51 protein-coding genes and 1 tRNA gene are annotated in these 55,550 nt (G+C 60.5%); 10 read left to right on the forward strand and 42 right to left on the reverse strand.

Annotation, left to right across the window (positions count from 1 at the left end):
- The 9 genes from bamA to rpsB form a co-directional block, all read right to left on the reverse strand.
- The coding region (gene bamA, locus AC3VI7_RS02155) for an outer membrane protein assembly factor BamA (protein WP_489671378.1) at positions 1–1,148 on the reverse strand (1,148 nt) is incomplete at its 3' end.
- 10 nt (positions 1,149–1,158) lie between these two features.
- Positions 1,159–2,499 (reverse strand): RIP metalloprotease RseP, encoded by a 1,341-nt coding sequence (rseP, locus tag AC3VI7_RS02160; RefSeq protein WP_489668285.1) that lies wholly within the window; start codon positions 2,497–2,499, stop codon positions 1,159–1,161.
- Between the two features lie 37 nt (positions 2,500–2,536).
- Complete coding sequence (ispC, locus tag AC3VI7_RS02165; protein ID WP_489668284.1) at positions 2,537–3,721, reverse strand: 1-deoxy-D-xylulose-5-phosphate reductoisomerase; 1,185 nt, start codon at positions 3,719–3,721, stop codon at positions 2,537–2,539.
- Positions 3,718–4,566: a phosphatidate cytidylyltransferase gene (locus AC3VI7_RS02170; RefSeq protein ID WP_489668283.1), complete on the reverse strand. Its 849-nt coding sequence runs from the start codon at positions 4,564–4,566 to the stop codon at positions 3,718–3,720. The genes ispC and AC3VI7_RS02170 overlap by 4 nt, the downstream gene beginning before the upstream one ends.
- A 66-nt stretch (positions 4,567–4,632) precedes the next feature.
- Positions 4,633–5,346, reverse strand: a complete 714-nt coding sequence (gene uppS / locus AC3VI7_RS02175) for a polyprenyl diphosphate synthase (protein WP_489668282.1) — start codon at positions 5,344–5,346, stop codon at positions 4,633–4,635.
- Between the two features lie 26 nt (positions 5,347–5,372).
- Entirely contained in the window at positions 5,373–5,933 is a 561-nt protein-coding gene (gene frr / locus AC3VI7_RS02180) for a ribosome recycling factor (protein WP_489668281.1), read from the reverse strand.
- A gap of 29 nt (positions 5,934–5,962) precedes the next feature.
- A complete protein-coding gene (gene pyrH, locus AC3VI7_RS02185) occupies positions 5,963–6,673 on the reverse strand; it encodes a UMP kinase (protein WP_489668280.1) in 711 nt (236 codons plus the stop codon).
- Between the two features lie 54 nt (positions 6,674–6,727).
- On the reverse strand, positions 6,728–7,624 hold the full coding sequence (gene tsf / locus AC3VI7_RS02190; RefSeq protein WP_489668279.1) for a translation elongation factor Ts: 897 nt from the start codon (positions 7,622–7,624) through the stop codon (positions 6,728–6,730).
- Positions 7,625–7,715: 91 nt separating this feature from the next.
- Positions 7,716–8,465, reverse strand: a complete 750-nt coding sequence (gene rpsB, locus AC3VI7_RS02195; protein WP_489668278.1) for a 30S ribosomal protein S2 — start codon at positions 8,463–8,465, stop codon at positions 7,716–7,718.
- A gap of 211 nt (positions 8,466–8,676) precedes the next feature.
- Between rpsB and AC3VI7_RS02200 the strand changes: the two genes are divergently transcribed.
- The 3 genes from AC3VI7_RS02200 to AC3VI7_RS02210 are packed head-to-tail and all read left to right on the forward strand — an operon-like array spanning position 8,677 to position 12,010.
- Positions 8,677–9,972, forward strand: a complete 1,296-nt coding sequence (locus tag AC3VI7_RS02200; protein WP_489668277.1) for an FAD-dependent oxidoreductase — start codon at positions 8,677–8,679, stop codon at positions 9,970–9,972.
- Entirely contained in the window at positions 9,960–10,433 is a 474-nt protein-coding gene (locus AC3VI7_RS02205; RefSeq protein ID WP_489668276.1) for a PIN domain-containing protein, read from the forward strand. The genes AC3VI7_RS02200 and AC3VI7_RS02205 overlap by 13 nt, the downstream gene beginning before the upstream one ends.
- On the forward strand, positions 10,430–12,010 hold the full coding sequence (locus AC3VI7_RS02210; protein WP_489668275.1) for an NAD(P)H-hydrate dehydratase: 1,581 nt from the start codon (positions 10,430–10,432) through the stop codon (positions 12,008–12,010). The genes AC3VI7_RS02205 and AC3VI7_RS02210 overlap by 4 nt, the downstream gene beginning before the upstream one ends.
- On the opposite strand, the gene rnr is transcribed toward AC3VI7_RS02210, so the two are convergent.
- The gene (gene rnr, locus AC3VI7_RS02215) at positions 11,964–14,135 is read right to left on the reverse strand and encodes a ribonuclease R (protein ID WP_489668274.1); all 2,172 of its coding nucleotides are present in this window, start codon (positions 14,133–14,135) and stop codon (positions 11,964–11,966) included. The genes AC3VI7_RS02210 and rnr overlap by 47 nt on opposite strands.
- A 101-nt stretch (positions 14,136–14,236) precedes the next feature.
- On the opposite strand from rnr, the gene AC3VI7_RS02220 reads away from it, so the two are divergent.
- Positions 14,237–14,321, forward strand: a tRNA-Leu gene (locus AC3VI7_RS02220).
- Between the two features lie 111 nt (positions 14,322–14,432).
- Here AC3VI7_RS02220 and AC3VI7_RS02225 read toward each other — a convergent pair.
- From AC3VI7_RS02225 to AC3VI7_RS02320, 20 genes are all read right to left on the reverse strand, one after another.
- The gene (locus tag AC3VI7_RS02225) at positions 14,433–14,954 is read right to left on the reverse strand and encodes a phosphoribosyltransferase (protein WP_489668311.1); all 522 of its coding nucleotides are present in this window, start codon (positions 14,952–14,954) and stop codon (positions 14,433–14,435) included.
- 11 nt (positions 14,955–14,965) lie between these two features.
- The gene (locus tag AC3VI7_RS02230) at positions 14,966–16,324 is read right to left on the reverse strand and encodes an adenylosuccinate synthase (RefSeq protein ID WP_489668273.1); all 1,359 of its coding nucleotides are present in this window, start codon (positions 16,322–16,324) and stop codon (positions 14,966–14,968) included.
- A gap of 45 nt (positions 16,325–16,369) precedes the next feature.
- Entirely contained in the window at positions 16,370–17,548 is a 1,179-nt protein-coding gene (locus tag AC3VI7_RS02235; RefSeq protein ID WP_489668272.1) for an ATP phosphoribosyltransferase regulatory subunit, read from the reverse strand.
- A gap of 60 nt (positions 17,549–17,608) precedes the next feature.
- Complete coding sequence (locus tag AC3VI7_RS02240) at positions 17,609–17,794, reverse strand: DUF2065 domain-containing protein (protein WP_489668271.1); 186 nt, start codon at positions 17,792–17,794, stop codon at positions 17,609–17,611.
- A 9-nt stretch (positions 17,795–17,803) separates the two neighbouring features.
- On the reverse strand, positions 17,804–18,700 hold the full coding sequence (gene hflC, locus AC3VI7_RS02245; RefSeq protein ID WP_489668270.1) for a protease modulator HflC: 897 nt from the start codon (positions 18,698–18,700) through the stop codon (positions 17,804–17,806).
- 12 nt (positions 18,701–18,712) lie between these two features.
- On the reverse strand, positions 18,713–19,999 hold the full coding sequence (gene hflK, locus AC3VI7_RS02250) for an FtsH protease activity modulator HflK (RefSeq protein ID WP_489668269.1): 1,287 nt from the start codon (positions 19,997–19,999) through the stop codon (positions 18,713–18,715).
- An 8-nt stretch (positions 20,000–20,007) separates the two neighbouring features.
- Positions 20,008–21,222: a GTPase HflX gene (gene hflX / locus AC3VI7_RS02255; RefSeq protein ID WP_489668268.1), complete on the reverse strand. Its 1,215-nt coding sequence runs from the start codon at positions 21,220–21,222 to the stop codon at positions 20,008–20,010.
- Positions 21,223–21,259: 37 nt separating this feature from the next.
- On the reverse strand, positions 21,260–21,511 hold the full coding sequence (gene hfq, locus AC3VI7_RS02260; RefSeq protein WP_009453400.1) for an RNA chaperone Hfq: 252 nt from the start codon (positions 21,509–21,511) through the stop codon (positions 21,260–21,262).
- A gap of 86 nt (positions 21,512–21,597) precedes the next feature.
- Positions 21,598–22,950: a ribosome biogenesis GTPase Der gene (der, locus tag AC3VI7_RS02265; RefSeq protein ID WP_489668267.1), complete on the reverse strand. Its 1,353-nt coding sequence runs from the start codon at positions 22,948–22,950 to the stop codon at positions 21,598–21,600.
- A gap of 19 nt (positions 22,951–22,969) precedes the next feature.
- Positions 22,970–24,130 carry an outer membrane protein assembly factor BamB gene (locus tag AC3VI7_RS02270; protein ID WP_489668266.1) on the reverse strand — a complete coding sequence of 387 codons (1,161 nt, stop codon included), beginning with the start codon at positions 24,128–24,130 and terminating at the stop codon, positions 22,970–22,972.
- Positions 24,127–24,813, reverse strand: a complete 687-nt coding sequence (locus AC3VI7_RS02275) for a YfgM family protein (RefSeq protein ID WP_489668265.1) — start codon at positions 24,811–24,813, stop codon at positions 24,127–24,129. Before AC3VI7_RS02275 ends, AC3VI7_RS02270 begins: the two co-directional genes overlap by 4 nt.
- A 77-nt stretch (positions 24,814–24,890) precedes the next feature.
- Positions 24,891–26,183: a histidine--tRNA ligase gene (gene hisS, locus AC3VI7_RS02280; protein ID WP_489668264.1), complete on the reverse strand. Its 1,293-nt coding sequence runs from the start codon at positions 26,181–26,183 to the stop codon at positions 24,891–24,893.
- The gene (gene ispG / locus AC3VI7_RS02285; RefSeq protein WP_489668263.1) at positions 26,183–27,460 is read right to left on the reverse strand and encodes a flavodoxin-dependent (E)-4-hydroxy-3-methylbut-2-enyl-diphosphate synthase; all 1,278 of its coding nucleotides are present in this window, start codon (positions 27,458–27,460) and stop codon (positions 26,183–26,185) included. The genes hisS and ispG overlap by 1 nt, the downstream gene beginning before the upstream one ends.
- Complete coding sequence (locus tag AC3VI7_RS02290) at positions 27,457–28,428, reverse strand: helix-turn-helix domain-containing protein (protein WP_489668262.1); 972 nt, start codon at positions 28,426–28,428, stop codon at positions 27,457–27,459. The genes ispG and AC3VI7_RS02290 overlap by 4 nt, the downstream gene beginning before the upstream one ends.
- The gene (pilW, locus tag AC3VI7_RS02295; RefSeq protein WP_489668261.1) at positions 28,421–29,266 is read right to left on the reverse strand and encodes a type IV pilus biogenesis/stability protein PilW; all 846 of its coding nucleotides are present in this window, start codon (positions 29,264–29,266) and stop codon (positions 28,421–28,423) included. The genes AC3VI7_RS02290 and pilW overlap by 8 nt, the downstream gene beginning before the upstream one ends.
- Entirely contained in the window at positions 29,263–30,444 is a 1,182-nt protein-coding gene (gene rlmN / locus AC3VI7_RS02300; RefSeq protein WP_489668260.1) for a dual-specificity RNA methyltransferase RlmN, read from the reverse strand. The genes pilW and rlmN overlap by 4 nt, the downstream gene beginning before the upstream one ends.
- A 12-nt stretch (positions 30,445–30,456) precedes the next feature.
- Positions 30,457–30,882, reverse strand: coding sequence for a nucleoside-diphosphate kinase (gene ndk / locus AC3VI7_RS02305; protein WP_369415553.1), 426 nt, complete (start codon positions 30,880–30,882; stop codon positions 30,457–30,459).
- A gap of 44 nt (positions 30,883–30,926) precedes the next feature.
- A complete protein-coding gene (gene rluB, locus AC3VI7_RS02310; RefSeq protein ID WP_489668259.1) occupies positions 30,927–32,777 on the reverse strand; it encodes a 23S rRNA pseudouridine(2605) synthase RluB in 1,851 nt (616 codons plus the stop codon).
- A gap of 30 nt (positions 32,778–32,807) precedes the next feature.
- Positions 32,808–33,377 (reverse strand): SMC-Scp complex subunit ScpB, encoded by a 570-nt coding sequence (scpB, locus tag AC3VI7_RS02315; RefSeq protein ID WP_489668258.1) that lies wholly within the window; start codon positions 33,375–33,377, stop codon positions 32,808–32,810.
- A 166-nt stretch (positions 33,378–33,543) separates the two neighbouring features.
- Positions 33,544–34,545: an RluA family pseudouridine synthase gene (locus tag AC3VI7_RS02320; RefSeq protein WP_489668257.1), complete on the reverse strand. Its 1,002-nt coding sequence runs from the start codon at positions 34,543–34,545 to the stop codon at positions 33,544–33,546.
- Between the two features lie 106 nt (positions 34,546–34,651).
- Here AC3VI7_RS02320 and AC3VI7_RS02325 point away from each other — a divergent pair, with 106 nt between their 5' ends.
- Positions 34,652–35,440, forward strand: a complete 789-nt coding sequence (locus AC3VI7_RS02325) for an outer membrane protein assembly factor BamD (protein WP_489668310.1) — start codon at positions 34,652–34,654, stop codon at positions 35,438–35,440.
- Here the strand turns inward: AC3VI7_RS02325 and yoaA are convergent.
- The gene (yoaA, locus tag AC3VI7_RS02330) at positions 35,408–37,471 is read right to left on the reverse strand and encodes a DNA repair helicase YoaA (protein WP_489668256.1); all 2,064 of its coding nucleotides are present in this window, start codon (positions 37,469–37,471) and stop codon (positions 35,408–35,410) included. The two genes, AC3VI7_RS02325 and yoaA, sit on opposite strands and share 33 nt — an antisense overlap.
- A 149-nt stretch (positions 37,472–37,620) precedes the next feature.
- Here yoaA and AC3VI7_RS02335 point away from each other — a divergent pair, with 149 nt between their 5' ends.
- Positions 37,621–38,391 carry a PP2C family protein-serine/threonine phosphatase gene (locus tag AC3VI7_RS02335; protein ID WP_489668255.1) on the forward strand — a complete coding sequence of 257 codons (771 nt, stop codon included), beginning with the start codon at positions 37,621–37,623 and terminating at the stop codon, positions 38,389–38,391.
- A gap of 6 nt (positions 38,392–38,397) precedes the next feature.
- On the opposite strand, the gene zapE is transcribed toward AC3VI7_RS02335, so the two are convergent.
- From zapE to AC3VI7_RS02360, 5 genes are all read right to left on the reverse strand, one after another.
- Positions 38,398–39,498 carry a cell division protein ZapE gene (gene zapE, locus AC3VI7_RS02340; RefSeq protein WP_489668309.1) on the reverse strand — a complete coding sequence of 367 codons (1,101 nt, stop codon included), beginning with the start codon at positions 39,496–39,498 and terminating at the stop codon, positions 38,398–38,400.
- Positions 39,499–39,666: 168 nt separating this feature from the next.
- Complete coding sequence (gene lpdA / locus AC3VI7_RS02345; RefSeq protein WP_489668254.1) at positions 39,667–41,097, reverse strand: dihydrolipoyl dehydrogenase; 1,431 nt, start codon at positions 41,095–41,097, stop codon at positions 39,667–39,669.
- Between the two features lie 53 nt (positions 41,098–41,150).
- The gene (locus AC3VI7_RS02350; RefSeq protein WP_489668253.1) at positions 41,151–41,492 is read right to left on the reverse strand and encodes a PspC domain-containing protein; all 342 of its coding nucleotides are present in this window, start codon (positions 41,490–41,492) and stop codon (positions 41,151–41,153) included.
- A 13-nt stretch (positions 41,493–41,505) separates the two neighbouring features.
- A complete protein-coding gene (gene odhB / locus AC3VI7_RS02355; RefSeq protein ID WP_489668252.1) occupies positions 41,506–42,780 on the reverse strand; it encodes a 2-oxoglutarate dehydrogenase complex dihydrolipoyllysine-residue succinyltransferase in 1,275 nt (424 codons plus the stop codon).
- A 17-nt stretch (positions 42,781–42,797) separates the two neighbouring features.
- Entirely contained in the window at positions 42,798–45,653 is a 2,856-nt protein-coding gene (locus AC3VI7_RS02360) for a 2-oxoglutarate dehydrogenase E1 component (RefSeq protein ID WP_489668251.1), read from the reverse strand.
- Between the two features lie 278 nt (positions 45,654–45,931).
- On the opposite strand from AC3VI7_RS02360, the gene AC3VI7_RS02365 reads away from it, so the two are divergent.
- On the forward strand, positions 45,932–46,702 hold the full coding sequence (locus AC3VI7_RS02365; RefSeq protein WP_489668250.1) for an IclR family transcriptional regulator: 771 nt from the start codon (positions 45,932–45,934) through the stop codon (positions 46,700–46,702).
- Positions 46,703–46,709: 7 nt separating this feature from the next.
- Here the strand turns inward: AC3VI7_RS02365 and pbpG are convergent, their stop codons facing one another.
- The 6 genes from pbpG to AC3VI7_RS02395 form a co-directional block, all read right to left on the reverse strand.
- On the reverse strand, positions 46,710–47,666 hold the full coding sequence (pbpG, locus tag AC3VI7_RS02370) for a D-alanyl-D-alanine endopeptidase (RefSeq protein WP_489668249.1): 957 nt from the start codon (positions 47,664–47,666) through the stop codon (positions 46,710–46,712).
- Positions 47,667–47,877: 211 nt separating this feature from the next.
- Positions 47,878–49,419 carry a 2-isopropylmalate synthase gene (locus AC3VI7_RS02375; RefSeq protein WP_489668248.1) on the reverse strand — a complete coding sequence of 514 codons (1,542 nt, stop codon included), beginning with the start codon at positions 49,417–49,419 and terminating at the stop codon, positions 47,878–47,880.
- A gap of 231 nt (positions 49,420–49,650) precedes the next feature.
- A complete protein-coding gene (gene pssA / locus AC3VI7_RS02380; RefSeq protein WP_489668308.1) occupies positions 49,651–50,457 on the reverse strand; it encodes a CDP-diacylglycerol--serine O-phosphatidyltransferase in 807 nt (268 codons plus the stop codon).
- Positions 50,458–50,610: 153 nt separating this feature from the next.
- Positions 50,611–51,627, reverse strand: coding sequence for a ketol-acid reductoisomerase (gene ilvC / locus AC3VI7_RS02385; RefSeq protein ID WP_009453580.1), 1,017 nt, complete (start codon positions 51,625–51,627; stop codon positions 50,611–50,613).
- Positions 51,628–51,690: 63 nt separating this feature from the next.
- Positions 51,691–52,182: an acetolactate synthase small subunit gene (gene ilvN, locus AC3VI7_RS02390; RefSeq protein WP_369415525.1), complete on the reverse strand. Its 492-nt coding sequence runs from the start codon at positions 52,180–52,182 to the stop codon at positions 51,691–51,693.
- Between the two features lie 2 nt (positions 52,183–52,184).
- On the reverse strand, positions 52,185–53,966 hold the full coding sequence (locus tag AC3VI7_RS02395) for an acetolactate synthase 3 catalytic subunit (protein ID WP_489668247.1): 1,782 nt from the start codon (positions 53,964–53,966) through the stop codon (positions 52,185–52,187).
- Positions 53,967–54,239: 273 nt separating this feature from the next.
- Between AC3VI7_RS02395 and AC3VI7_RS02400 the strand changes: the two genes are divergently transcribed.
- The 3 genes from AC3VI7_RS02400 to AC3VI7_RS02410 form a co-directional block, all read left to right on the forward strand.
- Positions 54,240–54,806 carry an RNA polymerase sigma factor gene (locus AC3VI7_RS02400; protein WP_489668246.1) on the forward strand — a complete coding sequence of 189 codons (567 nt, stop codon included), beginning with the start codon at positions 54,240–54,242 and terminating at the stop codon, positions 54,804–54,806.
- On the forward strand, positions 54,806–55,300 hold the full coding sequence (locus AC3VI7_RS02405) for a DUF3619 family protein (protein ID WP_489668245.1): 495 nt from the start codon (positions 54,806–54,808) through the stop codon (positions 55,298–55,300). The genes AC3VI7_RS02400 and AC3VI7_RS02405 overlap by 1 nt, the downstream gene beginning before the upstream one ends.
- A gap of 3 nt (positions 55,301–55,303) precedes the next feature.
- Positions 55,304–55,550, forward strand: a 247-nt coding sequence (locus AC3VI7_RS02410; RefSeq protein ID WP_489671379.1) for a DUF3106 domain-containing protein, incomplete at its 3' end; no start/stop codon positions are given.

Raw genomic sequence — 55,550 nt, forward strand, 5'->3', positions numbered from 1 at the left:
GATTCGAATTGGCGCACCTCGCGCCGAATCACTTCATCACGGGTACGGGTGTTGCCAGAGATATGGATGCGCCGCACATAAGCCCGACGGCCCGGATCAGCGTGAAGCGTGATCGACACCTGACCTGTCTTGCGATCCACCTCTGGCAAGGCCTCAATGCGTGCAAAGGCATAGCCAAAAAGACCAAAACGCTCGTTGAAAGCGCGGGTGGTAGTGGCAATGTCTTCGGCACGGTAAGACCGACCCGGCTGGATGGTGACCAGCGCACCGAACTCAGCGTCTTGCCCCAGATAATCGCCCGTCAGTTTGACGGCGGTGACCGTGTAGTGCTGGCCTTCCTTGACGTTGATCGTGATGCCAATGTCTTGCTTGTCGGGCGAAATCGCCACTTGGCTCGATGCGATGTCGAACTCAAGGTAGCCTCGGTTCAGATAAAACGAACGCAGTGTCTCGCGGTCCGCATTGAGCTTGGTTTGCGAGTAGCGATCTGCTTTGGTGTACCAAGTCATCCAGCCCCGGGGGGTTAGCTCAAGTTGATCGGTCAACTCGCTTTCTTGGAACACTTGGTTGCCCGTGATGTGGATATCACGGATGCGTGCCACCCCGCCTTCCGTGACCGAGAAAGACACGTTGACTTGATTCTTCTCGATGGGCGTGATGGTGGTCACCACCTCTGCGCCATAAAGGCTTTTCGTCAGGTATTGGCGCTTGATTTCTTGCTCGGCCCGATCCGCTTGGGCTTTGTCAAACGGCAAGCCATCGCCCACCCCGATGTCCTTGAGAACACGGATCAAGGTGTCACGGTCGAACTCTTTGGCACCCACAAAATCAACGTGGGCAATGATCGGCCGCTCTTGCACCACCACCACCACCACCGGACCTTCGACGTCGATACGGACATCCTTGAAATGTCCCGTGGCAAACAGCGCGCGCAACGCGACCCCCGCCTTTTCATCGGAATAGGTATCGCCGGTGCGAAAGGGCAACGCAGAAAACACCGATCCAGCATCCGTGCGGGCCAAGCCCTCGATACGGATATCCGTGATCTGGAAAGGCACCACCGCCTGCGCTGCCTGAGGCACCGCACAGCTCAGGACCAAGGCAAGGGCGACAGGATGAAGCCGGCTCAAAAAGTTGAAAAGACGCATGCAATCATCATCAGCCCATCAACCGGGCCACATCGTTGTAGAGCGCGATCGACATCATCGCCAAGATCAGTACCAAGCCGCCGCGCTGCAAGCGCTCCATCCAATCGGGCGGAATCGGCCGTCCCATGACGGCTTCGACGGCGTAGTACACCAAATGACCACCGTCCAGCATGGGCAAGGGCAGCAGGTTAAGCACCCCAAGACTGATGCTGACAATGGCCAAAAAGTTGAGATAGTAGGCGAAACCGAGCTGAGCCGATTGGCCGGCGTAATCGGCGATGGTCAGCGGACCACTCAGGTTGCGCACTGAGGCCTGCCCGATCAGCATGCGCCCGAGCATGCGCAGCGACATGACGGCGTTGTCCCAAGTGTGCTGCACGCCTTGTGTCAAGCCGCCGACAAAGCCATAACGCACCCGCACCAGCTCCGGCGGCGCACCCACCACCGCCTCAATGCGCCCGATGCGTTGTTCATGCTCCTCCACCCCTTTCGGGGTGATGTTGAGGGTGAGCATTTGCGAGGTCCGCTGCACCTGCCACGACTGCGGCTGTGGCTCGCCATGGGCGGCGGCGGCGCGAATCAGGGCGCGCAAGGCGGCGGCATCCGCCACCGGCTGGCCCTGCACCGCAAGAACATGGTCGCCTTGGCGCAAGCCGGCCCGGTCAGCCGGACCTTCAGGCGTGACCCGACCGATCAAGGCCTCGCTGTACGGTGCCCCGATGCCGATCTGCCGCATGATGTTGGCATCCGCCTCTTGCAACGTCAGCCCCGACAACGCCAGACGCAGGCTGCGTTGATCGGCGATCCGCAGCCAGAGATCCTGACCATCCATCACGGCTTGCATCATCTGCCAGCGCGCTTGGGTCATGGACTCGACGGCCTCCCAATGCTCCTGATCGGTCGAGACCGCCAAGAGGCGATCCCCCGCCCGCAAGCCGGCCCGCTCGGCCAAGCTGCCGACAACGGGTGAGCCCACTTGGGCCACGGGCTCGTCGGTGCCGATCCACCCAGCCAAGGCATAAAGAGCCACAGCCAAAACCAAATTAGCCAGCGGCCCAGCGGCCACGATGGCGCAACGCTGCCTTAAACTTTTGCGATTGAAGGCGCGATCCAGCTCATGGGGTGCGACCGCCCCTTCACGCTCGTCGAGCATGCGCACATAGCCCCCCAAGGGCAAGGCCGACAGCACCCACTCGGTTTCGCCATGCTGGCGCGACCAAATCACCCGGCCAAAACCGAGTGAAAAACGCAGCACCTTGACCCCACAAGCCTTGGCCACACGGTAGTGGCCCCATTCATGGACCAACACCAGAATGCTGAGGGTGACGATAAAAGCCAATAAAGCGGTCATGGCAGGCACTCAAATCGCGGGCCACGAGAGCCCTGGGTCAGGAACGCAGCGCAGCGATCTGCTGATCGGCATGGCGGCGCGCTTGCTCATCCAAGGCCAACAAACCCTCGACCGTCTCGGTCGAAGCAGCAGGCACGGACAAGCTTTCAAGCGTACCTGCGTTGACGGCATGAATCTGATCGAAGCGTAAACGCCCCTCCAAAAAGGCCGCCACAGCCACTTCGTTGGCCGCATTGAGCACCGCCGTGCTGCCCGCTGGCCCCGCCAGTGCCTGCCAAGCCAGCGACAAGCCCGGAAAGCGCACGGCATCGGCCGCTTCAAAGGTGAGCGCCGATAACGCCAAGAAATCGAGCGACGGTGCGCCAGAGACGATGCGCTCGGGCCACGACAACCCATAGGCAATGGGCACCTTCATGTCGGGCGTGCCCAGCTGGGCCAACACCGAGGCATCGCGGCACACGACCATCGAGTGGATGATGCTTTGCGGATGAATCACCACCCGCACCTGTGAGGGTGTGAGGTTGAAAAGCCAACGCGCTTCAATGACTTCGAGCGCCTTGTTCATCATGGTGGCCGAATCGACCGAAATTTTGCGGCCCATGACCCAGTTCGGGTGTGAACACGCTTGATCAGGCGTGACAGAGCTCAAAGTGGCCGGATCGCGCTGGCGAAACGGCCCGCCCGAGGCGGTCAGGATGATGTGGTCGATCAGTCCGGGCCACAGGGCGCGGTCGGTCGGCAGACACTGAAAGATCGCAGAATGCTCACTGTCGATCGGCAGCAACGTGGCCCCGCCCTCCTCGACCGTGCGCATGAACAGCTCGCCCCCCACCACCAAGGCCTCCTTGTTGGCCAGCAAGAGCCGTTTGCCGGCCCGGGCCGCCGCCAAACAGGGCCGCAGGCCCGCTGCGCCAACGATGGCCGCCATCACGGCGTCCACCTCGGGGTGCGATGCCACCCAATCCAGCGCATCCGCCCCCACCAGCACTTCGGTCGGGATCTGATGCACCGCCAAACTACGGCGCAACTCTTGGGCGGCCTCAGGCGTGGGCAGGACGGCAAAACGTGGCTGCCAGCGCAAGCACTGTTGCAGCAGCTCCTCGATGCGGCGATGGCCCGTGAGCGCAAACACCTCGAACCGCTCGGGATGGCGCGCCACCACGTCGAGCGTGCTGGTGCCAATGGAGCCGGTCGAGCCGAGGATGCAAAGAGCAGACTTCATACGCTTACCACCCACATGGCGATCGGAAAGACCGGCAGCAAAGCGTCAACCCGGTCGAGCACCCCACCGTGACCCGGCAACAACTGGCTGCTGTCTTTGGCCCCGGCACTGCGTTTGATCAGCGATTCAAACAAATCGCCCACCACGCTGAACACCGTCAAAAACACACTGCACGCCACCAGTCCCAGCCAGCCATACCGCTGCATCAGGAGGCCAAAGAGGCTCGGATGCGCAGCACCAAGTTGCCCTTCCACAGCCTGCCAGACGCCGGCCATGACCAACACCGCCACGGCGCCGGTATAAGCCCCCGCCCAGCTTTTGCCCGGACTGATCGTCGGGGCCAACTTGCGCCGACCCCAAGCACGCCCGCCAAAATAGGCTGCGCTGTCGGCCATCCAAACGAGGCAAAAAATCGAAAAAAGAAAGTTAAGTCCCTTGGCACGCGCCGCCATGATCGCCAGCCACGCCAAGACCAGCAACACCATGCCGAGCAGCCAGCGCAGCACACGCGGCACCAAAGGCCAAGCCCCCACGCCGCCATAGAGCGCTGCCGAGCCACCGATCACCCACAACAAGGTGCCGACCCACCACAGACGCAACAAGTTCTCAGCCGGGGAGCCTTGAAGAAACACCGCTTGCAGGGCGGCCACACACAGGGCCATCACCGCACCACCCATCAGGTGTGCGCCCAAACCCGGCAAGGCATTGAGCCGGGCCCACTCCCAACCCGCTGCGCCGATCATGAGCAAGCTCAGCAACGCGAAAGGCCATGGCGCATCCACCCAAAGGGCCGGAATCAGCAGTGCAAGCAAGACGATGGCAGTGAGGATGCGCTGTTTGAGCATGCTGGAAAGCGTCAAAACGCTGGTGAAGAGAACAGGAGGGAACGCTCAAGCAAGTCAGAGCCCCGATCACGGTGCTCTGACTTGACCAAAACGTCGATCACGGCGCGCGTAAGCAGCCAGCGCCTCGTCAAGAGCCTTGGCATCGAAATCGGGCCAGAGACAGTCGGAGAAAACCAGCTCGGCGTAAGCAATCTGCCAGAGCAAGAAATTAGAAACACGCACCTCGCCGCCCGTGCGGATAAAGAGGTCCGGATCGGGCGCATAGGCCTGCGACATGAACTGCGATAGCGTGGATTCGTCCAGATCTTGGGGCTCAAGCCCGGCGGCCATGGCTTGGCGGCAGGCTTGGAGGACATCCCAGCGCCCGCCGTAGTTGAAGGCCACCGAGACTGTGATGCGGGTGTTGTGTGCGGTGCGGGCCTCGGCGTCATCCCAAGCCGCCAAGATGCGCTCAGGCACGCCCCTGCGGTCCCCAATGATGCGGATGCGCACGCCGTCGTTGACCATCTTGAGCAGGTACTTCGATACCGCCACGACGATCAGGCTCATGAGGCCAGAGACTTCGTCTTGGGGCCGCTTCCAGTTCTCGGACGAGAACGCAAAAACGGTCAGAAACTCAATGCCACGCTCGGCGCAAGCGTCGATGACGCTCACCAAAGCATCCACACCAAATTTGTGCCCCACCACCCGAGGCATAAACCGCCGCTTGGCCCAGCGGCCGTTGCCATCCATCACGATGGCCACGTGACGCGGAACAGGGGGCGACGAGACCAGCGCCACGGTTCAAGAGCGACGACGAACCAGCGTCAAACCGCCAGAATTTCGGCTTCTTTGGCGTGGATCAGCTTGTCCAGATCGACGATGGTGCGATCCGTGAGCTTTTGGACTTCATCGGTGGAACGACGTTCGTCGTCTTCGGTGATGAGCTTGTCCTTGAGGAGCTTCTTGGCGTGCTCGTTGGCGTCGCGACGCACATTGCGCACCGCCACCTTGGCATCTTCACCCGCGTGACGCACCACTTTGGTCAGATCCTTGCGGCGCTCTTCGGTCAGGGCCGGCATCGGCACGCGGATCAAATCCCCCATGGCAGACGGATTCAAACCGAGATCGGACTCGCGAATGGCCTTTTCGATCGGCTTGGCCATGGTCTTTTCCCACGGCTGCACGCTGATGGTGCGCGCGTCCACGAGCGACACATTGGCCACTTGGCTGATCGGCAGCATCGAGCCGTAGTAATCGACCTGCACCTGATCCAAGATGCCCGGGTGGGCTCGGCCGGTACGGATTTTTTGCAAGTCGTGCTTGAACGATTCGATGGATTTCGCCATCTTGGTCTCAGCATTTTTCTTGATGTCTGCAATGCTCATGAAAGACTCCAGCAAGGACTCAAAACAACTCAAACATGCACCAAAGTGCCTTCATCTTCACCCTCGACCACGCGTCGCAGCGCCCCGGGCTTGAAGATTGAAAACACTCGGATCGGCAAATTCTGATCCCGACACACTGCAAAGGCTGCTGCGTCGAGCACCCGCAAATTGCGCTGAATCGCTTCATCGAAGGTCAGCGAAGGGTAACGGGTCGCCAGCGGATCCAGTTTCGGATCGGCGGTGTAGACACCATCCACTTTGGTGGCCTTCAAAACGATCTGGGCACCGATTTCTGCACCCCGCAAAGCCGCAGCCGTGTCGGTGGTGAAGAACGGATTGCCGGTTCCGGCTGCGAACACCACAACCTTGCCTTCTTCGAGGTACTGAAGCGCCTTGGGGCGCACATAGGACTCCACCACTTGCTCAATCGCGATGGCGGACATCACACGGGCCACCAAGCCTTCTTGGCGCATGGTGTCAGCCAAGGCCAGCGCGTTCATCACCGTGGCCAACATGCCCATGTAATCGGCGGTGGCGCGGTCCATACCGACCGCACCACCAGCCACACCCCGAAAAATATTGCCGCCGCCAATCACCACCGCGACCTCGCAGCCCATGCGGGTGACCTCTTGAATCTCACGCACGATGCGCACGATGGTGGCGCGATTGATGCCGTAAGCATCATCCCCCATGAGGGCTTCACCGGAGAGCTTCAAAAGGATGCGTTTATAGGCCGACATGGGAAAGATCCTAGAAGAGAAGACGGGCAGCAAGTTTAAGGGGTTAAACGCCGATCACTGACCCTTGGCAGCAGCCACTTGCGCAGCCACTTCAGCAGCAAAGTCGTCTTGCTTCTTCTCAATGCCTTCGCCGACGATGAACATCGTGAACGATTTGGCCGTGGTGCCCACGCTCTTGAGGTACTGAGCCACCGTTTGCTTGCCGTCAGCAGCCTTCACGAAGACTTGGTCCAGCAAGGAGACTTCCTTCAGGTACTTCTGCACCGAGCCTTCGACCATCTTGGTGACGATCTCAGCCGGTTTGCCCGATTCGGCAGCCTTCTCGGCGGCCACGCGGCGTTCCTTCTCGATCAGGTCGGCGGGCACATCGGCCGACGACAGCGCAACCGGCTTCATGGCAGCGATGTGCATCGCAGCGTCCTTGGCAGCGACCGCGTCGCCGGTGTATTCCACCAACACGCCAATACGCACGCCGTGCAGGTAATAGGCCAGCGAGCCGCCGTCCGCGTAGCGCTTGAAGCGGCGGATCGTCATGTTTTCGCCGATCTTGCCGATCAAACCCTTGCGCACGTCTTCCACGGTCGGGCCGAAATCAGCCAGAGCCAAGGGCAGTGCCGACAAGGCAGCCACGTCAGCGGGGTTGTGTTGCGCAGCCAACTGGGCACAAGCTTGGACAAAAGCCAAGAAGTGATCGTTCTTCGACACGAAGTCGGTTTCGCAGTTGACTTCAACCAAAGCGCCGGTCGAACCCGAGACAGCAGCGGCGATCACGCCTTCAGCTGTCACACGCGATGCGGCCTTGCTGGCCTTGTTGCCCAACTTGACACGCAGAATTTCTTCAGCACGGACCATATCGCCTTCGGCTTCGGTCAGTGCCTTCTTGCACTCCATCATCGGCGCGTCGGTCTTGGCGCGCAGTTCAGCCACCATGCTTGCGGTGATCGCAGCCATGTTTTTTCTCCTAGTGAACTTGGGAAATCTTGAAAAAAAGGGGCTTTTCAGCCCCGGAAGTCCTGCGCTTGATAGCGACTTGCGTTACGACTTACGCCGCTTCGTTGACTTCCACGAATTCGTCTGACGAGGACGAAGAAACCGCTTCCACCACGTCAGCCACGGCATTGGCACGGCCTTCGAGCACAGCGTCAGCAAGTGCGCGTGCATACAGCGCCACAGCCTTGGCCGAGTCATCGTTACCCGGGATCACGTAGTTGATGCCTTCCGGATTGTGGTTGGTATCGACCACGCCGATGATGGGGATGCCCAGCTTCTGCGCTTCAGCGATGGCGATCTTGTGGAAACCCACGTCGATCACAAACAAAGCTTCAGGCAAAACGGCCATGTCTTGGATGCCGCCGATGTCTTTTTCAAGCTTGATCAGTTCACGTTGAAACAGCAGAGCTTCTTTTTTGCTCATTTGTTCCAAACCGGCTTCAGCTTGGACTTGCATGTCCTTGAGCTTTTTGATCGAGCCCTTGACCGTCTTGAAATTGGTCAACATGCCGCCCAGCCAACGCTGGTCAACATAAGGCATCCCGGCGCGGGTCGCTTCTTCAGCCACCACTTCACGGGCTTGACGCTTGGTGCCCACGAACAAGATCGTGCCGCGACGCGCCACGAGTTGGCGAGCAAATTTGGTGGCTTCCTCGAAAAGGGGTACGGTCTTTTCGAGGTTGATGATGTGAATCTTGTTGCGATGGCCGAAGATATACGGGGCCATCTTGGGGTTCCAGAAGCGGGTTTGGTGTCCAAAATGGACGCCGGCTTCCAGCATTTCACGCATCGAGTAGGGCATATTTGCTCCAAAGGTTGGGTCTAGAATCCGGCACGAATCGCGTCGAGCGACACCTTTAGGTAACCGGGTTCGGGCTTATTTATCTGTTTCCTGCTCTCATGTACCTGACTTGCAACAAGATACATTCGGTGATGTTTCGCCACTTTGCGCGGGTTGACACGACTTTTCGAGCAGGGCTCGGATAAACCCGCAGATTGTACATGGGTTCAGGATGCATATCGCCATCATTGGTGCCGGCATCACCGGCATCACCACCGCTTACGAACTGGCCATCGATGGTCACCGGGTGACCGTCTTTGATCGCAACGATGTGGTCGCTGCCGAAGCCAGTTTTGCCAACGCTGGACTGGTTTCACCGGGTTGTGTCTCACCCTCGGCGGCACCGGGGCTGCGCCGTTGGCTGCTGCGGGGATTCCTGACCCATGAATCGGCCTTGCGCTGGCGCCCTAACTTGAATCGCAGCCAGTGGAACTGGCTCTTACGCTGGTGGAAGGCGTGCGAAACCCCCCATGGCGAAGATGTGCGCGCCATGGTTGAGTTGGCCCGATTGAGCCGAGAGCGCTTGGCAGGCATCACCGAACGCTATCGGCTGGACTACGAGCGCAGCGATGGCGTGTTGCTGCTGCTACGCAGCGGACGCGAATTTGCCGCCACCCGCAGGCACATGACCATGCTGATGGAGCTGGGGATCGAAGCGCACGAGCTCACCCCGGAGCGCTGTCGCGATATCGAACCCGGCTTGGGTGAGCGCGCTCGACTCGCGGGTGGGCTGCTGCTGGCCGACGATGGCGTGGGTAACTGCCGCCAATTTGCACAAATCCTGCGCGATATTGCCACCGAAAAATACGGGGTACTGTTTCGCTTCGGAACCGAAGCACGGGCGCTAGAGTGCAGCCAAGGCCGCCCACAGCTGCACTTCGAGCAACGCGCCCTGCGATCCCCCGGGGCACCGGATCGCCCCGCCGAATCACGCTCAGAGTCTTATGACGCCGTCGTGATTTGCGGGGGGGCGAGTGCCATGCCCGTGCTGCGCAGCGTAGGCCTAATGTTGCCTTTGCTGCCGGTCTACGGCTACTCGATCACCTTTCGCCTACGCGCCGATGGTCAGGCACCCCGCTCAGCCATCGTCGATGCCCGCACCGGCATTGCCATCACCCGCATGGGTGATCGGGTCCGGGTCACGGGCGGGTTTGAGATTTCCCAAGACCAGCAACCCTTGCAGCAAAGCGGCGCACTCTTGCCGCTCTACAAGGCCCTGCATCGCTGGTATCCCTTTGCCGCAGACATGTCACAACCCCAAGTTTGGAAGGGTGCCCGCCCAATGCTGCCGCACGGCCCACCGATTGTCGGCCCGGCCCCATCGAGCGGCGTTTGGCTCAACGTCGGCCATGGTGCCCACGGCTGGTCCTTGGCCTGCGGCAGTGCGCGCTTGCTGGCGGACCAGATCGCCGGACGCGAACCGAGCCTCAATCCCAACCCTTTCAGCGTACGCCCATGGCTGGCCTGACCATGGAACTCATTCTCGACACCAATGTCGCCTTGGCTTGGCTGCTTTTCGACGATCCCGAGATGCACCTCATCCAAACCGAGCTCAGCGCTGGACGCTGGCGCTGGTGTGCCACGGCCGCGATGCGCGACGAATTTATCCACGTCTTGAGCTATCCCGCCTTGGAAAAACATCAAAACTCCGTACGCACCAAGGCCTCTTTGATGGCTTGCTGGGATCACTGGGTTCACGTACTGACCGACCACCACGACACCAACCCCTCCGAGACACCCCCGATACCTCGCTTGCGCTGCACGGATCCCGATGACCAAGGCTTCATCGATTTGGCCTTGGCGCGTCAAGCCACCTTGATCACACGCGACAAGGCACTCTTGGCGCTGGCTCGGCGGGCCGCTCGCCACCGGACACCTGTCATGACACCCGCCTCTTGGAGCCCCACGTTCCCGGTGGCAACGCCATGAAAGCAACGCCTCAACCTTGCCGGGTTTTGGGGCCTGACTCGGCACGCTTGGGCCACTGGCCTTTGTATGACACGGCCGGCAACCGCGCGCTCGAATCCTTGGGCAGCGCTTCATGGCCAGAAAATGCACTGATGCAACGCGCAGGCTCGGCGGTGGCTCGACTCGCCCGAGCCGTGGCCCCCCACGCAAGGCAGATCTGGGTGCTGGCCGGGCCGGGCAACAATGGCGGCGATGGATTCGAAGCCGCTCGGCAACTGCAAGAACAAAGCAACCTACGCGTACACATCAGTTGGATGGGTGCGGAAGACCGTCTGCCGCCCGATGCGCGCACGGCCCTGCACCGAGCCCATGCAGCCGGGCTCGCCATTCACAGCCATTACTTACCGCCCGATGGTTTTTGTCGGACCGATCTAAGCATCGACGCATTGCTGGGACGCGGTTTGAATCGCTCTCCCGATGGCGCACTGGCCCAAGGTATCGCTGCGTTAAACGCCGCCCCAGCACCTGTGCTGGCCGTGGATATCCCCTCCGGACTCAAAGCCGATTCAGGCACGTTGACCGAATCCGGCTTGGGCGTGCAAGCGCGCTGGACCCTGGCGCTGCTGGGGCTCGCGCCGGGGCTGTTCACCGCCCATGGCCGTGACCTGTGTGGCGAGATTTGGTGGGATACCCTCGGCATGGATGTCCAGCAAATTGCCCCAACCGCTTGGTTGGCCAGCACCGCCATGTTGCGCGAGCGTTGGCCAGCCCGTCGCCATGCCCAACACAAAGGCAGTTTTGGCGATGTCTGGGTGGTGGGTGGCGCTGAGGGCATGTCAGGCGCGGCCCGCTTGGCGGGACTCGCGGCCCTGCAAGGAGGCGCAGGCCGGGTACGGATCACCACCTTGACCGAGATGGCCGTCCCCGAGTTGATGACCACGCCCCTCGACCATCTGCTCAAGAACCCGCGCCTGCTCCACCATGCCACCGTGGTGGCCGGCTGCGGCGGGGGACAAGACATTCACCACATCCTGCCGATCTTGCTCGAAACTGCACCGCGCTTGATCTTGGATGCTGACGCCTTAAACGCCGTGGCCCGTGATGACGCCCTGCGTCATGCCCTCAAAGAGCGTCATCAGCACGATATGGCCACCATCCTGACGCCGCATCCGCTGGAGGCGGCGCGTTTGCTGGGAGGCTGGGAAACCCATGACGTCCAAGCCAATCGCATTGATGCAGCCACCCGGCTGGCCCATGCCCTGAACTGCGTGGTGGTCCTCAAAGGCTCGGGCAGCATCGTCACCACTCCCGGCCATTTGGCCATGCTGCATCCGGTCGGCAACGTCTCGCTGGCCACCCCCGGCAGCGGGGACGTTTTGGCCGGATTCATGGGCGGGCTCTGGAGCCAGTTGGCGCATCTTGAACCCCAAGCGGCGCACATCGACTCGGCCCGACAAGCGGCGCATACGGCGGTGCATTGGCATGGACTGAGTGCTGAGCGACTCAGCCCCCGAGGTGAAGTGCTGCGCGCCGAGACCCTGGCCCGCCAGCTTATTTTGCCGCCTTTCGACTTGAACGCGCCCCATCGCGCACCTTAGTGCCTGCACTGGCGCGGCGCTCCTTGGGTTGTTTCTTCTTGGCCCGAGCCGCTTGACGCACCGCACGATCAGCCTCCTTGATGGCCACCAAAGCCGCCTCAGCCCCTCCCGACGAGCCCCCGCCACCCCCACCAACCGCCCCAGCCGCAGCCCCACTTAGGCTGGCCTCGGTCATCAATCTGAAGTCAATCCGCCGACCATCAAGATCGACCCGGCTGACCTGCACCCGCACACGCGCGCCGATGCCGTAACGCACCCCGGTGCGCTCGCCACGCAACTCTTGGCGCGCTTCATCCAAGCGGAAATACTCACCGCCCAGCTCGGTGATGTGGATCAGACCTTCAACAAACAAGGCATCGAGCTGCACAAACAGGCCAAACCCCGTGACCGCACTGACCGTACCGGCATAAACCTCGCCCAAGCGATCACGCATGAACTTGCATTTCAGCCAAGCCTCCACATCGCGTGAGGCCTCATCGGCCCGGCGTTCGTTGGCGCTGCAATGCGCGCCGGCCACATCCCAAGCCTCAGCAGGGGTTGCCGTCGCAGTGGCACCGACTTGCGGCAAAGGAATCTCTAACTTGTAGCGTTTGGCTTGCAACAGCGCCTTGATCACCCGATGCACCAGCAAGTCGGGATAACGCCGAATCGGACTGGTGAAATGGGTGTAGGCCGGGTAGGCCAAGCCGAAATGGCCACTGTTGTGTGGCGTATAGATCGCCTGCTGCATGGAGCGCAGCAGCATGGTGTGGATCTGCACCGCGTCAGGCCGATCACGGGTTTGCAGTGCAATCGCCTGCAATTCGGCCGGTTTGGGCTCGTCACTCAGCTCGGCGGTCACCCCCATGCTGCGTAAGTAGTTGATCAAGGTCTGGCGCTTCTCGGGGGTCGGTCCTTCGTGAACACGAAACAGCGCCGGATGCTTGGCGCGCTCGATGAAATCAGCTGCGCAGACATTGGCAGCCAGCATGGCTTCCTCGATCAAACGATGCGCCTCGGTGCGAACACGGGGCACGATCTTTTCGATCCGTCCGTTGTCATCGCAGATGATCTGGGTTTCGGTGGTCTCGAAATCAACCGCGCCACGCACGCTGCGGGCCTTGAGCAAAGCGCGGTAGACCTCGTGCAAATGCACCAGATGCGGCACCAACTCAGCATGCTGCTGCGCCAAGGGGCCGCGTGTATTGGCCAAAACGCCCGCCACTGTGGTGTATGTAAGACGCGCTTGGGAGCAAATCACCGCCGGATAGAACTGATAGGCGTGGACATCGCCCTCGGCGGTGACGAGCATGTCGCACACCATGCTGAGCCGGTCTTCTTCCGGGTTGAGCGAACACAACCCATTGGAGAGCTTCTCCGGCAACATCGGAATGACTCGGCGCGGAAAGTACACCGAGGTAGAACGCTCGAAAGCGTCATCGTCAAGCGGCTGACCCGGCTTGACGTAGTGGCTCACATCCGCGATGGCCACCAGCAAACGCCAGCCCTTGCCCCGATCCACACGGCTTGGCTCGCAATAAACCGCATCATCAAAGTCGCGGGCATCTTCGCCATCAATCGTGACCAGCGCCACATCGGTCAAATCGACCCGTTGCTGCCGATCAGTGGCCCGCAAACGCAGTGGCAATTGACCGGCTTGCACCAAGGTCTCCGGTGAGAAGCGATGCGGCACCTCAAATTTGCGCACGGCGATCTCGATCTCCATGCCGGGATCATCAATATCGCCCAACACCTCAGAAATTCGACCCACCGGCTGGGTATGCATTGAGGCCATCTCCGTCAACTCGACCGCAACCACTTGCCCCACCTGCGCCTCGGCCACGTTGTGGCGCGGGATAAGAATGTCTTGCCCAAAACGCCGATCTTCTGGGGCCACGATCCACTGCCCACCTTCGTGCAACAAACGACCAATGATCGGCACCTTGCGCCGCTCGACAATCTCAAGGATGCGCCCCTCGGGCCGGCCCTTGCGATCTTGGCGAATCACCCGCACCCGTACCCGATCACGATGCAAAACCGCCCGCATCTCTTGGGGCGAGAGGTAGATATCCGGCTCATCGGTCCCCGTGATCAGGAAACCATGACCATCCCGATGCCCTTGCACCGTGCCTTCGATATCGCTCATCAAAGAAAATTTTTGGCTAGGGTATTGCATTGCAGCTTGATCCCGGTATAGAATTTCTTTCTCTGCTTGAGACGCCCGTAAAACGATTGTCTCAAAGCGAAGCCCAGGTGGCGGAATTGGTAGACGCACTAGTTTCAGGTACTAGCGGGTAACTCCGTGGAGGTTCGAGTCCTCTCCTGGGCACCAGACACAGAACACGGTCAGCGCAAGCTGACCGTGTTTTTTTGTTTTTGTCCTGATCAAACAAACCTCCCCGAAGGGAGGTGTTCAATGGACCCGTCGGACCCGTGACTGAACTCAAACCGACCGGCGATCTGCCAAATCCGCAGGACGCAGTCGATCATAGTCTTCAAAGGGTTGATGAATCCACGGATTTGTCGGCAGCTTCTCGACAAAGTAGTCCGGCTCGTAGGTCGAGATGCCCTTGACCCACAAAACGGCCGATCGCAGCTCGCGGATCGACGGCATGCTGCGCAGCCGGTCCACCACCGCTTGCAAGGTCACACCCGAATCGGCCAAGTCATCGACCAGCAGCACCCGCCCCGCCAATTCGCCCTTGGGCATGGTGATGTAGGTCGCCATGTCCAAGCGCCCTTGGATCGTGCCCGCCTCAGCGCGGTACGAGCTAGTCGCCATGATCGCCAAAGGTTTGTCAAAAATGCGCGAGATCACATCCCCAGGCCGCAGGCCGCCACGGGCTAGGCAAAGAATTTGATCGAAGGCCCAGCCCGATTCATGCACTTGGCGGGCCAAGCGTTCAATCATCTGGTGGTATTCGTCCCAAGAGACGTAGAGATGTTTACCGTCATCGGTCAGCATGGACACGCCCTTCAACCCTTGTAGGGGTGACGCAACAAAATGGTGTGATCCCGATCCGGCCCGGTCGAGACCATGTCGATGGGTGCCCCGATGAAGTCTTGCACCCGCTCCAGATAGCGACGCGCGTTCAAAGGCAACTTGTCCCACTCGGTCACACCGAAAGTGGTTTCGGTCCAACCGGGGAAGGTTTCGTAGATCGGCTGGCAATGGATGATCTCGTCGGCATCCAGCGGCAGGATATCCACGCGCTCGCCGTGCAGCTCGTAGCCCACGCCCATTTTGATTTCCGCCAAGCCATCCAGCACATCCAGCTTGGTCAGGCACAGCCCGGAAATACCGTTGATCAAGATGGCGCGCTTCAGCGCTGCGGCATCCAGCCAGCCACAACGCCGCGCCCGGCCTGTGACGGTGCCACGCTCTTGGCCGACCGTGGAGAGGTGATGCCCCACAGTGCCCGCCTCGTTCATGGGCAGCTCGGTCGGAAACGGACCGGAGCCCACACGGGTCGTGTAGGCCTTGGTGATGCCCAAGATGTAGTTCAGCAAGCCCGGACCGACGCCCGAGCCCGCAGCAGCGTTGCCTGCCACGCAGTTGCTCGACGTCACGAACGGATAGGTGCCGTGGTCAATATCGAGCAACGTGCCTTGCGCACCTTCAAACAGCAAGCAACCCCCGGCGCGGTTGGCGGCGTCAATGCGCACACCCACGTCAGCCATCATCGGCTTGATCTGCTCGGCTTGTTGCATGGCCAGATCGAAGATCGGCTGGAACTCAAGCGGCTGGCCCTTGAGGTAACCGGACAGCGCGAAATTGTGCAAAGCCAGCAAATCGCGCAGCTTGGTAGCAAAACGATCTGGATGCTTCAGATCCTGCACCCGCAGTGCGCGCCGTGCGACTTTGTCTTCGTAGGCCGGGCCAATGCCCTTGCCGGTGGTGCCGATCTTGCCGGCACCGGAGTTCTCGCGCAGGGCTTCGCGCGCCTTATCCACCTCGACATGGAACGGCAAGATCAAAGGGCAGGATTCGCTGATGAACAAACGCGAGCGAACTTCCAGCCCAGCCGCTTCCAGTCGCCCAATTTCAAGCAAGAGATGGGTCGGATCAACCACCACGCCGTTGCCGATGTAGCACGCCACGCCGGCACGCATGATGCCGGAAGGGATGATCTGCAAGGCCGTCTTCTTGCCGTTGATGACCAAGGTGTGACCCGCGTTGTGGCCGCCTTGGAAACGCACCACGCCAGCAGCGTGATCGGTCAGCCAATCGACGACTTTGCCCTTGCCTTCGTCACCCCATTGGGTGCCGACCACGACCACATTGCGACCGCGCGCGGCCACCGCCGCCTCACTGCGTGTATCTGTCTGAGACATCTGGAATATTCCGCTCGAAGTGTTTTTTAGGTCATCTGACACCGCTCAGCGCGTGCAGACCACCCACTGTCCATTGACCTCGACCAGCTCGCGGTCGCAGTCAAACTCATCTGCTTCATGCTCGTGCCCGGGGAGCACGCATGTCACGGTTTCGCCTTGAACGCGCAAACGCCGAATGGCTGCACGCAAGGCCGCGTCTTCGTTCCAAGGGGCTCGGATCGCCGCCCGACGCCCATCCAAACTGATGTGAGTCACCACTGATTTGAGATCCAAGCTGAAGCCCACGGCCGGCCGGCTGCGACCAAAAATTTGGCCCACGGCGTCATACCGCCCACCGCGCAGCAGCGCCTCCCGGCTACCGTTGCCGTACAGGGCGAAACGCGGGCCGGTGTAGTAGGCGTAGCCCGAAAGATCAGCCAGATCGAAGCCAATCACCAGATCGGGATGCGTCGCTTGAAGGTGACCGGCCAACCAAGCCAGATCATGCAAAGCGGCTTCGATGGCCGGCAACGCGGGTAGTTGCTGGCGAGCTTGATCCAGCACGGCCAAGCCGCCATACAGATCAGGCAGCGCCAAAAGGGCTTGCGTCAAGGCAGCATCCACCCCTTCGGTCAGCGTGGTGGCGATCAAACGCAGCAACTCGGGCCGATCCTTGGCCACCATGGCCGCCACCCAAGCCGAACGATCCCGCGCAACCACGCCAGCGGCGTCGAGCAAAGCGGTCACAATGCGCGCGTCGCCCAGATCCATGGTCAAGCCCGCTAAACCGGCACGGCCCAAGCAGTCGATGGCCAGATCTTGGACTTCCAAGTCGGCTTCTAAGCCGGCATGGCCGTAGGTTTCAGCACCAAACTGCAAGGGCTCACGGGTGGCGTAGGCACCGGCGGGCAAAGCGTGCAGCACCGGGCCGCAGTAGCAAAGCCGCGTCACACCCGCCCGGTTGAGCAGATGGGCGTCGATGCGCGCGACTTGCGGCGTGGTGTCGGCGCGCACCCCAAGGGTGCGGCCACTCAACTGATCGACCAACTTGAAGGTCATCAGGTCGAGCGATTCGCCACTGCCACTCAAAAGAGAGTCGAGATGCTCGACCAAAGGCGGCATGACCAACTCGTGGCCGAAGGATCGGGCTGCATCGAGCAGGATCCTACGCAGCTCTTCGAGACGACGGGCCTCGTGGGGCAGGACATCAGCGAGATGCTCGGGCAACAGCCAGGCAGAAGACATAGGAGCTGGGTAGATAAAACGTGCGATTGTACCGGCCCGGCACAGCCACTCAGCGCGGCGTCACCGCCACAGCGCCACCAAAATCAAGCCGACCACGACCGAGCACAGGCCCAAGAACCGAAGCTGCCCATCGGAGAGCTTCACGGCTTGCTCAAACACACGACGCCATTGGCTGGGGTTCAAAAGAGGCAAAAGACCTTCGAGAAGAAGCACCAAGGCCCCAGCCAACCACAGGGCGTCAAGCATGCCCAACGCTCATTTTCGGGCCGCCGCTGCTGTACCAGCTGCGCCGCCATTGCGCATGACCTTGAAGAACTCGGTGCTCGGGTCGATCACGATCACATCGCTCTTGCTGCGGAAACTCGCCTTGTAGGCATCCAAGCTGCGTAGAAACTGCGCAAACTGCGGGTCACGGCCAAAGGAGTCGGCGTACAAGACGGCCGCCTTAGCATCGCCCTCGCCTTTGACCTTTTGGGCCTCGCGATAGGCTTCGGCCAAGATCACTTCACGTTGACGATCTGCATCGGCCCGGATCTTTTCGCCTTCAGCCGAGCCTTCAGAGCGCAGCTCATTGGCGACGCGCTTGCGCTCGGACTCCATGCGGCGATAGACCGAATCGGTGATGGAGGCGGCGAAATCAACCCGCTTGATACGCACATCGACGATCTCGATGCCAAAGTTCTTGGCGTCGTCACTCAGGCGCTGCATCACGCCTTGCATGATCTTTTCGCGATCCGTCGAGAGCACGGCACGCACGCTGCGCTTGGTGACCTCTTCGTTCAGCGCCGCTTGGACGATGGGCGAAAGGCGCGCCTCGGCGTTACGCAGATCCAACCCGGTGTTGCGGATGAATTGACGCGCTTCCTTGACACGCCACTTCACCAGCCAGTCGATGACCAAACTCTGCTTTTCCGCCGTGAAGATCGGACGGGTTTCGGGGCTGTCGAGGGTGTAGGTGCGCCGATCAATGAAGACGACGTTTTGCAGGGGCGGCGGCAACTTGAACTTCAAGCCCGGCTCAGTAATAACTTCGCGGATCTCGCCCAGCGAATAAACCACCGCAAAGTTGCGCTGATCGACCACAAACAGCGTGGACATCGCCAACAGCAAGCCCAGCAAAAGGGAAACGACAATGAAAGCTAAACGGTTCATGCGTGAATCTCCTCAACGGCCTTCGCGGTCCCGACCACGCGTGCCTTCACGCGAGCGGGGATCGGCGGTCGTCAGGCCGGTTGCAGCGGCAGCCGCCACAGCAGGCACCGCCGGGCTGGCATCAACGGCTGAAGCCGCAGCGGCAGGTGTGGCCGCCGACTGAAGTAACTTATCCAGCGGCAAATAGAGCAAATTGCCACCGCTGCGGGTATCCACCATCACCTTGGTGACGTTCGAATAGATCTGCGACATGGCATCGATGTAGAGCCGATCACGCATCACGGCGGGTGCCTTTTGGTACTCGGGCAACACACTGCGGAAACGCTGGGCATCCCCTTCAGCTTGAGCGATCACCCGCGCTTTGTAACCCTCTGACTCTTCGCGCAAGCGCGCTGCCATACCGCGCGCCTTCGGAATCACGTCGTTGGCATAAGCCTGGCCTTCGTTCTTCAGGCGCTCCCGGTCGGCACCGGCTTTGAACGCATCGTCAAAAGCGGCCTGAACTTGCTCAGGCGGCTGAACGCTTTGCACATTCACATTGCTGACCAAGATGCCCGCCTTGAGCCGATCCAGCTGCGCCTGAACCGACTTGACCAAATCGGTGGCGATGGCATCACGCTGCTCGTAGAGCACCGAATCCATGTTGCTGCGACCAACAATTTCGCGCACAGCCGACTCAGCAGCTTGCATCACCGCTTCTTCGACATTGCGGTTTTCAAACATGTAGTCCTTGGCATCCTTCAGACGCCATTGCACCGTGAAACGGATGTCCACGAGGTTTTCGTCCTGCGTGATCATGGACGAGTCGCGCAAACCCGTGGCTTGCACCACGACGCTGCGCCCCACTTCGGTGGAGCGGTTTTGCGTCACAGCCACGGTCTCGTGGGCTTGAAAGGGATAAGGCCAGCGAAACTGAATCCCGGCATCCACCGTGTGGCTAAAAGCGCCAAAGGTGGTGATCACGGCTTGATGGCCTTCTTGGACGATGAAAAAGCCGCTGGCGAACCACACCAACACCACCCCACCGATCAAGGCGGCACCACCCCAACCCGCATTTTTCAAACCCATCGGCGGCGGCGCACCGTTGCCGCCCGAACCTTCGGGGGGCGGGCTGTTTTCGCGCTTGGCCCCAAAAAGCCCACCGAGCTTTTGATTGAAGTCCCGCCATAAATCATCCAGATCGGGCGGGCCTTCCGGGCGACCTTGGCTCAGGGTGAGGCCGGACTTGATGCGCTGCCAAGCCGAAGACAAGGCTTGCTGTAGGCGTGACAAGGGGCGCGGGGAAGAGTCTGTACTCATGTCTGTTCTCATGGGGTCACAGGCTGATCATCTGATTCAGAGGCTGATTCAGGGTCTGAGTCAGGCCAAGGGGGCGTAGCGTGCTCATCAGCCGTTTCAGGCTCACGGCAATCTGCAATGACTTGGCGTAAACGCGCCAGGCCGTGTCCGGTGACTGCGCTTACAAACAGTCGCGGCACACTGCGGCCCGGTTCGAGCTCGAAAAAATCTTCATCCGCCCGAGGACGGAGGGTTTCCTCCATCAGATCCCATTTGTTGAAGATGAGAATCTGTGGAACATCGGCGGCACCGATCTCGCCCAGCACGCGCTGGACTTCACGGACTTGATCGAACCACGTTGGGCTGGCCGCATCGACCACATGCAACAGCACATCCGCTTCCATCGCCTCTTGCAAAGTGGCTTGAAAAGCGTTGACCAAGGCATGGGGCAAATCGCGGATAAAGCCCACCGTGTCCGACAAAGACACGCGGGCCTGTGCCTCTTCAAGGTAGAGCTGGCGCGTGGTGGTGTCGAGCGTGGCAAAGAGCTGGTCGGCGGCGTAGACATGCGCCTTCACCAAGGCATTGAACAAGGTGCTCTTGCCGGCATTGGTGTAGCCGACCAACGAGACCCGCAACACCCCGCTGCGCTCACGCGCTTTACGCTGGGTGCCGCGTTGGCGCTTGACCTTGACCAAACGCTCTTTGACGGCCTTGATGCGCTCGCCAATCATGCGGCGATCCAGCTCAATCTGGGTTTCCCCAGGGCCACCGCGCAAGCCGACACCGCCGCGCTGACGCTCCAAGTGACTCCAACGCCGCACAAGGCGGGTCGAGAGGTACTGAAGCCGCGCCAACTCGACTTGCAACTTACCTTCGTGGCTGCGCGCCCGGGCCGCGAAGATCTCAAGGATCAACATGGTCCGGTCGAGCACCTCAACACCGAGGTGTTTTTCCAGATTACGCTGCTGTGCCGGCCCAAGAAGCTGATCGAAGATCACACATTGCGCGGCGTGCAGTTGCACCAAGGCTTTGATTTCATCGGCCTTGCCTGAGCCGACAAAAAGAGCGGCATCGACACTGCGCCGCTTGGCGGTCAACTTCGCCACTGGCAGATCACCAGCGGACTCGGCCAGCAAAGCCAACTCGTCCAAGGAAGGATCGAAGAAAGCCTTACCGCCAAAGTCAACCCCCACGAGCACAGCCCGTGGCAGATCAGCGGCAGAAACAACAGGTGCAGTCAAGCGTGCGTCAACCCGAAGAGGCCGTCAGCGGACTGGCTCAAAGCAAGTCCGCAGGCTGATCACCGACGTGGAAATTGACCACCGGACGACCTGGCACGACCGTCGAGATCGCGTGCTTGTAAACCATCTGGGTCACGGTATTGCGCAACAGAACCACGTACTGATCGAAGGACTCGATATGACCTTGCAACTTGATGCCATTGACAAGGTAGATCGACACCGGCACATGCTCCTTGCGAAGCAGGTTCAGAAACGGGTCTTGTAGAAGTTGCCCTTTGTTATTGCTCACGATGGTTCTCCGTCTGGGTGGAGTTGTTACGTTGGACGAAATGAGCGCGCACGTTAACACACGCGCCCGCTGACCCCGGGGGGGCTTTAGGAATCTTTGGCATCGAACGGGTTATGCGAAGCGCGGAACTCGATGCGCAGCGGCGTACCCGCCAAATTGAAATGCGCCCGGATTCGGCTCTCCAAATAGCGCTTGTAGACATCCGTGACTTGATCCACCGCATTACCGTGGATCACCACCAGCGGCGGATTCTGCCCGCCTTGGTGGGCGTAGCGCAGCTTGGGCCGGGTTGAGCCCACTCGCTTGGGTTGCTGGAACTGCACCGCTTCTTGCAGCAAGCGCGTCAGCACCGGGGTGGGCAACTTGGCCATCGCCGCCGCCCACGCACCCGTGATCGCTTGCCACAAAGGCCCCAAGCCTTGGCGACGCGTCGCCGAAATTTGAATGATCGGGGCGAACTTCAAGAACGGCAGGCGCAGCTCAATGGAGCGATCCAAGCGTTCGCGCTGGTAGCGGTCGATGGCGTCCCACTTGTTGATCGCCACCACCACCGCCCGACCGGCCTCCAAGATGTAGCCCGCGATGTGGGCGTCTTGATCGGACACCCCTTCGGTCGCATCCACCACCAGCAACACCACGTTGGCGTCGGCAATCGCTTGCAGGGTTTTGACCACCGAGAACTTCTCGATGGCTTCAAAGACCTTGCCCTTGCGACGCAGACCTGCGGTGTCGATCAGCTCGAAATGCTGGCCATTGCGCTCGAACGGCACGTGGATGGTGTCGCGGGTCGTGCCCGGCAGATCAAAAGCCACCAAGCGCTCTTCGCCCAGCCAAGCGTTGATCAAGGTGGACTTGCCCGCATTGGGCCGGCCAGCCACGGCCAAACGAATCGGCCGGTTGGGGCCACCCGCTGCACCCTTGGCGGCCTCATCCTCTTCCTCGGGCGGCTCCAGGCCTTCCAAGGCGATTTCGACCAAGCTGCGAATACCTTGGCCGTGGGCCGAGGAAATCGCCAGCGGCGGGCCAATGCCCAGCTCGTAGAACTCAGAAAGTTGCGGCGCATCGATCATGCCTTCGGCCTTGTTGGCCGCAAGGATGACGCGCTTGTTGGCGCTGCGCAGGTACTTGGCAATGTCATGGTCCTGCGCGGACAAGCCAGCGCGGATATCCACCACAAACACCACCGCATCCGCTTCGGCCACCGCTTGGCGGGTTTGGCGAGCCATCTCCTTGAAGATGCCCTCGGTGCAATCGGGCTCAAAGCCACCCGTATCAATGACGATGAAGGCGTGGCCAGCCAGCTTGCCGTCCCCATAGTGCCGGTCCCGCGTCAGGCCGGGATAGTCCGCCACGATCGCATCACGACTGCCCGTGAGTCGGTTGAAAAGCGTGGATTTGCCCACGTTGGGGCGTCCCACCAAAGCGATCACTGGTTTCATCAGAGCGTCAATTCATCCGTCATTCGACCCGCAGGCCATAGGCGTTGCCCGCACGGGTCAACACCAGCACATTCTTGGCAGCCCGCACAGGCGGTGCCATCACTCCACTCTCGTCGGTGAACCAGCGAAACAACGTTTCGCCCTTGTCTCTTGAGAGGAAGTGGACCCATCCTTGCGCATCGCCCATCACCACCGTGCGATCAAACAGCAGCGGTGTGCTCAGGCCCCGGTTGCGCAACCGATCGGTACTCCAGACCACATCGCCCGTGGGTTGACGCCAAGCGGTCAAGCGATCTGTCGTGGTGGCACCAAAAACAAAGTCACCATCCGCCGCCAAACCTTGAAAGCCAGCATTCGGCCGCGACCAGAGCAGCGCCAAACGCGCCATGTCCACGCAGCCCACGCCCGATTGAAAGGCGCGGACACACACCACATCGCCTGCACGTCCCGCAGGCCCCACCAAATCGGCCAAGCGCTCGACTTCGTTGGTGCCACGCGGCGTGGCAATCACATGCTCACTGCGCACCGACCCCAGCAAGGGGTCAAGCGCCACCATGCGCGCGCCCATCCCGACAAGAAGCGTGTTTTGGTAGGCCATCAGCACGCCGGTCTGCGCCAAGGCCAAAGCTTCGGCGGCCGGACGCTGAAAAGTCCAGAGCTTGCGGCCGTCGTGGGCGTCATAGGCCTCGACCGTGCGCTGCACGCCCTGCACAAAAACCCGCTCACCCGCCACCAAAGGAGGCGTGACCACGCGCATGTTCAGGCGCGTCTTCCAGCGGATCGCTCCGGCCGCCACCACCACCAGCTCGTTGTCGCGGGTCACCACGGCGCTATGCACCCCGTCGCTGCCCACGCCGGCAGAAATCGGCGTGCCGATCCGCACCCGTTCACGCGGCAAGCCGGTGGCGGCGTCCAGCGTGATCAACTCACCCGCCTGAGTGGCCAAAACAAAACGCTCACCCACCACAGCCACGCTCTGTCCAGGCACCAAAGGCCCCATGGTGCGCGACCAGATCTGCTGACCCTTGAGGCTTGGGGTAAAAGGTTCCAAGGCCGCAGGCTCAGGCGGCGGTGAAGCACACCCTGCCAACCAAACACCACCCCATGCCACCCAGCCCACCAAACCCAACAAGGCGGCGGCACGGGTCAACACAGCCTTGGCGTTGGCGCGACGATTCATCGAGAAGCTCCCGACGCGGCGTTGGCGGCTGAAGCTGGGGCCAGCACCGAGGCCTTGCCCAGCGCCGTCAACTTGGCCTCGATGGCGCGGCGGTAATCCACCGTCTCAGGCATGGTCTGCCAAGCCACGGTGTAGGCCTTAACGGCTTCATCGACCTTGCCTTGCATCTGCAAGATGTCACCGCGCCGGTCTTCGACCAAAGCAGCCATGGCCTTGGGAGGGTCAGCGGCGAGCACCTTGAGGGCCTCATCAAATTTCTTGTCGTCAGCCAGAACAGCCGCCAAACGCAACGCCGCCAAGGTGCGGTATTCCGGCTCAGACGCCTCGTCGATCACCCATGTCAAGCTGGTGCGAGCCGCATCTTTCTGGCCCCGTTCCCATTGCAGCCGAGCAGCCATCAAGCCCGCTTGGCCGGCGTAGGCGGTCCCGGGGTAGCGGCTCTTCAAATCAGCAAAGACTTGATTGACACGCGCCACATCGCCCGCCGACACGCCTTGCTCCAAGGCGTCAAACATGCCCGCTGCCTTGGCGGCTTGGTCGCGTTGCCACCACTGCCAACCGTTCCAGCCCGACCACGCCAGCAGCACCGCCACCAGCGACCAGCTGATCAGGTTGCCCCAACGCCGCCAGAAATGCTTCAGTTGTTCGAGCTGTTCCTGCTCTTCAAGATCTAGATTGCTCATGCGCAAGTCGTGCCCGTGCTAGCCCTGCGCCCTTCAAGGGCCGCAGGAAAATTCGCGATTATGCGGCCCCCGCCCTCTCAGGCGGCACCGCCCACCAAGTCAGCAGCCCATGCGGCCACCTCGGCCAAAGGCTGCAAACGCTGCTCACCACCGCCAGCGCGCAACGGCTTCACGGCCACCATCCCTTGAGCCAACTCGTCGCCACCAAACACCAGCGCGAAGCGTGCGCCGCTGGCATCGGCCTTTTTGAACTGCGACTTCATGCTGCCTGGGCCGTCCTTGCCGAAAGGGTGCAGCAACACGCGCGCGCCTGCCGCTCGCAAGGCTTCGGCCGTGACCATGGCAGGCACCAGCGCTGGCACATCCGGCACCACCACGTAAACGTCGGGCACCTGCGTCGGTGGCGTCAGGCCACCTTCTTCCAACAGCGCCAGCACACGCTCGACACCCAAGCCCCAACCCACCGCCGGGGCCGGCTTGCCGCCGATTTGCTCGATCAAGCCGTCGTAGCGCCCGCCGCCGCACACCGTGCCTTGCGCGCCGAGGCGGTCCGTGACCCACTCGAACACCGTCAGGTTGTAGTAGTCCATGCCGCGCACCAAGCGCGGGTTGATGCGATAGGGTTGGCCGACGGCATCAAGCACCGCACGCACCGCGTTCAGATGCTTGATCGACGCCTCGCCCAAGAAATCCATCAACTGCGGCGCCGCTTCGACCAGGGCTTGCATGGCCGGGTTCTTGGTGTCGAGGATGCGCAGCGGGTTGCTATGCAAACGCCGTTTGGCTTCTTCATCGAGCTGATCAAGGTGGGCTTCGAAGTACGTGATCAAGGCCGCACGGTGCGCTTGGCGCTCTGGCGGTTGACCAAGGCTATTGAGTTCGAGGCGCACATCGCTCAAGCCCAGATCACGCCACAGGCTGCGCGCCATCAGGATCACTTCGGCGTCCACGTCCGGACCGGCAAAGCCCATGGCCTCGACACCAACTTGGTGGAACTGGCGATAGCGGCCCTTTTGCGGCCGCTCGTGGCGAAACATCGGGCCGATATAGAACAGCCGCTTGCCACCGTCGTAGAGCAAGTTGTTTTGCACCACAGCGCGCACCACCCCAGCGGTGCCTTCAGGACGCAGCGTCAACGCGTCGCCGTTCATCTTGTCTTCGAAGGAGTACATCTCCTTCTCGACGATGTCGGTGACTTCGCCCAAACCGCGCACAAACAGCGGCGTCGGCTCGACGATGGGGGTGCGGATGTTGGCGTAGCCGTAGCGGCGCATCAGCGCGCGCACCGTCTCTTCAAACCATTCCCAGCGGGCCGAATCGGGCGGCAGCAGGTCGTTCATGCCTTTGACGGCTTGGAGTTTTTCGCTCATCAGGAAGTGCCGGAAGTGCCAAAACGGCGTTCAATGTATTGCTCAACCAAGGCGTGGAACTCGGTGGCGATGCCTTCGCCACGCAGCGTCAGCGCCTTCTCACCGTCGATGAAAACGGGCGCAGCGGGCGCTTCGCCGGTGCCGGGCAGGCTGATACCGATGTCAGCGTGCTTGCTCTCACCGGGACCGTTGACGATGCAGCCCATCACCGCCACCTTAAGGTGCTCCACGCCCGGATACTTGGCGCGCCAAAGCGGCATGCTGGCGCGCAAATAATCGTCGATGCCCTTGGCAAGCTCTTGGAAGGTGGTGCTGGTGGTGCGCCCACAACCCGGGCAAGCCGTCACACTCGGCACAAAGGTGCGCAAGCCCAAAGCTTGGAGGATCTCCAGCGCCACCACCACCTCTTGGGTGCGGGCTTCGCCCGGCTGGGGCGTGAGTGAAACGCGGATCGTGTCGCCAATGCCTTGTTGCAGCAGCACAGCCAGCGCCGCGCTTGAGGCCACCGTGCCCTTGGTCGCCATGCCTGCTTCGGTCAGGCCGAGATGCAGCGGGTAATCACAGCGCTTGGCCAGTTCACGGTAGACCGCGATCAGATCCTGCACGCCCGAGACCTTGCAGCTGATCAGCACCTGCGCCGGGTTCATACCCAGCTCCACCGCGTAGGCGGCGGAATCAAGGGCCGACTGGATCAGCGCCTCGTACATGACCTGTCGGGCTTCCCACGGCTGCGGGCGCTGGTGGTTCTCATCCATCAAACGTGCGAGCAAATCTTGATCCAGGCTGCCCCAGTTCACGCCAATGCGTACCGGCTTGTCGTGGCGCAGGGCCGCTTCGATCATCAAGCCGAACTGGCGATCTCGCTTGTCGCCCTTGCCGACGTTGCCGGGGTTGATGCGGTACTTGGACAGCGCTTGCGCCATCTCGGGGAAGTCCGTCAGCAAGCGGTGGCCGTTGTAGTGAAAGTCGCCGATCAAGGGCACGTCGATCTGCATGCGGTCGAGCTGGGCACGGATCTCGGGCACGGCTGCCGCTGCTTCGGGCGTGTTGACGGTGATGCGCACCATCTCTGAGCCGGCCAGCGCCAGCTCTTTCACCTGGATTGCGGTGCCGATGACATCGACCGTGTCGGTATTGGTCATCGACTGCACGCGCACCGGCGCATCCCCGCCGACGGTCACGACCCGATCACCCCAAACCACACGCGCCTGAAGGCTGCGGCGCGAGGCCGGTTCGCCCAAAGGAATGGGAACCATGGTCATGTCGGACGCATTCATTTCAACTCCACACGCGCCACGTTATCGCGCGCGAAAGGGGCCAGATCGACGGCTTGACCACGAAAGGTCAAGGTCGTGCCCGACACATTGCCAATCTTGACCCGCACGGGCATCGCACCATCCAACCCCACCACCTCACCCGGCATCAACATGCGCGCCAGCAAAGACTGCCCGGCCGCATCGCGAGCCTCCACCCATGATTCAGCCGAGGTGCGCAACACCACTTGGCCCGCCACATGGGGCGGCGGGTTGGAAGCGGTCGGGGCTTCGTTGGAGACCAAATGCACGGTTTCGGTCACCACCATCTCGGTCGGGGCTGAAGCAGCCACCAACGGCAAGGGTCCAAGCACGCCAGCGGCCCCCGAAGCGCCGGATGCCGGGACAACTGCCGCAGAGGTCGTCACCAGCGACGTTGACGTTGCTGGTGACGATGCGCCACTGCCACCACCACTTGCAGGCACGGTGACCGAAGGCATGCTGGCCCCCATGTCGGCGTCGGCAGCGGTGACCGCAGAGCGCCCAGGTGCCAGCCAAAAGCCCAGCGCGATCAACAACAGCAAGGCCGGCCCGACCACCATGGGTCGCAACCATTCTGGCCACCGGGTGGGATCGGTGCGGGTCGAGGGTTCACGGAAAGGCTCCGCCAAACCACGACTGACGCTTTCAAGTGACTCAGAGGCGATCACCGAGCTGGGCAGCAACGCCATGACCGGCTGTGGATCGACATGCAGTTGACGACACATCGACTGGGTCAGAGAGCGCACAAAGGCCAAACCCGGCAATTCTTGGAAGCGGTCTGCTTCCAGCATTTCGAGTTTGTGGACCGGCACTTTCAGCGCACTGGCCAAGGCCTCAAGCTCAACACCTCGGTCTTGGCGCAACCGGCGCAGCATCTCACCTGCTGATGAGCCCCCCTGCACCACTACGTCGTCGATCCCGGCCACATGGGCCGCCGCCTCATTACTCATCGAATTGTCCCCGCTCATACGCTGTGGCTTGCCTTGAACCCGTGAACCGATTACGGAGTTGCTGGCCCAGCTCGTCCATGGCCGCACGGTGGCCGCGTTTTCTCTCAATCCGAAGGGCCAGCCAGAGGGTCTCGGCATTGGCCTTTTCAGCGACCGCATTGACGCGCTGAATGTAGAAGAAGGCGCGCTCCAAGTCGCCGCGCCGGAACAGTACTTCCGACAAGTTGAGCGCGGTGGTCATGTTGGCAGCGTCCAGCTCATAGCTGCGCACCAGCGTCTTTTCGGCGACGTCAAGATTGCCCGCACGGGCCTCGCAAACCCCTTGAGCCAGCAACGTCTTGGCGGGCTCACGCCACTGGGGCAAAGCCAAGACCGCATTGAATTGCACCGCCGCTTCCGGGTAACGCTTGAACCGGCACAAAGTCCAGCCGTAGTTCTGCAAGGTGTCACCGTCTTGTGGGTTGATCTGCAAAGCACGCCGGAAGCTCTCATCGGCCAAGCCGGGCTCACCCAAGCTGGCGTAGATCAAGCCACGCAAGTTGTAGGCCGGTACGTTGTTCGGATTGGCCTGCAAAGCCCGCTTGACTTCATCCAGCGCCGTCGCCGTTTGGCCTTGAGAGAAATAAGCCGAGGCCAACTCCAGACGAATGCGCGAGCGCTTGTCCACATCGGTCTCATCCGACGAGGTCACCAAGTCGGCATGCTGGACACCGCCATTGCCATCCGACGACAACCCCGAACCCGAGGAAGAGTTTGAACTGGCACAACCACCGATCAGACTCAGGCCGAACAGACTCAGGGCCCATAGCAGGCACCACCACCCATGCCACCGCCTCATGGCTGATCGCTCCGCTGCGCAGCAAGCACCGGACCTCGGGTCATGCGCACCACCGCACGGGTGCGGTCTTGGACCTCACCGGCCAGCTGACCACAGGCGGCGTCGATGTCATCGCCGCGCGTCTTGCGCACCGTGGTGACCAAGCCACCTTCGATCAACACGCGGGCAAAGGCTTCGACCTGTTCACGCTTGGAGCGCAGCAGGCCTGAGGCGGGAAAAGGATTGAAAGGAATCAGATTGAACTTGCACGGCACGCGGCCCACCGGACCCTGCGATCCGACCAAGGCGAGCAAGGCCCGCGCATGGGCCTCGGTGTCGTTGACACCATCGAGCATGCAATATTCGAAGGTGATGAAGTCGCGCGGCGCGGTCTTCAAGTAGCGCTGGCAAGCTTCCAGCAACTCGGCCAGGGGGTACTTGCGATTGATCGGCACGAGTGGATCACGCAGCGCATCGTCCGGCGCATGCAGCGACACGGCAAGAGCCACCGGCAGATCGGCACCCAGCCGATCCATCATCGGCACCACCCCGGAGGTCGAGACCGTGACGCGCCGCCGCGACAGGCCGTAGCCGTGGTCATCAAGCATCACGCGCAGCGCAGGCAGCACTGCTGCGTAGTTTTGCAGTGGCTCGCCCATGCCCATCATCACGACGTTGGTGATGACGCGCTCTAAGGGCTGCGTCCCTTGAAGACCTTGGGGGCCCAAGCGATGCGGACTACGGGTAGCCGCGTCGCGCCGCAAACTGTGTTCGGCGTACCAGAGCTGCGCCAAGATCTCCCCCGTGGAGAGATTGCGCGAAAAGCCCTGATGCCCTGTAGAACAAAAACGACAACCGACCGCACAACCGGCCTGCGAGGACACACACAACGTGCCCCGGTCGTCTTCGGGGATGAACACCGCCTCGACCGCATTACCGGCCCCGACGTCAAACAACCATTTGATGGTGCCGTCGGTGGAGCGATGTTCAGAAATAACAGGCAGCGGTTGAATCACCGCCACCCCAGACAGCTTGGATCTGAGCGACTTGGCCAGATCGGTCATCTGCTCGAAATCAGTGGCCCCACGTTGATGGATCCAGCGAAAGAGCTGGACCGCCCGGAAGCGTTTCTCGCCGAGCTGTTCGCAATAAGCTGCCAGCGCGTCGAGGTCGAAATCAAGCAGATTGACTGCGGTCATTGAAAGCAGCGATCAGCGGCTGTAAACGTTCAGGCCGGGGAAGAAGAACGCCACTTCAACAGCAGCGGTTTCCGGGGCGTCTGAGCCGTGGACAGCGTTAGCGTCGATCGAATCGGCGAAATCGGCACGGATGGTGCCCTTCTCGGCCTTCTTCGGGTCGGTCGCGCCCATCAGTTCGCGGTTCTTCAGAATGGCGTTTTCGCCTTCCAGCACTTGGATCATCACCGGGCCGGAGATCATGAACGTCACCAGATCGTTGAAGAACGGGCGAGCCTTGTGAACTGCGTAGAACGCTTCGGCTTCAGCGCGCGACAGATGCACCAGCTTGGCAGCGGCGATCTTCAGGCCTGCGCCTTCAAAGCGGCTGTAAATCTGGCCGATCACGTTCTTGGCGACAGCGTCGGGCTTGATGATGGAAAGAGCGCGTTCGATAGCCATGGGTCAATACTCCTGCAAATCAGTGATGTGAAAAACCGGGCATTCTAGCGCCGCCCGCCTCGCCGACCGCCCCCACCGGGCTTGGTGAAGTAGGCATCTGCCCCGATATAACCCACCGAGGTCTGCATCGGATCGGGCTGCTTCGGCCCCTGACCCGGGCCGCGCCCTTGACCACGCCCCTCTTGACGGATCGGCTCTTCGGTCGGACGACCAAAGCCGGAGCTGATGCGCTTGGAACCCGTGGCGAAACGGCGATCAAAGGTCTGTTCCAGCGGATTGGGAATATGCATCGGGCCATCGTCCGACAACTCATCGGCCACCACTTGGCGACGCGGCTCGGCACGCTGCTCGTTCGGGTTCTGGTTCTGATTCGGGTTGGGCCGGCGGTTCTGGAAACCACTGCTTTGGCGCTCACCTTGGCGATCCGGTTGGCGGTCGTTGCGCTCATTCGAGCGACCTCCTCCGCGCGGTCCATCTTGGCCCTTGCCCGGACGACCTGGCGCAGCTTGTTGCCCACCCCGGTCACCCCGGTCACCACGATCAACACGCTCACCACGGTCGCTGCGTTCAGCTTGACCCCCTTGGCGACCGCGCCCCTGCGGCTGCGACTGTCCACCACCGCCTTGCACAGGTTGCTGGCGAGCCGGTGGTGCAGCGGCTCGCTCGCGGCGCTGTGGCACCACCTGCTCGGGATCCATCCCGGCCATGCGGGTGATCTGGTGGACATCCGCCTCACCCAATTCCACCCAAATGCCTCGCTTGAGGCCTCGGGGCAACACCACGGAGGCATAACGAATACGAATCAGTCGGCTCACCGTCAGGCCCACGGCGTCGAAGAGCTTGCGCACTTCGCGGTTACGGCCTTCGGTGATTACGACGCGATACCAGTGATTGATACCCTCGCCGCCGCCGTTTTCAATCGACTTGAAGGAGGCTTTCTGGCCTTCAATATCGACGCCGGTCAGCAAGCGATCACGCCCCACGTCGTCCAAGGTGCCAAGCACCCGCACGGCGTATTCACGCTCCACGCCAAAACGCGGATGCATCAAATGGTTGGCCAACTCGCCCGAGTTGGTGAACAGCAACAACCCCTCGGTGTTCAAGTCCAGCCGGCCCACCGAGAGCCACTTGCCGTGACCCAAACGCGGCAAACGCCGAAACACCGTGGGGCGACCTTCGGGGTCGTTGTGCGTCACCACCTCGCCAGCCGGCTTGTGATAGGCCAAGATGCGCGCCACGGGCGGAGCAATCCGCACCTTGACCACGCGCCCAGCCACCTTGATCTCATCGCCGTAGGTGATGCGCATGCCCAAATGGGCCGGCTCGCCATTGACCGAGACCCGCCCGTCCATGATGAGCTGTTCCATATCGCGCCGCGAACCGACACCCACTTGAGCCAGCACTTTGTGCAGCTTGGGGGCATCCGCATCGGCGCTCAAAACACGCTTGGTGGGCTCGGCAGATTCAGGCGCTTCGTTGCTGGTGGCGCTGTCCTCGGCGTCATAGGCCCCCGACACCACATCGGCAAAGGCAAAGCCCTCAACGGGAACTGGCGCAGCTTCGCTTGGCGCTGTCACGGCCAGGGATGCCTCGACCGGAGCAGCAACCTCTTGGGTTGCTGCTTGGGGTTGATCTTGGGGTTGATCTTGCGGTTGAACCTGCTCAGCCACCACCGGCTTGCGCAGACGACGCCGCTTGACCGGCTCGGTCAGTGCCGCGGTTTCTACCGGCGCTACCTCGACCTCTACAGGTTCGACAGGGGCCGCTTCAACCACTACCACCTTGCGGCGCGGACTGCGGCGCTTGACCGCCGGCTTCTCAGCCGATCCGTCTTGGGACGGGACCGAGGGATCGGGTTGATCGGAGGAAGGCACGTTGTCTTGAGGATCGTTCATGGTGTGGCCTCGGGCCTAGAAAACTGAAGTTCAACCGAGCGCAACAGAGATCGCGTCGGCCACGGTGTCGGCCACGGTGTCAGGCCCGGCCGGGTTGAGAGGTACCGGCAACTGCCGGAGTGAATGGAGTCCAAGATCGTCCAGAAAATGGCGCGTGGTGGCATACAAAGCAGGCCGCCCGGGGCCATCGCGGTGGCCGATCACTTCGATCCAGCCGCGATCTTCCAGTTGCCGCACGATGGGTGTGCTCACGCCCACACCCCGAATCTGCTCGATATCACCCCGGGTCACGGGCTGACGATAGGCAATGATGGCCAAGGTTTCCAAGACCGCACGCGAATAACGCGGTGGCTTTTCGGGATGCAAGCGCTCCAGATAGACCTGCACATCGGGCTGGCTCTGAAATCGCCACCCTGTGGCCACAGGGACCAACATTAAACCGCGCAAGGACCAATCACGCCGCAGCGCGTCCAGCAACTCCTGCAAGACGTCCGGTGCCAGCTCATCAGCAAACAGTGTTTGCATATCACGCATCGACAACGCCTGATCCGCGCAGAGAAGAGCGGCCTCAAGAACGCGCTTTGCATCTTGGGTGTTCATGACTTCATCTAAAAATCCGCGCTGCGTTCTTGACAGCTTCGGAACAGGGCAGGACAAGGCGTCCTGGCGCACGGGCACGCAACTGGCCGCACATCTTCGCGTTCATCGCCCTCGATCATCCATGGACATCAAGGGCTTGGCGGCTTGGCTCTGGCCGGTCGAAGGCTCAGGCGGCGCGATTGTACCCAATCACCGAATTCTGCCCAGTCACTTCCTGCCAAGCCGCGCGTAAATCGTCCGGAGGCTCCGCTTCAAAGGCCAAAAGCTGGCCATGGATGGGGTGCTCGAAGGACAAGCGCAAAGCATGCAAGGCTTGCCGTGTCAGCCCCAGCGCAGCGCGCCCACCATAGATCTCATCGGCCACCAAAGGATGCCCGCGACTGGCCATGTGGACCCGAATCTGATGGGTTCGCCCGGTATGTAAGCGGCACAACACCGCACTGAAACGGCTGCCCGCCGCCACACAGCGCACATCGGTCCGGGAAGGTCGCCCCGAGGCGACCACCGCCATACGGACCCGAACCACCGGATCTCGGCCAATCGGCGCTTCAATGGTGGCCAAGGCGGCCGAGACGCAGCCGTGAACCACCGCGCAGTATTCGCGCCGCACCACCCGGTCCGCGATCATGCGGGTCAGCGCGGTCTGCGCCGCCAACGTCCGCGCCACCACCATCAAACCGCTGGTGTCTTTGTCGAGCCGATGGACGATCCCCGCACGGGGCAACTGGACGGAGGCTGGGTAGCGCGCCAGCAGACCGTTGAGCAAGGTGCCCGACCAATTGCCAGCGGCAGGATGCACCACCATCCCCGCCGGCTTGTTGACCACCAACACATGCTCATCTTCAAAACACACCGTGAGGGCCATCGGCTCCGGCCTGAAGGCTTGACTTTGTGCCGTGGGCATCAAGGTCACACTGATGCGCTGGCCAATCTGGACCTTGCGTGACGGTGTGTTGGCGACCACGCCATTCACACTGACATGCCCATCACGGATCAATTGCTGCATGTGATTGCGAGAGAACTCGGTCGCCAAACGGCCCAGCCACCGATCTAAGCGTTCGCCATGTCCGGCGGCATCCACCGACTCAACACGGGTCTCAGCATCCCAGATGGGGGCACTGCCCTCATCCGTGGCCGATACTTCAGCCCATTCCAGAGGGTCATTCATATAATTCGCGCTCTCTTCGGACCAACTTGACAATGAAAAACACGGCCCCATGAGACCGACCACCCTACGACTGACCTTCTTGGGCCAGAGCGCGCGCGCCTTGCGCATGGCCTTGCTTGGCTTCGGCTTCGGGCTTGCTGCGGCATTGTCAGGGTGCAGTGGCACCCCGACGCTGAGTGACAGCGACCGAGACAACCCTGAAAAATTGTACGCAATGGCCCGGGAGGAGCTGGAAGGCGGTGGCTTGGAGCAAGCCAAGCAGCTTTTCGAGAAAGTCGAAAACCGTGCCACAGGCTCTTTGCTGGCGCAGCAAGCCCAGCTTGAGCAAGCCTATATCTACTACCGCCAACAAGAACGCGCGCAGTCACTGGCCATCGTCGAGCGTTTTCTGAAAATGCACCCCACCAGTCCAGCGCTCGACTACGCTTACTACCTGCAAGGCCTGATCAATTTCAACGATGACTTGGGCTTGTTTGGCAACTGGAGCCGCCAAGACCTGACCGAGCGCGATCAGCAAGCGGCCAAAGAGGCCTATCAATCGTTCAAGGTCGTCACGGATCGCTACCCCGAGTCGCGCTATGCCCCGGATGCCCAACTGCGCATGGACTACATCACCCATTCGTTGGCAGCCTACGAAGTGCATGTGGCGCGCTACTACTACCAGCGCCACGCGTTCGTCGCCGCTGTCAACCGTGCCCAACGGGTGGTACAGGATTTTCGAGGGGTGCCAGCCACTGAAGAAGCGCTGTTCATTTTGTCCAAGAGCTACGAACAGCTCGGGCTTTTGCCCCTGAAACAAGATGCCGAGCGGGTCATGCGTTTGAACTACCCCAACAGTCGTTTTTTGGCCAAAGGCTTCGATCTACCGCGTAAGCGCTGGTGGCATCTCTGGTAACCCTCCATGCGCAACGGTGGCTTGCAGCCCTTGCAACCATGCCATCGCCTGCGACTCACTGCCAAGTCGCAACATGGGCGGCAGAGCGCGCAGCAAGCGCCGACCGTAAAACATTTTGGCCAAACGAACATCGCAAATCACCAGCAGGCCTTGATCGGTTTCACTGCGGATCAAACGCCCAGCCCCTTGTTTCAGGGCTACCGCCGTCTCCGGCAAGGAGACATCCCGAAAGGGATCACCCCCCTCGGCTTGGCAGAGTTGCGAGCGAGCCTCCATCCAAGGATCGTCGGGCACAGGAAACGGCAGTTTGTCGATCAAAACACACTGCAAGGCCCTGCCTGGCACATCAATGCCTTCCCAAAAGCTTTGCGAACCCACCAATACCGCCGCTCGCCCGCTCTGACCTGCTGCCATAAAACGCGACAGCAAGGCTCTGCGGGACTCGTGGCCCTGCACCAAGACCTCTACAGCCCCCCCAAAGTGCTGCTGCAAGGCCTCGCCGATGCTGTTCAAGGCCCGCAAACTGGTCGTGAGCACAAAGGTGCGCCCGCCCAGCACCGCCACACAACGGGCGGCCAAAGCCGCTACGGCTGGGGCGTGGGCAAGGTCTTGCGGTCGAGGCAAGTGCTCAGGCACCCAAAGACGGGCTTGGGCGGCGTAATCGAACGGGCTTTCAACCCGCAGGATGTGCGCATCCTTCAGACCCAAGCTGCGGGTGAACCAATCCAGTTGTTCGGTCTCACCCAACGTGGCCGAGGTCATCACCCAAGCACGACCCGGCTTGCTCATGGGCTCACGCAAGGCCTCACGCAAGTCCAAGGGGGCGTCGGTCAGCGTGACGTGCGAGCCCAGCACATCCAGCCAACGAACCCGCTTGGGCGCAGCCTCCAGCGCAAACATCTGGACGCGATCACCCAAGTGCTGCACCCGCTGATGGAGCCGTTCGAACTCCGGATCCAACCCACGCAGCCCTTCGAGGGCGTCACACACTTCCACCGCCAAGGCGGCCAAATCACGCAATCCCGGGGTGAAGTCAGGGTGAGCGACACAACGATCCCAACGCAAGCGCCCCCCTCGACTGGCCTGTGGACTCACCGCCGTGGCCACGCTGGCCACACTCAGGCACCAGCCCCGCACTTGGCGCTCGACGCGCCCGGACAAAACACGCCAGTCCTGCATGCCCCGCGCTTTGGCAAGCCCCACCGCGAGCAGATCTCGGGCCAACTCCAGCCACGCGCCCGACGTCAGCGTTTGCCCGAGAAACTGCACACCCATCTCGTTGAGCCGATGCGCTTCGTCCAGCACCACCGCATCGACGTTGGGCAACAGCTCGGCCAAACCGCTATCACGCAAGCTCATATCGGCAAAAAACAGGGCGTGATTGACCACCACCACCTCGGCTTGCAGCGCCTCACGCCGCGCTTTGATGACATGGCAATCGCGCAAACGGGGGCAGTCGCTGCCCAAGCAGTTGTCGCGCGAGGACGTGACCCAAGCGCGGATCGGCGTGCGCTCGTCGAGCTCAGCCACCTCGGCCATGTCCCCGCTGATCGTGGTTTGTGCCCATATTTCAACCCGCGCCAGATCGCGCAACAGGCGTGGGTCGGCCGGGAAAGCAAGGCGATGGCGCGCTTCGTCGAGTCGGTGCGCGCACAAGTACGCTCCGCGCCCCTTAAGCAAGGCAGCGCGCAGCGGCAGCCCCAAGGCTTGGGTCAAGCGCGGCAAGTCGCGCAAAAAAAGCTGGTCTTGCAAGGCTTTGGTGGCCGTACTGACCACCACCCGCAAACCGGCCAGCAACACAGGCACCAAATAGGCATAGGTTTTGCCGACACCCGTACCCGCTTCGGCGACCAGCACATGTCGGCGGTCCAAGGCCTTGGCCACGGCTTGGGCCAATTGAACTTGAGCCCTACGGGGGCGATAACCGGGCTCCATCCGGGCCAACGGGCCCTCGACAGCAAAGACATCGGTGACCTCCGTTTCAAGCCACGGAGAGGGCTGGGACAGCGCGTCAGGCACTTCAGAGGTCATGCGGGATCATCAAGGGTTGTTTCTCGTCTGAACGGCACCACTTTTCCGGGCATCGTATGCGTAAATAGCGGAGATGTTGGGCAGTCCTCGACAGACCTCAACCGTGATCAAACAAAACAACCCACTGGGTCAGATTATAGTTTTCAGCCATGAGCCATCCCCCTTCCCAAGGCTACCGACTTTCCGCCGCCACCGGCATTGACCGTGGCGACCGCATGTATCAACAAGATCAAGTTGAAATCATCGCTCACCCCCGCATGCCGGGCTGCTTGTTGGCCGTCGTGGCCGACGGTATGGGTGGCAAAAGCGGCGGACGCAAAGCCTCTGATCAAGTGATCATGATCGCCCGGCAACTGTTCAGTGGCTTCAGTCCAGCCCGGGACAAACCCGGCGAGCTGCTCGAACAGTTGGTGCGTGAATCGCACATGACCATTCGCATGACCGCCATCACCGCTGAACAAGAGCCCCACAGCACCATTGCCGCTTGCTTGATCACGCCCAACCGCGAAGGTTACGTGATTCACGCCGGTGATTCGCGGGTCTATCACTTCCGAGGGGCCCAAATGGTCACTCGGACGCTCGACCATTCGCTGGTGCAGCGCTTGGTCGAGCAAGGCAAGATCACCGAGGAAGAAGCCAACTCGCACCCCCAATCCAACCTCTTGGTCGGTTGCTTGGGTGCCGAGGAAGACCCCCCGATGGTCTTGCATCACATCGAGCATCTCGAAGTGGGTGATTCCCTGCTGTTGTGCAGTGACGGGCTGTGGCATTACTTCACCCCGCGCGAGCTGGGCACCATCGTCAATGCCCTCAAGCCCAGCGATGCCAGCAAGATGCTGATCAGCAAGGCGCGTCAACGGGCCCGTGGGGGTGGCGATAACCTCTCGCTGGCGCTGATGCGGATGGATGCCTTGGCCTGAAGTTATTCAGGTCAACCGGGTATCGACCCGGCGGTAATCGGTCGCTAAGAACTCGGCCGATTGCATCTCCCGCAACCTTGATACCGTGCGCGGGAACTCATGCACCATCGGCCCCTCGGTATAGAGCTGCTCGGGCTCGACCGCTGCGGACATCAGTAGCTTGACGTGCCGGTCGTAGAGCACATCAATCAGCCACGTGAAGCGGCGCGCCTCCGACGCCAGCTTGGGCGGCATGTAAGGCACCCCGGACAGCAACAAGGTGTGGAACTGCGAGGCCAGCTCCAGATAGTCGTTCTGCGAACGTGGACCGCCACATAAGTCCTTGAAGTCGAACCACACCACCCCACCGGCACGCCGCCGGGCGCGAATCGGGCGGTGCTCGATGTGCAACAGCGGATCACCATCCTTGGCTTCGGCCAAGCGATCAAAAGACGCACTCATGCGCACATCCGTCTCATGGCCCAAGGGTGTCATGTAGGTCTGCACTTGGGTCAGCACACGCTGCCGGTAATCGGTGCCGGCATCGACATTGATCACCTCCATGTGCGCTTTGAGCAACTCAATGGCTGGCAGGATGCGATCACGATGTAGCCCGTTCGGGTACAGATCATCGGGTTTAAAATTAGATGTCGTGATGATCGAGACCCGATTGGCAAACAGGGCAGTCAGCAGTCGATGCAGGATCATCGCATCGGTCACGTCAGCGATATGGAACTCATCGAAGCAGATCAGCCGAAAACGCCGCGAGATCCGCCGACCCAATTCATCGAGCGGGTTGGGCGTGCCTTTCAAGTCTTGCAACTGCCGATGCACCTCGCGCATGAACTCATGGAAGTGCAACCGGGTCTTGCGGGTCAGCGGCACCGCTTGGTAAAAGCAGTCCATCAAGAAGCTCTTGCCGCGCCCCACCCCACCGTGCATGTACACACCCTTGGGCAAAGGCGGACGCACCAAGATCTTGGTCAGCACATTGCCGCGCTGGAGCTTGTAGGCCGCCCACGCGTTCTGGCAACGCTGCAAAGTTGCAATGGCATGCAACTGCGCTGCATCAGCGCGATAGCCACGCTCAGCCAGGCTCTGGTGGTACAGCTCGGTGACAGTCTTCATCGGCACGGTGGTCGCCTTGATCGCACTCGGCACCCAAAGGGCCAAGCAAAAGACGTGCAGTGTTGTCCCCGAAGCTGGCGCTGAGATGACAAAGCATGGCGATTCATGTTTTGTCACGGCATGAAAAAGGGGCCTTTCGGCCCCCTTTTCACGTACAGCACCAAAACCTCAGAAGTTCAGGGTTCGCTTGTCCACAGCCAAGGCCGCTTCCTTGGTGGCTTCGCTCAAGCTGGGGTGCGCGTGACAGATGCGCGCGATGTCTTCGCTTGACGCCTTGAACGCCATCGCCACCACAGCTTCGGAGATCAACTCCGAGGCCATCGGGCCGACGATATGCACACCCAAAATCTCGTCGGTCTTGGCGTCGGCCAAAAACTTGACGAAGCCGGTGGTATCGCCCAGCGCTCGGGCACGACCATTGGCCAAGAACGGGAACTGACCCGCCTTGTAGGCCACGCCGTCAGCTTTGAGTTGCTGCTCGGTGCGCCCGACCCACGCGATTTCTGGACTGGTGTAGATCACCCACGGGATGATCGAGAAATCAACGTGCCCATGCTGCCCAGCGATGCGCTCAGCCACCGCCACGCCTTCTTCCTCGGCCTTGTGCGCCAGCATCGGGCCGCGCACCACGTCACCCACCGCCCAAACGCCAGGCAAGTTGGTCTTGCAGTCGCCGTCCACCACGATCAGGCCGCGCTCATCGAGCTTGAGGCCAACCGCTTCAGGATTCAAACCGTGGGTGTTGGCCGTGCGGCCGATCGAGACGATCAGCTTGTCCACCGCGAGCTGCTGCTCTTCGCCCTTGGCGTTGGTGTAGGACACGATCACACCGTCGCCAGCCGCATCCACCTTGGAAATCTTGACGCCGAATTCGAGCTTCAGCCCCTGTTTCTTGAACGCCTTGAGCGCTTCTTTGGCCACACCTTCGTCGGCGGCAGCCAAGAAGGTCGGCATGGCTTCGAGGATGGTCACTTCAGCGCCTAGGCGACGCCAGACCGAGCCCATTTCCAAGCCGATCACACCCGAGCCGATCACACCAAGCTTCTTGGGCACTGCAGCGATGCGCAGCGCGCCGTCGTTGGACAGGATCTTGTCTTCGTCAAACGGCGCACCCGGCAGCGCACGGGCGTTGGAGCCGGTGGCGACGATGACTTGCTTAGCCACCAGCACCTCGTTGGTGCTACCCGCGACGTTGATCTCGTAGCCACCCCCTTCAAGCGCCTTGGCAAAGGAGCCCAGCCCGTGGAAGAAGCTGACCTTGTTCTTCTTCAGCAGGTAGAGGATGCCGTCGTTGTTTTGCTTCACCACCGCGTTTTTGCGATCCACCATCTTGGCCACGTCCATCGACAGATTCGACAGGCTGATGCCGTGGTCGCCGAAATGGTGCGCGGCGTGCTCAAAGTGCTCGCTCGATTGCAACAGTGCCTTCGACGGAATGCAGCCGACGTTGGTGCAGGTGCCGCCCGGAGCCGGGCCCCCTTTGTCGTTTTGCCACGCGTCGATGCAGGCCACGTTGAAGCCAAGTTGTGCGGCACGGATGGCAGCGATGTAGCCGCCGGGGCCGCCGCCGATCACGACGACGTCAAAGGATTGAGACATGTTGGATCCAGAAGAAGAGGCTGCGGCTGGCCTGAAGTAACACGGGATTCGAGTCACTCGTCAGGGACAAAAAGCCACAGCAAGACATAGAGCGGGAGGCCAATACCGCCCAAGCAGACCAGCAAGGTCACACCCAGACGCCAAGCCCAACTTTCGATGCCGGTCAAACGGGCCAACCCCCCGCAGACACCACCAAGCCAGCGATCAGAACGGCTGCGGCGCAAGCGCCCCACCGTTTGACCGATTTCATTCAAGGCGGTTTCAGGGGGGCTGGGGTGAGCCCCATCCGACTCGGCCAACAGCCGAGCCTTGGCCTGACGGAACTCGGCTTCATCGAGCACACCGCGCTGGCGCAGCTCATCAAGCCGTTCAAGTTCTTGCGTCAGGCTGCCCATGGTCAGATGTCGATCAGATATCGAACAGCAAGCGGGCCGGATCTTCCAGCGCTTCTTTCATGGTCACCAGACCCAGCACAGCTTCGCGGCCGTCGATGATGCGGTGGTCATACGACATGGCCAAGTAGTTGATCGGACGGATCACGATCTGCCCGTTTTCAACCACAGCACGATCCTTGGTCGCATGCACGCCCAGAATGGCCGACTGCGGCGGGTTGATGATGGGCGTCGAGAGCATCGAGCCAAAGGTGCCACCGTTCGAGATGGAGAAAGTCCCGCCGGTCAAGTCATCCAAGCCCAGCTTGCCATCTTTGGCCTTCTGACCAAACTCGGCGATCTTCTTTTCGATCTCAGCGAAGGTCAGTTGATCGGCGTTGCGGATGATCGGCACGACCAAGCCACGGGGCGAGCCCACGGCAATACCGATGTCGAAGTAGCCGTGATAGACGATATCGTTGCCATCGACCGAGGCGTTCAGCACCGGGTACTTCTTCAAGGCATGCACGGCGGCCTTGACGAAGAAGCTCATGAAGCCCAGCTTGACGCCATGTTCCTTCTCGAACTTGTCTTGAAACTTCTTGCGCATCTCCATCACCGGCGCCATGTTCACTTCGTTGAACGTGGTCAAGATGGCGTTGGTCGATTGCGACTGCACCAGCCGCTCGGCCACACGGGCACGCAGGCGGCTCATGGGCACGCGCTGCTCAGGCCGCTCGCCCAAGTTGAGGCCTGTGCTCGGTGCCGCCACGGCGGGCAAAGCAGCTTTGGCCGGGGCAGGCACCGCTGCCTTAGGCGCGGCAGCGGGGGCCGCCGCAGCAGCCGGCTTGGCGGCACTGCCTGCGGCCACAACAGCCAACACATCGCCCTTGGTGACGCGACCATCCTTGCCGGTACCCGCCACGGTGCTGACGGACAGGTGGTTATCGGCCAACAACTTGGCAGCGGCAGGCATGGCCACATCACCCTTGTTGCCACCCACGACAGCAGCGGGCACGGAAGCTGAAGCAGCCACCGCCTGGGCCGCCGGAGCAGCGGCACTCGCCTTGCCCTCGGTGTCGATCTGGGCAATGACCTGATCACTCACCACCGTGCCACCGTCAGCCACCACCAGCGCTGCGATAACACCGGCAGCGGGTGCGGGCACTTCAAGCACGACCTTGTCGGTTTCGATCTCGATGAGAATTTCATCGATTGCCACGGCATCACCGGGCTTTTTCTTCCAAGTCAGCAAAGTCGCTTCAGCGACGGATTCGGAGAGTTGGGGAACTTTGACGTCTACGATAGCCATGATGAGGTCTGAATGCGTTATTTGGACAGAACGAAGCCCTTGAGCTTGGCGAAGGCTTGATCAAGCAAGGCCTTTTGCTGCTCTTGGTGCAAGTGGGCGTAACCCACCGCCGGCGAAGCCGAGGCCGGACGCCCGGCGTACCCAAGCTTCTGTCCTTCTTGCATGTTCTCGTGGATCTGATGCTGCACGAAGAACCAAGCACCTTGGTTCTGCGGCTCGTCTTGGCACCAAACAATATCGGCCAAGTTGGGGTACTTCTTCAGTTCGTTAGCGAACGCTTTGTGCGGAAAAGGATAGAGCTGCTCGACCCGAATGACCGCCACATCGGTCTTTTTCTCCTCGCGCTTCTTGACCAAGTCGTAATAGACCTTGCCCGAACAAGCGATCAGACGCTTGACCTTGGAGGCATCCACGGTCGTGCTTTGGTCACCGATCACGGTGCGGAACTCACCCTTGGTGAACTCGTTGAGCGGTGAGGTGGCGTCCTTGTTACGCAGCAGCGACTTCGGCGTCATGATGACCAGCGGCTTGCGGAACTGACGCACCATTTGGCGACGCAGCACATGGAAGATCTGGCTGGCCGAAGTCGGCTGCACGATCTGCATGTTGGTGTCCGCCGCCAGCTGCATGAAGCGCTCCAAGCGTGCGGAGGAGTGCTCCGGCCCCTGCCCCTCATAGCCGTGCGGCAGCATCAAGGTGATGCCATTGGCGCGACCCCATTTCACTTCACCCGAGGCGATGAACTGGTCGATCACCACTTGAGCGCCGTTGACAAAGTCGCCGAATTGACCTTCCCAGATGGTGAGCGTGTTCGGATCCGAGCCGGCATAGCCATACTCAAAGCCCAGCACGGCCTCTTCGGACAGGATCGAATCAATGACGACGAACGGCGCTTGGTTCTCGGCAATGTTCTCCAAAGGAACATAGGTGCCGATGTCCCACTTCTCGCGGTTTTGGTCGTGCAACACGGCGTGGCGATGCACAAACGTGCCCCGACCGCAGTCCTCGCCCGACAAACGCACCGCGTAGCCCGAGGCCACCAACGAGGCGTAGGCCAAGTGTTCACCCATGCCCCAATCCACGTTGATCTGGCCTCGACCCATCGCAGCGCGATCGGCGATGACCTTCTCGACCAACGGATGCACCTTGAAGTTGGCCGGAATGGTGGTGATCTTTTCGGCCAAGCGCCGAATCTCGGTCAGCGGCAGTGCAGTGTCGGCGGCATCGGTCCACTTGCGCCCCAAGTAAGGCAGCCAATCGACGGCGTACTTGCTCTTGAAGTTGGTCAGCACCGGATCCACCGTGTGCTTGCCCGCATCCATGGCGGCACGGAAATCCTTGGCCATCTGGTCAGGACCATCGGCCGAGAGCACGTTCTGCGCCACCAACTTTTCACCGTAAAGACGCCGTGTACCCGGATGGGCGCTGATCTTTTTGTACATCAGCGGCTGCGTCAGCGAGGGCGTGTCTTGCTCGTTGTGGCCCAGCTTGCGGAAGCAGACGATATCGACCACCACGTCCTTCTTGAACTCTTGGCGGTAGTCCATGGCCAGCTGCGTACACAGCACCACAGCTTCAGGATCATCGCCGTTGACGTGTAGCACCGGCGCTTCGATCATCTTGACGACATCCGAGCAGTACAGCGTCGAGCGGCTGTCGCGCGGGTCAGAGGTGGTGAACCCGATCTGGTTATTGATCACCAGATGCACCGTGCCCCCCGTGTAGTAGCCCCGGGTCTGCGCCAAGGCCAAGGTTTCCATCACCACGCCTTGACCGGCAAAAGCCGCGTCCCCATGCACCAGCACCGGCAGCACTTGTGCGCCTTCCTTATCCCCCCGACGATCCATCCGCGCCTTGACGGAGCCTTCGACCACCGGATTAACGATTTCGAGGTGGGAAGGATTGAAGGCCAAGCTCAAGTGAACCGCGCCCCCTTTGGTCGGGATGTCGCTGGAGAAGCCTTGGTGGTACTTCACGTCGCCGGCCGGCAGGTCTTCCGGTGCGGTGTGATCGAACTCGGCAAACAAGTCCTTGGGCATCTTGCCCAAAGTGTTCACCAGCACGTTCAGCCGGCCCCGGTGGGCCATGCCGATGACGATTTCTTGCACGCCCTTGGCACCGGCGCGCTGCACCAGTTCATCCATGGAAGCGATGAAACTTTCGCCACCTTCGAGCGAGAAGCGCTTCTGGCCGACGTACTTGGTGTGGAGAAAACGCTCCAGCCCTTCCGCAGCGGTCAAACGCTCAAGAATGTGTTTTTTCTCTTCAACCGAAAAACTCGGCTTGCTGCGGATCGCTTCCAGCCGTTCCTGCCACCAACGCTTCTCCGTGGGATCGGTGATGTGCATGTACTCCGCACCCACCGAGCCGCAATAGGTTTCACGCAACGCTTGCACGATCTCGCGCAGCGTCATGTTTTCCGCTTTGGTGAAGTAGGTGTTCGTGGCGCTGAACGTGATGTCCATATCGGACTCGCTCAGGTCGTAGAACGCCGGCTCCAGCTCGGGAATCTTGGGCCGCTCGTGACGCTTGAGCGGATCGAGGTCCGCCCAGCGTGAGCCCAAGAAGCGATACGCCGCAATCAGCGACTGCACATGCACTTGCTTGCGCGCCACAGCGAGATCGGCCGAGCTGGCTTTGAGCGCAAACGCATTGGATTTCGCGCGCTGGGCAAAGGACTCGATCACCGGGGCATGAGCCACATCGCGCGTGTCCGACCCATCGGTGGCCGGGACGTTTTGTAGGGCGTCGAAGTAGCTGCGCCAGTTGTCCGGCACGGAGCCCGGGTTGTCGAGATACGACTCGTACATCTCCTCGACATAGGGCGCATTACCACCGAAGAGGTACGAGTTCGATCTGTATTCTTGCATCATCTGCGCTCACCTTTTGCCTTGGTATGCAAGGCTTTGATGGGTTGAAAAACCTTCCGCGACACGGCTTGACCGACTGGCGGAGGACGACTCTACCATCAACCCATGGGTCTTTTTCAATGTGTGGCCCGCGTCAGTGCAGAGTGTCACCCAGACACACTTACCAGCTGCTTGCGTATCATCCTAGTGATAACCCTTAATATTTTGCCGGCGGTTTTTTTCATCCCTTGATGAGCCAATTTCGTCATGCAAAATAGGCTCATCCACGTTCTCACGCCACCATGACCTCCAAAGACAGCGCAACGCCAACGATCCAAGTCCTTGAACGTGTGTTTGCCGTCTTGGATGTGTTGGCAAGCCATCAAGACCCGGTGGCCCTGAAACAGATCAGCGCCCAGAGCGGCTTGCATCCATCCACTGCGCATCGCATCCTCAATGATCTGGCGGTGGGCCGTTTTGTGGACCGTCCGGCCGCAGGGACGTACCGCTTGGGCATGCGCCTGCTGGAGCTGGGTAATCTCGTCAAGGCACGGTTGGATGTCCGTGATGCCGCCATTGGCCCGATGCGTGAGCTGCACAAGCTGACACTCCAACCGATCAATCTATCGGTCCGGCAAGGCGATGAGATCGTCTATATCGAACGCAGCTTCAGTGAACGATCAGGGATGCAGGTGGTGCGCGCCATCGGGGGCCGTGCCCCGCTGCATCTGACCTCAGTGGGCAAGTTGTTTCTGGCTCAAGACGACCCGACCAAGGTGCGCGCCTACGCCATGCGCACCGGCTTGGCGGGTCACACCCGCAACAGCCTCACCGATTTGGGTCAATTGGAGCGCGAACTCTCTCGTGTTCGCCAACGTGAGATCGCACGTGACAACGAGGAGTTGGAGCTGGGCGTTCGGTGCATGGCCGCCGGCATCTACGACGACCAAGGCCGGCTCATCGCGGGCTTGTCGATCTCCGCTCCCTCTGATCGCTTAGAGGAAAGTTGGTGTGATCGACTCAGAGAAACAGCCGCGCAAATTTCCACGGCGCTGGGGTATCGCGCGCCCTGAAGCGCCCTCAGGACACCGGGGCCACGATGTGTCGCGGCTCTGAGGGCACTTGCTCGGTTTGAGCCCGATGGAGCATCCAACGGCGCACGCGTTCAGCATCAGCAATTCGCGAATTTTTGCCTTGTGAGTCAAGAAAAACCATCACCACATCGCGATCAGCAAGATGCGTCTGCATGACCATACAGCGCCCAGCTTCGGCGATATAGCCGGTCTTTTGAAGGCCAATTTCCCAAGCTGGATTGCGTACCAGCGCGTTGGTGTTGCGATACGGAATCACTCGACTGCCCACCGTGATTTGATCCGCTGGTGAGGTTGAGAACTCCCGTATCAGTGGCTGTGTATAGGCCGCCATGACCAAACGGGCCAGATCCATGGCGCTTGATTGGTTCTTGCTCGACAGCCCTGTCGGTTCGACATAGTGCGTATCGTGCATCCCGAGCTGCTCGGCCTTGCGATTCATCACCGCCACAAAGGCCTGTTCACCCCCCGGGAAATGACGCCCAAGTGAGCTGGCGGCCCGGTTCTCAGACGACATCAGCGCCAGATGCAGCATCTGCTCACGCGATAAGCGCGCACCCACGCTGAGCCGAGAGCGGCTGTGTTTCTCGTTATCGACATCCTCATCCGTCACTTCGAGGATCTCATCCATCGGTAATCGGCTTTCAACCACCACCAACGCCGTCATCAGTTTGGTCAGGGAGGCAATGGGTAAAACCGCCGAAGGATTTTTGCTGAACAGGACTTCAGAGGTGTTCTGATCCACCACCAAGGCCACACTGGACTCAAGAGAGAGGGCATCCCGCGTTGCGTGTAGGCCGTAACTTCGGCCAAACGAAACCGGCGCGGCATACCCCGCTGAACTGCCATGTTTGGCCTTGGCTTTTTTGAGATGCGTGGCTTTTTTTGCAGCGTGAACAGGTTCGGCAACACCCAGTACCAAACCCGAGAAACTGACACTCAACATCAGCGCACGAAGCAAAGAAGCATTCAACAGAGGACGAAATTTTTGCATGGACACGATGAAACCCAAGGGCTATATGCGCCCATCAATGGGCCCTATGAGTCTAGGGGAAAGCAACCTACGCAGCAACGTCAGAAGATGAAGGAAACGTGAGAGTGTGCTTTCACAAGCACACTCTCACCCCTTGATTCAGGGCTTGGCGCAAACGGGCTGATCAGCCTTGTGCTGCCACGCGGTCGTTTTTGCTACGCAATTTATTGAGCGCTGCCAAATAAGCCTTGGCAGAGGCCACCACGATATCGGGATCGGCACCGACACCATTGACAATTCGGCCCCCTTGCTGAAGCCGCACGGTCACTTCGCCTTGGGATTCGGTGCTCCCCGAAGTGATCGCATTGACGGAATAGAGCAGTAACTCAGCGCCGCTGCGCACCTTGCTCTCAATGGCTTTGATGCTGGCATCGACCGGCCCATTGCCTTCGGATTCGGAGTGATGCTCTTCCGCCCCCGCAGCAAAAACCACCTTGGCTTGGGGACGCTCACCCATTTCGGAGCTCTGGGACAAGGCAAGCAGCCTGAAATGCTCGTCGTCGCTGCGGGCACCGTCATCGTTGACCAAGGCCAAAATATCCTCGTCAAAGATCTCACTTTTGCGATCTGCTAAGTCCTTGAACTTCATGAAGGTCGTGTTGATTTCGGCCTCCGAGCTCATCTCGATGCCCAGATCTTGCAGACGCTGCTTGAAGGCGTTGCGCCCCGACAGCTTGCCCAACACGATCTTGTTGGCGCTCCAGCCCACGTCTTCGGCGCGCATGATTTCGTAGGTATCACGCGCCTTGAGCACGCCGTCTTGATGGATGCCTGAGGCGTGGGCAAAAGCGTTGGCTCCGACCACCGCCTTGTTGGGCTGGACCACAAAACCTGTGGTCTGGGCGACCATGCGCGAGGCCGGCACGATCTGCGTGGTGTCGATGCCTACATCCAGATCAAAGTAGTCGCGCCGCGTCTTGACCGCCATCACCACTTCTTCAAGCGAGCAGTTGCCAGCGCGTTCACCCAAGCCGTTGATGGTGCATTCCACTTGGCGCGCGCCACCAATCTTGACGCCGGCCAAAGAATTGGCCACCGCCATGCCCAAATCGTTATGACAATGCACCGACCAAATCGCCTTGTCAGAATTGGGCACACGCTCACGCAAGGTACGGATGAAGTTGCCGTAGAGCTCAGGGATGGCGTAGCCCACCGTATCGGGCACATTGATGGTTGTCGCCCCTTCAGCGATCACGGCTTCAATCACGCGACAGAGGAAGTCCATGTCCGAGCGATAGCCATCTTCGGGCGAAAACTCAACTTGTTCGCAATGCTGACGCGCAAAGCGCACCGCCACCTTGGCCTGTTCATAGACCTGATCCGGCGTCATGCGCAGCTTCTTCTCCATGTGCAACGCACTGGTGGCGATGAAGGTGTGAATACGCGAGGAGCGCGCCCCGCGCAGGGCTTCGGCCGCACGCGAAATATCGCGTTCGTTGGCGCGCGCCAAGGAGCAAATGGTCGAGTCCTTGATCAGATCGGCAATGGCCTTGACCGCTTCAAAGTCGCCGTTGCTGGAAGCGGCAAAGCCGGCTTCGATCACGTCCACCTTGAGGCGCTCCAGTTGGCGGGCAATACGCAGCTTTTCATCGCGCGTCATCGAAGCGCCGGGTGACTGCTCGCCATCGCGCAAAGTGGTATCAAAAATGATCAGCTTGTCGCTCATAAATATCTCCGAGGGGTCTCGACTCGAACGCTGTACCCGCAAAAACCAACGGCCCGCAGCGTTGCGCTATGCGGGCCGTTGATCCAGAAAAACAGGTAGGACTGGTCAGCGCGCCCGCAACAACTCGCCTAGAAGAAGCACTTCTAGAAGGAGTTGCGAAAAGGGTGTGGCAACGCGAAAAGTCATGCGGGCAAATATAACACGCAGACCCGACACGCTAAAGCGCAAGGCTCAGCGGTGTAATCCCTGCTCTTCAGGCTCATCGGTGGACGTGGACATCAGACTCACGGGCCGACCTTTCAGCTTGCGGAAAAGATAAACGCCGTAACCCGAGAAACCGTAGACCACGAACAAACCAAACAACACGATCGGCGGGTGATAAGCAATCAGCGCAAAGGCCAAGGCAATCGCCACGATCACGATGAACGGCACCGAGCGTTTGAAGCTGACATCTTTGAAGCTGTAGAACGGCACGTTGGTCACCATCGTCAGCCCCGCGTACAAGGTCAGACCGCAAGTGAACCAACTCAACCACTCGACCTGCGAAACGCCCTTGACGCCAGCGTCATCCAGCACCCAGATGAAACCGACCACCAGTGCCGCTGCGGCCGGGCTGGGCAAGCCTTGGAAGAAACGCTTGTCCACCACGCCGATGTTGGTGTTGAAGCGGGCCAACCGCAGGGCTGCGGCAGCGCAATAGACAAAGGCAGCAATCCAGCCTACCTTGCCAAGCCCCTTGAGCGACCACTCATAAACAATCAACGCGGGTGCAGCACCAAAGGACACCATGTCGGAGAGGCTGTCCATTTGCTCACCAAAGGCACTGGTGGTGTTGGTCATGCGAGCCACACGGCCATCAAGACTGTCGAGCACCATCGCACACATGACCCCAATGGCCGCATTGTCGAAATGCCCATTCATGGCCATGACGATGGCGTAAAAACCACCAAAAAGAGCCGCCAGAGTGAACAAGTTCGGCAAGATATAGATGCCCTTACGCCGAGGGCGGATGCCGTCAGACCCATTGCCTGCTTCCATCACACCCTCGTCTTGACGCCCCGATTCCATCGCACGGTCCTGCCCAGAAAAATGATCCATGCGCCGATTATCGGCCATGCCTGATCTCGGCCATAAAAAAAGGTGCCGATCAACGGCACCTTTTTAGCAAGCAAAAGCAGGGCTTCAGCTTGATCAGTTGCGGCTCTTATCGACCAACTTGTTGGCCTTGATCCAAGGCATCATGGCGCGCAGCTGTTCACCGACTTGCTCAATCGGATGCTCAGCCGTCAGGCGACGACGCGAGATCAGGGTCGGCGCACCGGCCTTGTTTTCCAAGATGAAGGACTTGGCGTATTCGCCGGTCTGGATGTCCTTCAAGCACTGACGCATGGCGTTCTTGGTGTCTTCGGTGACGACGCGCGGGCCAGTGACGTACTCGCCGTATTCGGCGTTGTTCGAGATCGAGTAGTTCATGTTGGCGATGCCGCCTTCATAAATCAGGTCAACGATCAGCTTCAGTTCGTGCAAGCACTCGAAATAAGCCATTTCAGGCGCGTAACCCGCTTCGGTCAGCGTTTCGAAACCCGCCTTGATCAGCTCAACCGCACCACCGCACAAGACGGCTTGTTCGCCGAACAGATCGGTTTCGGTTTCTTCGCGGAAGTTGGTTTCGATGATGCCGGCCTTACCGCCGCCATTGGCCGCTGCGTAGCTCAGGGCCAGATCACGGGCCTTGCCAGTCTTGTCAGCATGCACAGCGATCAGGTGGGGCACGCCGCCACCTTGAGCGTAGGTGCCACGCACGGTGTGACCAGGAGCCTTCGGGGCCACCATCCAGACGTCCAGGTCATCACGCGGAATGACTTGGCCGTAATGGACATTGAAGCCGTGAGCAAACACCAGCGAAGCGCCTTGACGGATGTTGGGTTCAATCTCGCGCTTGTAGACGTCGGCGATTTGCTCGTCGGGCAACAGAATCATGACCACGTCGGCGGCCTTGACGGCTTCAGCGACTTCAGCCACCTTCAGACCAGCCTTTTCGACCTTGGCCCAAGAAGCACCGCCACGACGCAGACCGACGGTGACGTTCACGCCGCTGTCGTTCAGGTTTTGGGCGTGGGCGTGGCCTTGGGAGCCATAGCCGATGATCGCAACTTGCTTGCCCTTGATCAGGCTGAGATCGGCGTCCTTGTCGTAGTAGACCTTCATGGAAACTATCCTTGGAAAATGAACGGGATGAAAAAAGAAGACTGCGGGCGGGCTGAAAAGGCCTCAGACGCGCAGGATGCGTTCGCCGCGACCAATGCCACTGGAGCCGGTACGGACGGTCTCAAGAATCGCAGTGCGATCCACGGCTTCCATGAAAGCGTCGAGCTTTCCAGAGTCGCCGGTGAGTTCGATGGTGTAGGTCTTGTCGGTCACGTCGATGATGCGACCCCGGAAGATGTCAGCCATACGCTTCATCTCCTCGCGCTCCTTACCGACAGCACGCACCTTGACCAACAGCAACTCACGAGCCGTGAAGCTGCCTTCGGTCAGATCCACCACTTTGACCACTTCGATCAAGCGGTTCAGATGCTTGGTGATCTGCTCAATCACTTCGTCCGAGCCATTCGTGACGATGGTCATGCGCGACAGAGAGGCATCCTCGGTCGGGGCAACGGTGAGGCTTTCGATGTTGTAGCCCCGAGCCGAGAACAAGGCGACGACGCGCGACAAGGCACCAGGCTCGTTTTCGAGCAGCAAGGCAATGATGTGTTTCATGATCAGAGGTCCTCGGATCCCAGCAGCATTTCAGAGATGCCTTTACCGGCTTGCACCATCGGCCAGACGTTTTCGGTCGGGTCAGTGCGCACGTCCAGAAACACGGTGCGATCCTTCAAACGAATCAATTCTCTGAGGGCGGGCTCAATCTCAGACGGCTTCTCGATCTTCAAACCCACATGCCCGTAGGCTTCGGCCAACTTGACGAAGTCCGGCAGCGCGTCCATGTAGCTGTGGGCGTAGCGACCTTCATAGTTCAACTCTTGCCACTGCCGCACCATGCCTAGATAACGGTTGTTCAGGGCAATGATTTTGACCGGCGTCTTGTACTGCTGGCAGGTCGAAAGCTCTTGGATGTTCATCTGGATCGAGCCTTCGCCGGTGATGCAGAACACATCCGAGTCCGGCTTGGCCAGCTTGATGCCCATGGCATAGGGCAAGCCCACGCCCATGGTGCCCAAACCGCCGGAGTTGATCCAGCGACGCGGCTCATCGAACTTGAAGTACTGCGCCGCCCACATCTGGTGCTGACCGACGTCAGACGTGATGTAGGTGTCGCGGCCCCGCGTCAGCTCCCAGAGCTTTTCAACCACGGCTTGCGGCTTGATGACATCGTCGGAGAGCTTGTACTTCAGGCACTCACGACCCCGCCACAGCTGAATCTGATCCCACCAAGCGGCCAAGGCAGCCGGTTCAGTACGCTGCTGAGTTTCGCGAATTTGCGCAATCAACTCACGCAACACGTCACGCACATCGCCCACGATGGGCACATCCACCTTGACGCGCTTGGAGATGGAGGACGGGTCGATGTCGATGTGAATGATCTTGCGATCCACCGATGCAAAGTGCTTGGGATTGCCAATCACACGGTCGTCGAAACGCGCACCCACGGCCAGAACGACATCGGCGTTCTGCATGGTCATGTTGGCTTCATAAGTCCCGTGCATGCCCAGCATGCCAAGGAACTTCGGATCAGACGAGGCAATCGCACCCAAGCCCATCAACGTATTGGTGACGGGGTACCCCAGCAAATCGCACAGTTCACGCAATTCGGCCGATGCGTTGGCCAAAATCACGCCACCGCCGGTATAGATGTAGGGCCGCTTGGCCGACAACAGCAGCTGCACAGCCTTGCGGATTTGTCCGCCATGGCCCTTGCGCACCGGGTTGTAGGAGCGCATTTCCACCGATTCGGGGTAATGGAAAGCGGTCTTATTGAACGAGACGTCCTTGGGGATATCCACTACCACCGGGCCGGGTCGGCCGGTACGGGCAATGTGGAACGCCTTCTTGAGAACGCCTGCCAGATCGCGCACATCCTTGACCAAGAAATTGTGCTTGACCACCGGACGGGTGATGCCCACCGTGTCGCACTCTTGGAAGGCATCAAGACCAATGGCGGCTGTTGGCACCTGCCCGGTGATGATCACCATCGGGATGGAGTCCATGTAGGCCGTGGCGATACCTGTTACCGCATTGGTCACACCCGGACCCGAGGTAACCAGCGCCACACCCACGTTGCCTGTCGCGCGGGCATAGCCGTCAGCGGCATGCACAGCAGCTTGTTCGTGGCGCACCAGCACGTGCAGGAAGCTGTCTTGCTGGTAGATTGCGTCGTAGATATAGAGGACAGACCCGCCAGGGTAGCCCCAGATGTATTTCACGCCTTCGGCTTGAAGGCATCGAACCAAGATCTCGGAGCCATTGATCTCCGGACCGGCAGCATGATCGTGTGGGGTTGACATTGGATTGCTAAGTTTGTGTTCCGCGGCAGACATGTTCATCTCGAACCTTTCGGGTTTTCTCTGACGAAAATCGAACGGTGTCCATCCTCGTGATGGCAGCCAAAGCAACCATCGCACCCTTGTGGGGCGGATTCAGGACCTGCGCGGCCAAAACGGAAAGACCCGGGTCGGGCAAACAGTTCAGACCAGTCATGCAGGTTATGCAGCCCTCCATTATCGCATTCACTGAGCACTTGGGCAGTCCAACCGTTGGACATCTGGCTTAATGCGCCATAATCGCGCCGCCCCGACAACCCCCATGGCGAACGGCCCTTGAGCAGCGACCGCGAACTCTCCGACTTCCTGCGCAACGTTGAAAAACGTGCCTTTAAGCGAGCCGTCTATTCCGTAAGAGATGATGAAGCTGCCTTGGACATCGTCCAAGACACCATGATCAAGCTCTCCGAACGGTACAGCGACCGCCCGGCGGCCGAATGGCCCATGCTGTTTCAGCGCATCCTTTCGAACACGATGATGGATTGGTTTCGCCATCAAAAAGTTCGTAATGCGGTGCTGCATAACTTCAGCGATTTCGAGGGTGACGATAGCGACGGTGATTTTGATTTTCTCGAATCACTCGAAAATTTAGAGTCCACCACCGGCACAGAAAGCAGTGCTGACGCTTTGGAACGCACCCAGACTCGCGCAGCCATTGAAGATGAGCTGACAAAGCTGCCCACACGTCAACGGGAAGCCTTCCTGATGCGTTACTGGGAGGAGATGGATGTTGCCGAAACGGCCCAGACCATGGGATGCTCCGAGGGAAGCGTGAAGACGCATTGCTCGCGGGCCGTTCATGCGTTGGCCAAGGCGTTAAAACTGCGGGGAATAACACTGTGATGAATACCGAACGTGATGCACAACTGATGGCGGCTCCCGAGCAAGCAGCCTTGGAGGCTCGGTTCGGCTACAAGATCACCACCTGTTTGGAACGGGATGAGGGTGCGCTGCCGCACCACGTCCAAGAGCGCTTGCGCGTTTCTCGTTTGATGGCCATCGACAAGGCACGTCAAGCACGCCAACGTCAACGCCAAAAGAGTCAACAAAGCACCCCTAGCCTCTCGGTCGTCGGTCGTGGCATGGGTGCAGCACTGCTCGGCGGCGGATCTGGCGGTGACCACGCATCATGGTGGGTCAAACTGGGCACCTTTGCACCGCTTGCTGTGTTGGTTTGTGGCTTGTTGCTGGTGCATGAGTGGCAGTATCAAGAGCAAATAGAAGCCGCCGCTGAGGTCGATGCCGCGCTCTTGGGCGATCCCTTACCCCTTTCAGCGTACACAGATCCGGGGTTCTCCGAATTCCTCAAGGAACCGCAAGATATCGCGCTGGAATGAGAGATGGTTTCCATCGAGATGTTTCGCATGATCAGCCGCCCAACGTGGGCCTTCATTTTGTGTGCCGGGATAGGGATGGTCACCTTGTTGGGGGGCCCCCAACAAGCCTATGCCGAGGAGACTGGCCCCACTTGGTCGCAATTGAGCAAGACTGAACAAGCCGTTTTACTGCCTTTGGCACCCCACTGGGCTCAGCTTGATGTGCCGCGCAAGCAAAAATGGCGTGATGTCGCAACACGCTTTCCACAAA

This window comes from Leptothrix toolikensis (SeqCode), from assembly GCF_057922285.1.

Coding starts and splice junctions, on each gene's coding strand:
- rseP (WP_489668285.1), bottom strand. CDS start 2,499: ATGACCGCTTTATTGGCTTTTATCGTCACCCTCAGCATTCTGGTGTTG.
- ispC (WP_489668284.1), bottom strand. CDS start 3,721: ATGAAGTCTGCTCTTTGCATCCTCGGCTCGACCGGCTCCATTGGCACC.
- AC3VI7_RS02170 (WP_489668283.1), bottom strand. CDS start 4,566: ATGCTCAAACAGCGCATCCTCACTGCCATCGTCTTGCTTGCACTGCTG.
- frr (WP_489668281.1), bottom strand. CDS start 5,933: ATGAGCATTGCAGACATCAAGAAAAATGCTGAGACCAAGATGGCGAAA.
- pyrH (WP_489668280.1), bottom strand. CDS start 6,673: ATGTCGGCCTATAAACGCATCCTTTTGAAGCTCTCCGGTGAAGCCCTC.
- tsf (WP_489668279.1), bottom strand. CDS start 7,624: ATGGCTGCGATCACCGCAAGCATGGTGGCTGAACTGCGCGCCAAGACC.
- rpsB (WP_489668278.1), bottom strand. CDS start 8,465: ATGCCCTACTCGATGCGTGAAATGCTGGAAGCCGGCGTCCATTTTGGA.
- AC3VI7_RS02200 (WP_489668277.1), top strand. CDS start 8,677: ATGCATATCGCCATCATTGGTGCCGGCATCACCGGCATCACCACCGCT.
- AC3VI7_RS02205 (WP_489668276.1), top strand. CDS start 9,960: ATGGCTGGCCTGACCATGGAACTCATTCTCGACACCAATGTCGCCTTG.
- AC3VI7_RS02210 (WP_489668275.1), top strand. CDS start 10,430: ATGAAAGCAACGCCTCAACCTTGCCGGGTTTTGGGGCCTGACTCGGCA.
- rnr (WP_489668274.1), bottom strand. CDS start 14,135: ATGAGCGATATCGAAGGCACGGTGCAAGGGCATCGGGATGGTCATGGT.
- AC3VI7_RS02225 (WP_489668311.1), bottom strand. CDS start 14,954: ATGCTGACCGATGACGGTAAACATCTCTACGTCTCTTGGGACGAATAC.
- AC3VI7_RS02230 (WP_489668273.1), bottom strand. CDS start 16,324: ATGTCTCAGACAGATACACGCAGTGAGGCGGCGGTGGCCGCGCGCGGT.
- AC3VI7_RS02235 (WP_489668272.1), bottom strand. CDS start 17,548: ATGTCTTCTGCCTGGCTGTTGCCCGAGCATCTCGCTGATGTCCTGCCC.
- AC3VI7_RS02240 (WP_489668271.1), bottom strand. CDS start 17,794: ATGCTTGACGCCCTGTGGTTGGCTGGGGCCTTGGTGCTTCTTCTCGAA.
- hflC (WP_489668270.1), bottom strand. CDS start 18,700: ATGAACCGTTTAGCTTTCATTGTCGTTTCCCTTTTGCTGGGCTTGCTG.
- hflK (WP_489668269.1), bottom strand. CDS start 19,999: ATGAGTACAGACTCTTCCCCGCGCCCCTTGTCACGCCTACAGCAAGCC.
- der (WP_489668267.1), bottom strand. CDS start 22,950: ATGAAACCAGTGATCGCTTTGGTGGGACGCCCCAACGTGGGCAAATCC.
- AC3VI7_RS02270 (WP_489668266.1), bottom strand. CDS start 24,130: ATGAATCGTCGCGCCAACGCCAAGGCTGTGTTGACCCGTGCCGCCGCC.
- AC3VI7_RS02275 (WP_489668265.1), bottom strand. CDS start 24,813: ATGAGCAATCTAGATCTTGAAGAGCAGGAACAGCTCGAACAACTGAAG.
- hisS (WP_489668264.1), bottom strand. CDS start 26,183: ATGAGCGAAAAACTCCAAGCCGTCAAAGGCATGAACGACCTGCTGCCG.
- ispG (WP_489668263.1), bottom strand. CDS start 27,460: ATGAATGCGTCCGACATGACCATGGTTCCCATTCCTTTGGGCGAACCG.
- AC3VI7_RS02290 (WP_489668262.1), bottom strand. CDS start 28,428: ATGAGTAATGAGGCGGCGGCCCATGTGGCCGGGATCGACGACGTAGTG.
- pilW (WP_489668261.1), bottom strand. CDS start 29,266: ATGAGGCGGTGGCATGGGTGGTGGTGCCTGCTATGGGCCCTGAGTCTG.
- rlmN (WP_489668260.1), bottom strand. CDS start 30,444: ATGACCGCAGTCAATCTGCTTGATTTCGACCTCGACGCGCTGGCAGCT.
- ndk (WP_369415553.1), bottom strand. CDS start 30,882: ATGGCTATCGAACGCGCTCTTTCCATCATCAAGCCCGACGCTGTCGCC.
- rluB (WP_489668259.1), bottom strand. CDS start 32,777: ATGAACGATCCTCAAGACAACGTGCCTTCCTCCGATCAACCCGATCCC.
- scpB (WP_489668258.1), bottom strand. CDS start 33,377: ATGAACACCCAAGATGCAAAGCGCGTTCTTGAGGCCGCTCTTCTCTGC.
- AC3VI7_RS02320 (WP_489668257.1), bottom strand. CDS start 34,545: ATGAATGACCCTCTGGAATGGGCTGAAGTATCGGCCACGGATGAGGGC.
- AC3VI7_RS02325 (WP_489668310.1), top strand. CDS start 34,652: ATGGCCTTGCTTGGCTTCGGCTTCGGGCTTGCTGCGGCATTGTCAGGG.
- yoaA (WP_489668256.1), bottom strand. CDS start 37,471: ATGACCTCTGAAGTGCCTGACGCGCTGTCCCAGCCCTCTCCGTGGCTT.
- AC3VI7_RS02335 (WP_489668255.1), top strand. CDS start 37,621: ATGAGCCATCCCCCTTCCCAAGGCTACCGACTTTCCGCCGCCACCGGC.
- zapE (WP_489668309.1), bottom strand. CDS start 39,498: ATGAAGACTGTCACCGAGCTGTACCACCAGAGCCTGGCTGAGCGTGGC.
- lpdA (WP_489668254.1), bottom strand. CDS start 41,097: ATGTCTCAATCCTTTGACGTCGTCGTGATCGGCGGCGGCCCCGGCGGC.
- AC3VI7_RS02350 (WP_489668253.1), bottom strand. CDS start 41,492: ATGGGCAGCCTGACGCAAGAACTTGAACGGCTTGATGAGCTGCGCCAG.
- odhB (WP_489668252.1), bottom strand. CDS start 42,780: ATGGCTATCGTAGACGTCAAAGTTCCCCAACTCTCCGAATCCGTCGCT.
- AC3VI7_RS02360 (WP_489668251.1), bottom strand. CDS start 45,653: ATGATGCAAGAATACAGATCGAACTCGTACCTCTTCGGTGGTAATGCG.
- AC3VI7_RS02365 (WP_489668250.1), top strand. CDS start 45,932: ATGACCTCCAAAGACAGCGCAACGCCAACGATCCAAGTCCTTGAACGT.
- pbpG (WP_489668249.1), bottom strand. CDS start 47,666: ATGTTGAGTGTCAGTTTCTCGGGTTTGGTACTGGGTGTTGCCGAACCT.
- AC3VI7_RS02375 (WP_489668248.1), bottom strand. CDS start 49,419: ATGAGCGACAAGCTGATCATTTTTGATACCACTTTGCGCGATGGCGAG.
- pssA (WP_489668308.1), bottom strand. CDS start 50,457: ATGGAAGCAGGCAATGGGTCTGACGGCATCCGCCCTCGGCGTAAGGGC.
- ilvC (WP_009453580.1), bottom strand. CDS start 51,627: ATGAAGGTCTACTACGACAAGGACGCCGATCTCAGCCTGATCAAGGGC.
- ilvN (WP_369415525.1), bottom strand. CDS start 52,182: ATGAAACACATCATTGCCTTGCTGCTCGAAAACGAGCCTGGTGCCTTG.
- AC3VI7_RS02395 (WP_489668247.1), bottom strand. CDS start 53,966: ATGAACATGTCTGCCGCGGAACACAAACTTAGCAATCCAATGTCAACC.
- AC3VI7_RS02405 (WP_489668245.1), top strand. CDS start 54,806: ATGAATACCGAACGTGATGCACAACTGATGGCGGCTCCCGAGCAAGCA.